General features: G+C 65.0%; 53 protein-coding genes and 1 riboswitch. Of the genes, 24 read left to right on the forward strand and 29 right to left on the reverse strand.

What is annotated here, in order from left to right; genetic code table 11:
• The 4 genes from F615_RS18020 to F615_RS0108295 form a co-directional block, all read right to left on the reverse strand.
• Positions 1-1,367, reverse strand: a 1,367-nt coding sequence (locus F615_RS18020) for an Ig-like domain-containing protein (RefSeq protein WP_033371113.1), incomplete at its 3' end; no start/stop codon positions are given.
• 363 nt (positions 1,368-1,730) lie between these two features.
• Positions 1,731-3,101: an HlyD family type I secretion periplasmic adaptor subunit gene (locus F615_RS0108285; protein WP_019560712.1), complete on the reverse strand. Its 1,371-nt coding sequence runs from the start codon at positions 3,099-3,101 to the stop codon at positions 1,731-1,733.
• Positions 3,098-5,305, reverse strand: coding sequence for a type I secretion system permease/ATPase (locus F615_RS0108290; RefSeq protein ID WP_019560713.1), 2,208 nt, complete (start codon positions 5,303-5,305; stop codon positions 3,098-3,100). The genes F615_RS0108285 and F615_RS0108290 overlap by 4 nt, the downstream gene beginning before the upstream one ends.
• A 23-nt stretch (positions 5,306-5,328) precedes the next feature.
• Positions 5,329-5,874: an NUDIX hydrolase gene (locus tag F615_RS0108295; protein ID WP_019560714.1), complete on the reverse strand. Its 546-nt coding sequence runs from the start codon at positions 5,872-5,874 to the stop codon at positions 5,329-5,331.
• Positions 5,875-5,956: 82 nt separating this feature from the next.
• Here F615_RS0108295 and F615_RS0108300 point away from each other — a divergent pair, with 82 nt between their 5' ends.
• From F615_RS0108300 to phbB, 6 genes are all read left to right on the forward strand, one after another.
• A complete protein-coding gene (locus F615_RS0108300; RefSeq protein WP_051090212.1) occupies positions 5,957-6,655 on the forward strand; it encodes a fumarylacetoacetate hydrolase family protein in 699 nt (232 codons plus the stop codon).
• Positions 6,656-6,675: 20 nt separating this feature from the next.
• Positions 6,676-7,317, forward strand: coding sequence for a maleylacetoacetate isomerase (maiA, locus tag F615_RS0108305; protein WP_019560716.1), 642 nt, complete (start codon positions 6,676-6,678; stop codon positions 7,315-7,317).
• Complete coding sequence (gene pgeF / locus F615_RS0108310) at positions 7,314-8,069, forward strand: peptidoglycan editing factor PgeF (protein WP_019560717.1); 756 nt, start codon at positions 7,314-7,316, stop codon at positions 8,067-8,069. The genes maiA and pgeF overlap by 4 nt, the downstream gene beginning before the upstream one ends.
• Before the next feature lie 397 nt (positions 8,070-8,466).
• Entirely contained in the window at positions 8,467-10,140 is a 1,674-nt protein-coding gene (phaC, locus tag F615_RS0108315) for a class I poly(R)-hydroxyalkanoic acid synthase (protein WP_026330149.1), read from the forward strand.
• A gap of 25 nt (positions 10,141-10,165) precedes the next feature.
• Entirely contained in the window at positions 10,166-11,344 is a 1,179-nt protein-coding gene (locus tag F615_RS0108320) for an acetyl-CoA C-acetyltransferase (RefSeq protein ID WP_019560719.1), read from the forward strand.
• A 109-nt stretch (positions 11,345-11,453) separates the two neighbouring features.
• Positions 11,454-12,191, forward strand: coding sequence for an acetoacetyl-CoA reductase (gene phbB, locus F615_RS0108325; RefSeq protein ID WP_019560720.1), 738 nt, complete (start codon positions 11,454-11,456; stop codon positions 12,189-12,191).
• 37 nt (positions 12,192-12,228) lie between these two features.
• Here the strand turns inward: phbB and mnmH are convergent, their stop codons facing one another.
• Positions 12,229-13,296, reverse strand: coding sequence for a tRNA 2-selenouridine(34) synthase MnmH (mnmH, locus tag F615_RS0108330; RefSeq protein ID WP_019560721.1), 1,068 nt, complete (start codon positions 13,294-13,296; stop codon positions 12,229-12,231).
• Between the two features lie 10 nt (positions 13,297-13,306).
• Positions 13,307-13,966, reverse strand: a complete 660-nt coding sequence (locus F615_RS0108335) for an arylesterase (RefSeq protein ID WP_019560722.1) — start codon at positions 13,964-13,966, stop codon at positions 13,307-13,309.
• Here F615_RS0108335 and F615_RS0108340 point away from each other — a divergent pair.
• From F615_RS0108340 to F615_RS0108355, 4 genes are all read left to right on the forward strand, one after another.
• Positions 13,965-14,651: an ABC transporter ATP-binding protein gene (locus tag F615_RS0108340; RefSeq protein WP_019560723.1), complete on the forward strand. Its 687-nt coding sequence runs from the start codon at positions 13,965-13,967 to the stop codon at positions 14,649-14,651. The two genes, F615_RS0108335 and F615_RS0108340, sit on opposite strands and share 2 nt — an antisense overlap.
• 70 nt (positions 14,652-14,721) lie before the next feature.
• Positions 14,722-15,456 carry a 23S rRNA (guanosine(2251)-2'-O)-methyltransferase RlmB gene (gene rlmB, locus F615_RS0108345; protein WP_026330150.1) on the forward strand — a complete coding sequence of 245 codons (735 nt, stop codon included), beginning with the start codon at positions 14,722-14,724 and terminating at the stop codon, positions 15,454-15,456.
• Between the two features lie 97 nt (positions 15,457-15,553).
• Complete coding sequence (gene upp / locus F615_RS0108350; RefSeq protein ID WP_019560725.1) at positions 15,554-16,186, forward strand: uracil phosphoribosyltransferase; 633 nt, start codon at positions 15,554-15,556, stop codon at positions 16,184-16,186.
• Positions 16,187-16,351: 165 nt separating this feature from the next.
• Positions 16,352-16,828, forward strand: a complete 477-nt coding sequence (locus tag F615_RS0108355; protein ID WP_019560726.1) for a DUF302 domain-containing protein — start codon at positions 16,352-16,354, stop codon at positions 16,826-16,828.
• A 10-nt stretch (positions 16,829-16,838) separates the two neighbouring features.
• Here F615_RS0108355 and F615_RS0108360 read toward each other — a convergent pair whose 3' ends face one another.
• The gene (locus tag F615_RS0108360) at positions 16,839-18,026 is read right to left on the reverse strand and encodes an MFS transporter (protein WP_051090214.1); all 1,188 of its coding nucleotides are present in this window, start codon (positions 18,024-18,026) and stop codon (positions 16,839-16,841) included.
• 11 nt (positions 18,027-18,037) lie between these two features.
• Positions 18,038-19,048, reverse strand: coding sequence for a D-2-hydroxyacid dehydrogenase family protein (locus F615_RS0108365; protein WP_019560728.1), 1,011 nt, complete (start codon positions 19,046-19,048; stop codon positions 18,038-18,040).
• Between the two features lie 165 nt (positions 19,049-19,213).
• Here F615_RS0108365 and F615_RS0108370 point away from each other — a divergent pair, with 165 nt between their 5' ends.
• The 8 genes from F615_RS0108370 (at position 19,214) to F615_RS0108405 (ending at position 29,421) form a co-directional block, all read left to right on the forward strand.
• A complete protein-coding gene (locus F615_RS0108370) occupies positions 19,214-21,646 on the forward strand; it encodes a penicillin acylase family protein (protein ID WP_026330152.1) in 2,433 nt (810 codons plus the stop codon).
• A 106-nt stretch (positions 21,647-21,752) separates the two neighbouring features.
• Positions 21,753-21,855: riboswitch (TPP riboswitch) on the forward strand.
• Between the two features lie 95 nt (positions 21,856-21,950).
• Positions 21,951-23,831, forward strand: coding sequence for a phosphomethylpyrimidine synthase ThiC (gene thiC, locus F615_RS0108375; RefSeq protein WP_019560730.1), 1,881 nt, complete (start codon positions 21,951-21,953; stop codon positions 23,829-23,831).
• Between the two features lie 3 nt (positions 23,832-23,834).
• Positions 23,835-24,881: an FAD-dependent oxidoreductase gene (locus tag F615_RS0108380; RefSeq protein WP_019560731.1), complete on the forward strand. Its 1,047-nt coding sequence runs from the start codon at positions 23,835-23,837 to the stop codon at positions 24,879-24,881.
• Positions 24,878-25,108, forward strand: a complete 231-nt coding sequence (thiS, locus tag F615_RS0108385) for a sulfur carrier protein ThiS (RefSeq protein WP_019560732.1) — start codon at positions 24,878-24,880, stop codon at positions 25,106-25,108. The genes F615_RS0108380 and thiS overlap by 4 nt, the downstream gene beginning before the upstream one ends.
• 2 nt (positions 25,109-25,110) lie before the next feature.
• Positions 25,111-25,896 carry a thiazole synthase gene (locus F615_RS19880; RefSeq protein ID WP_019560733.1) on the forward strand — a complete coding sequence of 262 codons (786 nt, stop codon included), beginning with the start codon at positions 25,111-25,113 and terminating at the stop codon, positions 25,894-25,896.
• Positions 25,893-27,440 (forward strand): bifunctional hydroxymethylpyrimidine kinase/phosphomethylpyrimidine kinase, encoded by a 1,548-nt coding sequence (gene thiD, locus F615_RS20405; protein WP_019560734.1) that lies wholly within the window; start codon positions 25,893-25,895, stop codon positions 27,438-27,440. The genes F615_RS19880 and thiD overlap by 4 nt, the downstream gene beginning before the upstream one ends.
• Before the next feature lie 51 nt (positions 27,441-27,491).
• Positions 27,492-28,493, forward strand: a complete 1,002-nt coding sequence (bioB, locus tag F615_RS0108400; RefSeq protein WP_019560735.1) for a biotin synthase BioB — start codon at positions 27,492-27,494, stop codon at positions 28,491-28,493.
• 49 nt (positions 28,494-28,542) lie between these two features.
• Positions 28,543-29,421, forward strand: a complete 879-nt coding sequence (locus F615_RS0108405) for an acyl-CoA thioesterase (RefSeq protein WP_019560736.1) — start codon at positions 28,543-28,545, stop codon at positions 29,419-29,421.
• 3 nt (positions 29,422-29,424) lie between these two features.
• On the opposite strand, the gene F615_RS0108410 is transcribed toward F615_RS0108405, so the two are convergent.
• Complete coding sequence (locus F615_RS0108410) at positions 29,425-30,075, reverse strand: LysE family translocator (RefSeq protein ID WP_019560737.1); 651 nt, start codon at positions 30,073-30,075, stop codon at positions 29,425-29,427.
• A gap of 96 nt (positions 30,076-30,171) precedes the next feature.
• Between F615_RS0108410 and F615_RS0108415 the strand changes: the two genes are divergently transcribed.
• Positions 30,172-30,732 (forward strand): peroxiredoxin, encoded by a 561-nt coding sequence (locus F615_RS0108415; protein ID WP_019560738.1) that lies wholly within the window; start codon positions 30,172-30,174, stop codon positions 30,730-30,732.
• 87 nt (positions 30,733-30,819) lie between these two features.
• On the opposite strand, the gene F615_RS0108420 is transcribed toward F615_RS0108415, so the two are convergent.
• The 6 genes from F615_RS0108420 to scpA form a co-directional block, all read right to left on the reverse strand.
• Entirely contained in the window at positions 30,820-31,488 is a 669-nt protein-coding gene (locus tag F615_RS0108420; protein ID WP_019560739.1) for a phosphoribosyltransferase, read from the reverse strand.
• A 108-nt stretch (positions 31,489-31,596) separates the two neighbouring features.
• Complete coding sequence (locus tag F615_RS0108425) at positions 31,597-32,073, reverse strand: VOC family protein (protein WP_019560740.1); 477 nt, start codon at positions 32,071-32,073, stop codon at positions 31,597-31,599.
• Positions 32,070-34,103, reverse strand: a complete 2,034-nt coding sequence (gene accC, locus F615_RS0108430) for an acetyl-CoA carboxylase biotin carboxylase subunit (protein ID WP_019560741.1) — start codon at positions 34,101-34,103, stop codon at positions 32,070-32,072. The genes F615_RS0108425 and accC overlap by 4 nt, the downstream gene beginning before the upstream one ends.
• Positions 34,104-34,120: 17 nt before the next feature.
• Positions 34,121-35,653, reverse strand: coding sequence for an acyl-CoA carboxylase subunit beta (locus tag F615_RS0108435; protein ID WP_019560742.1), 1,533 nt, complete (start codon positions 35,651-35,653; stop codon positions 34,121-34,123).
• 25 nt (positions 35,654-35,678) lie between these two features.
• A complete protein-coding gene (meaB, locus tag F615_RS0108440) occupies positions 35,679-36,692 on the reverse strand; it encodes a methylmalonyl Co-A mutase-associated GTPase MeaB (protein WP_033371120.1) in 1,014 nt (337 codons plus the stop codon).
• 62 nt (positions 36,693-36,754) lie between these two features.
• Positions 36,755-38,920, reverse strand: a complete 2,166-nt coding sequence (gene scpA / locus F615_RS0108445; protein WP_019560744.1) for a methylmalonyl-CoA mutase — start codon at positions 38,918-38,920, stop codon at positions 36,755-36,757.
• Positions 38,921-39,103: 183 nt separating this feature from the next.
• Here scpA and F615_RS0108450 point away from each other — a divergent pair, with 183 nt between their 5' ends.
• Complete coding sequence (locus tag F615_RS0108450) at positions 39,104-39,832, forward strand: GntR family transcriptional regulator (RefSeq protein WP_019560745.1); 729 nt, start codon at positions 39,104-39,106, stop codon at positions 39,830-39,832.
• Here the strand turns inward: F615_RS0108450 and F615_RS18030 are convergent.
• The 7 genes from F615_RS18030 to mltG form a co-directional block, all read right to left on the reverse strand.
• Positions 39,787-39,996 carry a hypothetical protein gene (locus F615_RS18030; protein WP_019560746.1) on the reverse strand — a complete coding sequence of 70 codons (210 nt, stop codon included), beginning with the start codon at positions 39,994-39,996 and terminating at the stop codon, positions 39,787-39,789. The two genes, F615_RS0108450 and F615_RS18030, sit on opposite strands and share 46 nt — an antisense overlap.
• 85 nt (positions 39,997-40,081) lie before the next feature.
• Positions 40,082-40,741 carry an ankyrin repeat domain-containing protein gene (locus F615_RS0108460; protein WP_033371115.1) on the reverse strand — a complete coding sequence of 220 codons (660 nt, stop codon included), beginning with the start codon at positions 40,739-40,741 and terminating at the stop codon, positions 40,082-40,084.
• Positions 40,742-40,770: 29 nt separating this feature from the next.
• Positions 40,771-41,556 (reverse strand): TatD family hydrolase, encoded by a 786-nt coding sequence (locus F615_RS0108465; protein ID WP_019560748.1) that lies wholly within the window; start codon positions 41,554-41,556, stop codon positions 40,771-40,773.
• Between the two features lie 110 nt (positions 41,557-41,666).
• On the reverse strand, positions 41,667-42,068 hold the full coding sequence (locus tag F615_RS0108470; protein WP_019560749.1) for a PilZ domain-containing protein: 402 nt from the start codon (positions 42,066-42,068) through the stop codon (positions 41,667-41,669).
• A complete protein-coding gene (gene holB / locus F615_RS0108475; RefSeq protein ID WP_019560750.1) occupies positions 42,065-43,060 on the reverse strand; it encodes a DNA polymerase III subunit delta' in 996 nt (331 codons plus the stop codon). Before holB ends, F615_RS0108470 begins: the two co-directional genes overlap by 4 nt.
• Positions 43,057-43,686 (reverse strand): dTMP kinase, encoded by a 630-nt coding sequence (gene tmk / locus F615_RS0108480; RefSeq protein ID WP_019560751.1) that lies wholly within the window; start codon positions 43,684-43,686, stop codon positions 43,057-43,059. The genes holB and tmk overlap by 4 nt, the downstream gene beginning before the upstream one ends.
• The gene (mltG, locus tag F615_RS0108485) at positions 43,686-44,681 is read right to left on the reverse strand and encodes an endolytic transglycosylase MltG (protein WP_019560752.1); all 996 of its coding nucleotides are present in this window, start codon (positions 44,679-44,681) and stop codon (positions 43,686-43,688) included. The genes tmk and mltG overlap by 1 nt, the downstream gene beginning before the upstream one ends.
• A 68-nt stretch (positions 44,682-44,749) precedes the next feature.
• On the opposite strand from mltG, the gene ygfZ reads away from it, so the two are divergent.
• The 3 genes from ygfZ (at position 44,750) to F615_RS18035 (ending at position 47,049) form a co-directional block, all read left to right on the forward strand.
• Positions 44,750-45,703 (forward strand): CAF17-like 4Fe-4S cluster assembly/insertion protein YgfZ, encoded by a 954-nt coding sequence (gene ygfZ, locus F615_RS0108490; protein ID WP_019560753.1) that lies wholly within the window; start codon positions 44,750-44,752, stop codon positions 45,701-45,703.
• A gap of 102 nt (positions 45,704-45,805) precedes the next feature.
• Positions 45,806-46,147, forward strand: a complete 342-nt coding sequence (locus F615_RS0108495; RefSeq protein WP_169452421.1) for a DUF4936 family protein — start codon at positions 45,806-45,808, stop codon at positions 46,145-46,147.
• Complete coding sequence (locus tag F615_RS18035; protein ID WP_019560755.1) at positions 46,135-47,049, forward strand: NRDE family protein; 915 nt, start codon at positions 46,135-46,137, stop codon at positions 47,047-47,049. Before F615_RS0108495 ends, F615_RS18035 begins: the two co-directional genes overlap by 13 nt.
• A 10-nt stretch (positions 47,050-47,059) precedes the next feature.
• Here F615_RS18035 and F615_RS0108505 read toward each other — a convergent pair whose 3' ends face one another.
• Positions 47,060-47,917, reverse strand: coding sequence for a YbgC/FadM family acyl-CoA thioesterase (locus F615_RS0108505; RefSeq protein ID WP_019560756.1), 858 nt, complete (start codon positions 47,915-47,917; stop codon positions 47,060-47,062).
• Positions 47,914-48,876: an alpha/beta hydrolase gene (locus tag F615_RS0108510; protein ID WP_019560757.1), complete on the reverse strand. Its 963-nt coding sequence runs from the start codon at positions 48,874-48,876 to the stop codon at positions 47,914-47,916. The genes F615_RS0108505 and F615_RS0108510 overlap by 4 nt, the downstream gene beginning before the upstream one ends.
• Positions 48,877-49,019: 143 nt before the next feature.
• Here F615_RS0108510 and gbd point away from each other — a divergent pair, with 143 nt between their 5' ends.
• Complete coding sequence (gbd, locus tag F615_RS0108515; RefSeq protein ID WP_019560758.1) at positions 49,020-50,156, forward strand: 4-hydroxybutyrate dehydrogenase; 1,137 nt, start codon at positions 49,020-49,022, stop codon at positions 50,154-50,156.
• Between the two features lie 18 nt (positions 50,157-50,174).
• On the opposite strand, the gene paeA is transcribed toward gbd, so the two are convergent.
• The 5 genes from paeA to F615_RS0108540 form a co-directional block, all read right to left on the reverse strand.
• The gene (gene paeA / locus F615_RS18040) at positions 50,175-51,470 is read right to left on the reverse strand and encodes a polyamine export protein PaeA (RefSeq protein WP_019560759.1); all 1,296 of its coding nucleotides are present in this window, start codon (positions 51,468-51,470) and stop codon (positions 50,175-50,177) included.
• Between the two features lie 34 nt (positions 51,471-51,504).
• Complete coding sequence (locus F615_RS0108525) at positions 51,505-52,581, reverse strand: patatin-like phospholipase domain-containing protein (protein ID WP_019560760.1); 1,077 nt, start codon at positions 52,579-52,581, stop codon at positions 51,505-51,507.
• A 70-nt stretch (positions 52,582-52,651) separates the two neighbouring features.
• Entirely contained in the window at positions 52,652-53,218 is a 567-nt protein-coding gene (locus F615_RS0108530; protein WP_033371116.1) for a superoxide dismutase family protein, read from the reverse strand.
• 71 nt (positions 53,219-53,289) lie between these two features.
• Positions 53,290-55,614: a Tex family protein gene (locus tag F615_RS0108535; RefSeq protein WP_026330159.1), complete on the reverse strand. Its 2,325-nt coding sequence runs from the start codon at positions 55,612-55,614 to the stop codon at positions 53,290-53,292.
• 89 nt (positions 55,615-55,703) lie between these two features.
• Positions 55,704-56,612, reverse strand: a complete 909-nt coding sequence (locus F615_RS0108540; protein ID WP_019560763.1) for an SDR family oxidoreductase — start codon at positions 56,610-56,612, stop codon at positions 55,704-55,706.
• Positions 56,613-56,614: the final 2 nt, after the last annotated feature.

Raw genomic sequence — 56,614 nt, forward strand, 5'->3', positions numbered from 1 at the left:
TGGCCGTCGCTGACGGTGTAGGTGATGGTGTCGGTGCCGTGGAAATTGGCGTTGGGCGTGTAGGTGAGGCTGCCATCGGCATGGATGAGGACCGCACCATGGGTGGCGCTGGCCGCACTCACGCTCAAGGCATCGCCATCGACATCGCTGTCATTGGCCAGCACGGCGATGGTCACCGGGGTGTCTTCGGCGGTGGTGGCCGCATCGGGCTGGGCCACGGGCGCATCGTTGACGGCCTGGACTTGGATGACGGCTGTGGCAGGCGCCGAGGTGTTGCCATTGCGGTCGGTCACAGTGACCGTGACGGTCCGATCCACCGTGGCGGGCGCATCACTGGCGTTCGAAAAGGTCACGGCGCGGATGGCGGCTTCGTAGTCAGCCAGCGATGCAACGCCGCTGAAGGTGATCGTGTGGCCTGAGACTGACGCGCTGATGCCGGCGGGGAGTGATCCGAAACTCAACACGTCATTGGGTTGCGGATTGCTCAAGGTGACGCTTGCGCCGGTGAGGCTGGGGGAATCCGGGTCGTCGATCCTCAGGTCGATGTCGCCAATGGATACCGGTGAACCGTTTTCTGTGAACGTGGCCGCATACCCGGTGCCGGGTTGTGAGGCATCGAGATCTATCACGGGCGGCTCGATATCGGCCGTCAGGGTGACAGAGGCGCTGCTGCCCGGGTTCCCGGCCAGGTCGGTGTAGCTGCCCGCGGTCACGGCGATGCTGGGCCTGTCCGAGCCGGACTGCGTGAAGGTGGCGGTCCAGGTGTTGAGGCCGATCTGCGTGAGTCCTGAGACGATGCCTCCGGTCACCGTGATGTCCGAGGCATCGAAGCCAGAGACCGGCTCGCTGAAGCTGAAAGTGAGGGTGGTGGAGTCGCCGGGGGCCAGCAAGACGTCCGCTGCGGAGATCGTGAGGGTGGGAGCCGTGGCGTCGAGCGTACCGGGAGCTTGATCTGCGGACGATGCGGTTTGGCCCAATTCGGTGGTGGCGGCGGCGTCGGTGTTCGTGGGGAGCTCGAACGACCGGCTGCCGATGGTTTCGGTGATACGTTCGACGCGCAGCCCCGGTGGCAAGCCACTGTTGCCGCCTGCATCGGCGGTCAAGCCGGCTGCCGGCGCATCTTGTTCGTTGGCGACCCCAGATTCCAACGATTCGATCACGCGGTCGATCTCGGCCGTGGCACGTTCGCCATTGCGAGATGCACCCTCGGCGGGAAGTCCAGCGGGCAGGGCATTTGCGTCGAGGACTTCGACATGGCGCGGTACGAACGTGGCCCCTGCCGGATCTTCAAGCTCGATGCGGGCGCCTTCGGCCAATACCAGGATTTCGTCAGCATGGACGACGTCACCCAGTTGCAAACGACGCATCCGTCCCGATGGATCGCGAGCGTAAACGATGCCAGAGAGGGCGGAGACGGTTCCGATGACAGCGGAGGCGGCTTGAGACATGGCGTTGACCTGGGTCGAAGCTTGTTGCATTTAGTGACGGTTTTATGGCGTCAGGATAAAGATCTGCCGCGGCTTGGGCCCCCTTCTTTTTAGGGGGGGTGGCGTGAATTGCTTCACAACTGAAGGCAGTTTTTTCGTCGATCGCACCCATTCGGGCTGGGGGCCGCCGATGCCAGGCGCTTGCGGGCGCTGCGAAATGCAAATCGATGGAAAAATGCCGCTCTTTCGTGAATGAAATCACGATTGAGCCTTCGATCGGGGCGTTTTGGGAGCGTGGGGCACTCAGCGTTCGGTCAGTGCCACGGATTTGGCTCGCAGTATCGGCTTGAGCAGATAGCTCAGCACAGTCTTGTTGCCGGTCAGGATGTCGACTTCGGCGGTCATGCCGGGAATGATCGGCAAGTGTTCCCCCAAGGAGGGGCGGTCGGTGCGTACTCGCACGACATAGTACGCATTGCCGCGTTCATCGACGACGGTGTCGGGACTGATGTTTTCGACTTTCGCACTCAAGCCGCCGTATATGGCGAAGTCGTAGGCCGTGAACTTGACCATGGCTTCTTGGCCCGGGCGGATGAAGGCGATGTCTCGGGGCATGACGCGGGCCTCCAGCAGCAGTGCATCGTCCAAAGGCACGATTTCGACGACATCGCGGCCGGGTTGGATGACGCCGCCCACCGTATTGGCCAGCAAGCGTTGCACGGTGCCTCGTACTGGAGAGCGCACGGCGGTTTTGTCCACCCGGTCAGCCAGCGCCACACTGCTTTCGTTCAGCGCGGCCAATTTGGCCAAGACTTCGGACAATTCTTTGCGGGCGTCGTTGCGGAAGGAGATTTCCGTCTCCTGGATTTTGCGTTGCGCCTCGACAATGGCCGCTTGCACTCTGGCGATCTGGGCCGTGGTTTGCTCGGTTTCACCGCGCAGGCGGGCGACTTCGCGTTCGAGCCGCAGCACATCCACTTCGGAGACGGCGCCAGAGGCCAGCAAGGGACGGGTTTTGTTCAGCTCTTGCTGAGCCAGTTCCAGGGCTTGTTGTGCCGATTGACGGCGTGCGCGGATTTCAGCCAGCTCTTGCTGGCGCTGCAACAACTGTTGCTGATTGATCGACAACAGATTGGCCAATTCGGCCTGACGAGCTTCAAGCAAGCGCCGCTCTTCCTCGACGATACGGGTTTCTTCGGGGTCGTGATCCGTCACAGCCGGGGGCTTGAAGGCGCCACCTTCGGCAATGGCCCGCAGCCGGGCCTCCCGGGCGCGCAGGGCGAAGGCTTGAATGCGGCTTTCGTTGACGCCGGAAGCGGCTCGGGTTTCGTCGATGCGGAGCAACAACTGCCCGGGCTCGACCACTTCACCCTCACGCACGAGGATTTCGGCCACCACGCCGCCGTCGAGCGATTGCACCACTTGGAGCTGTCGCGACGGAATCACGCGTCCTTCGGCTCGTGTGATTTCATCCACGCGGGCCAAGGCCGCCCACACCAGCAGCGCAGCGGTGACGATGACCGCGATTCGGACGATGCGTTGAGCCCGGTGTGTGGATCGCTGGCTCATCAATTCCTCGGCTTCCAGCTCGAAGCCATGGAATGAGCGCTGGACCTCCTCGGGGGAGGGGTCCTGTGCCAGTTGGCGCCATCGATTCCACCAATCCCGAATCATGCGGCCCTCGCAATCTTGCCGGCCGACAGTGCTTCAAGGATGCGATCGCGCGGGCCGTCGGCCACCACTTTGCCTGCGTCCACCACGATCACCCGGTTGACCAGTGACAGCAAAGACGTGCGATGCGTGACCAGCACCACCGTCTTGCCTTGGGCGAAGCGGCTGATCTTGGTGTTCACATGGGCTTCACTGGAGAAATCCATCGCGCTGGTGGGCTCATCGAGCAAGAGTACCGGGGCGTTGTGCAGCACGGCGCGGGCGATGCCGACGGCCTGGCGCTGCCCACCAGAGAGCGATTCGCCGCGCTCGCCGACCATCATGTCGAAGCCCAGCGGGTGACGATTGACGAATTCCATCAGGCCAGCGACCTCGGCAGCGGCCAGCAAAGCGGAGTCATCCGCATACGGCATCCCCAGGGTGATGTTGTCGCGCAGCGAGCCATAAAACAGCGTCACGTCTTGCGAGACATAGGCCACGTTGCGGCGGATGTCGGCCGGATCGAGCTGTCGCACATCGATGCCGTCGAGCAAGACGGCGCCTTGGTCGGGGCGGTACAGCCCGAGGATGAGCTTTTGGATCGTCGATTTGCCCGAGCCGACGCGGCCGATCAGTGCCACACGGTCGCCTGCGGCGATCTTGAAACTCACGCCGTCCAAGGCCTGGTCTTGCCGGTGAGGGTAGGCAAAGCGCACATCACGAAATTCGATCTCGCCGGTGAACTCTTTGCGTTGCACGTAATGCGCGCCGGCCGGACGCTCCACCGGCTGCGACATGATTTGGTTGAGCGACTCCAGCGCGGTGCGTGCTCCTTGATATTGCATGAGCAGCCCAACGATCTGGCCTGCAGGAGCCAGCGCCCGAGACGCCAGCATCGTGCAGGCAATCAGCCCCCCCATGGTCAGTTCCCGCTCGCCGATCAGATACACGCCCGCCACGATGATCACCACCGTGACGAACTGCTGCACGCTGGCCGTGCCATGCAAGGCGCTGGCCGACAAGCGCCGCATGCGCACATTCAGCCCGGCCAGATATTGATTGGCACGCTCCCAACGGCTTTGGATCACGCTCTCGGCAGCTTGCGTCTTGATCGTCTCGAGCCCGGTGAGGCTTTCCACCAGCGTGGCATTGCGCATGGCGCTGGCGCGATAGGTTTGCTCGGCCAAGGCGTGCAATCGTCCTTGCAACACAAAACCCAACAGCAATACGCCGCCGAAAGCCAGCAGCACCGGCAGGAGCAGCCAAGGTGAGATCCAGGCGATGAGCGCCAAGAACAACAGTGCAAAGGGCAGGTCGATCAGCGCAGTGACGGTGGATGAGGCGATGAAGTCTCGCACTTGCTCGAAGCTGCGCAAGTTGGCCGCCAGCGACCCCACCGACTCGGGACGATGCTCCATGCGCAAGCCCAGCACCTGTTCCATCAGCGCCGCGGAGATCCGCACGTCGATGCGTGCGCTGGCTTCGTCGATGAAGCGCCCCCTGAGGGTGCGCATCAGCAGGTCGGCCCCGATCACCAATGCCACACCGATGGCCAAGGCCCACAATGTTTCGATCGCGTGGTTGGGAACCACACGGTCGTACACATTCATCGCGAACAGCGGAAATACCAGGGCGAAGACGTTGATCAACAACGCAGCCCACAGCACGTCTCGATAAACGAATCGTTGCTCGAAGACGGCGGACCAAAACCAATGTCGCGTTGGCTCTTGGCGCACCGGCGGAGTGCGCTCGTCGAACCGGAAATGTGGACGCACGAACAGTGTCAGGCCGGTGTACCGCTCGGCCAGCTCGGCGCGTGTGAAACTGACGGCGCCTTGGCCCGATTCGGGCAACAGCACCTGGGCCCGTTCTGCGCCTTCGTCCCAGCCCAGCAGCACGCAGGCTTTGTTCCCCCGGAGCAAAAGGATGGCCGGCAGCACGGCGGATTCGATGTCTTCCAACGCGCAGCGCTGCAGCTTGCAGGCCATGCCCGCGCGCGCGGCCGCGCGTTCGGCCAGGGACAAGGTCAGACGACCACCAACCAGGGGTAAGCCTGCCGACAAGCTGGCCCGAGTGGCCGACTGGCCATGCAGCCGACAAACCTCGATCAGGCAATCGAGCAGCGGATCGGCATGCACCAGGTCTTCACGCTGGCGGGGCGTCGGCTCGGCCACGGCGGGCGGGCCTGGCGGCGGGGCTGCAGAGGTGGCATCGGGCAAGGCGGTCATGCGCAGAATCGATGGTGCGAACTTTAGGTGATATCGGCACAGTGCACACGAAACTCACCCCGCTGGCGGTCTTCCAAGTAGCGCAGCAGGGTCTCGCGTACGGTACGAAACGCCAACTCATCCCAGGGAATCTCGTCCGGTGAAAACAGGCGGGCTTCGATCGTCTCCGGCCCGGGGCGAAAGGCCGTGTCCAAGAGTCGGGCGCGGTAGAACAAGTGCACCTGTCCAACCCGCACCACATTGAGCAGTGCAAACAATCCTTCGAGCTCGACGCGAGCACCGGCCTCCTCCTCGGTTTCCCTCAAGGCCCCTTGCTCGGTCGTCTCGCCCAGCTCCATGAAGCCGGCGGGCAAAGTCCACAGCCCGTAGCGCGGCTCGATGTTGCGCCGGCACAGCAACACCTGATCACCCCAAACCGGAATCGTGCCCACCACGTTGAGCGGGTTGACGTAATGAACGGTTCCGCAGGCCGGACAGACGGCCCGCTCACGATTGTCATCGGCCGGGACCAGGTACTGGACCGCGGTGCCGCAGGCTCTGCAGTGCTTGATCTGGCGGGCATGGAGCATGGGGGGCAGTGTAGCGTGAGCCCGTGTCCGCAACGGCGCGCGCCGGTGTAGCATCCGGGCATCCAGTCCTGCGGAGTTTCCCTTGGGTGACGTCTTTGCTCCCCCTGCTGTCGTGCGAGTTCCCGTGGCCGGATCGGCCGACACGTTCCCGGTGCACCGCATCTACTGCGTCGGTCGCAACTATGTCGAGCACGCCATCGAGATGGGCCACACGGGACGCGAAGCGCCGTTTTTCTTCCTCAAGCCTGCCGATGCGGTCCTGCCAGTGCGTGCCGGCGAGGTCGGTCAGATGCATTACCCCGGCCTGACCCGTAACTTGCACCACGAGATGGAACTGGTCGTGGCCATCGGCAAGGGCGGGCGAGACATTCCCGCGGCTCAAGCCTTGTCGCACGTGTGGGGCTATGCCGCCGGCCTGGATATGACGCGGCGCGATCTCCAAAATGAGATGAAAAAGCAGGGGCGCCCCTGGTGCATTGGTAAGGGCTTCGAGGAGTCTGCGCCTATCGGGCCCATCGTGCCGGCGGCCCAAGCGCCCGGGGTGCTGGATGCGGCCATCGAGCTCAGTGTCAATGGCCAGGTGCGCCAGTCCAGTCGTACCAGCAAACTCATCTGGAGCGTCGCTGAAGTCATCGAGCACCTGTCCAGCGCCTGGACCCTGGCCCCCGGCGATCTGATCTACACCGGCACGCCAGAAGGCGTCGGGGCCGTCGTCCCCGGCGACCTGCTCGTCGGGCGCATCGAAGGGCTGCCCGAACTCCAAGTGCGCATCATCGACTGAAGCCAGCGACGCCAACGGTCATGAAGCTGTACAACTACTTTCGGTCCTCGGCCTCGTTTCGTGTGCGAATCGCACTCGAACTCAAAGGCTTGCGCTATGACTATGTGCCGGTTCACCTCGTCAAGAACGAGCAGCTGTCGGCGCCGTTTACCGAGGTGTCGGCCGAACGGCTGGTGCCGGTGCTGCAAGACGGGGGGCTGACCCTGACGCAGTCGATGGCGATCATCGAATATTTGGATGAAACCCACCCCGAGCCGCCCCTGCTGCCTGCCGATGCGGCCGGACGTGCGCGCGTGCGAGCCCTGGCGCAGTCGATCGCATGCGAAATCCATCCGTTGAACAATTTGCGCGTGCTGCGGTATCTGGTGCATGAGCTCGGTATGTCCGAAGAGGCCAAGAACGCTTGGTACCGACATTGGGTCGAGACTGGGCTGGAGGCCGTGGAACGCCTGTTGAGCGGCTCGCCCCCCACCGGGCGGTGCTGCCATGGAGACCAGCCCACGCTGGCCGATTGTGTGCTGGTGCCGCAGATCTTCAATGCGCAGCGTTTCGACTGCCGGCTCGACCATGTGCCCACCGTCATGCGCATCTTTGAGCACTGCATGCAGTTGCCAGCCTTCGTTGCGGCGCAGCCCTCACGCTGTCCGGACGCCCAGGCGTGAACACGCAAAGCTGGTTCACGCCCACATGGGCCTCCCCGCCTGGCGTGCGCGCCGTGATGACTACTCGTGCGGGGGGCTTCAGTCAGCCGCCTTTTGACGGGTTCAATTTGGGCGATCACGTGGGCGATGATGTCCTGACCGTGGCCAGGCATCGGCAGCACCTGGCCCAGACCTTGGGCGTCACCGCCGTGTATCTGCGGCAGGTGCATGGCACCCACGTGGTGCATCTGCACACATCGATGGCCAGTCATCCGCCCCCGCAAGCCGATGCGGCAGTGAGCACCACACCGGGCCTGGCGTGTGCGATTTTGGTGGCCGATTGTCTGCCGGTCTTGCTGGCCCATGACCGGGGCCTCGGCGTGGGCGCCGCCCATGCCGGCTGGCGCGGGCTGGCCGGCGGCGTCATCGAGAACACGGTGGCTGCGTTGTGTCAGACCATCGGATGCGATCCGGGCTCGCTGGTGGCCTGGTTGGGGCCATGCATCGGGCCAAGGCGCTTCGAGGTGGGGGAGGAGGTGCGCGAAGCCTTCTGCCGCGTGCACGCCACGGCGGCCACCCATTTCCGGGCAGGCCCACAGCCTGGCAAGTGGTTGGCCGATCTCGTGGGCTTGGCGCGCGACCGACTGCGGCACAGCGGCGTGACACGGGTCAGCGCCTGCGGCGCATGCACGGTCGAAGACGTTTCACGCTTCTTCTCGTTCCGCCGCGACGGAATCACGGGCCGCATGGCCGCGCTCGTTTGGATCGCCTGAGGCTGCGGCTGCTTGCTCGCGGGCGATTGCCGCCCGTTGCGCCCGCCGCCGTGCTGGCGTGCCCAACAGGTACATCACCAACGAGACCGGCCCCAGCCCATAAAACAGGAAGGTCACGACGGCGCCCAGTACCGAGCCCTGGGTGCTGATCGCTTCGGCCACAGCCATCATCAAAGCGACGTACAGCCAAGCAATGGCCACGAGGTACATGGAGCAGATGCGCCAAAGGCCTTGGGCGTCGCCCTCGGCATGCGTCAAGCAAACGGACAAACACCAATTATGCGCGCTTCGGAATGTTCGATTTCGCAAGGCGGCCGGTGTAAAAACACGACATTGGTGAATCCGTCGCGCAGCGCTGGCCACGGGGCCCCTGCCGGCATCGACCTCCGAGGAACAGATGAAGCGAACCACCTCCAGTGCATATGAACCGGCCCAGGCTCTTGGAGAGCACGTGGGCGAGGCCATGGCGGCACTGGCTCGGCTCAACATTCCGGCCGAACGGCTGGCGGCCTTGCAGACCGAGTACCTGAAAGAAGCCGCGGCCTTGTGGAATGGGTTCATCAGTGCTGGGGGCCACAGTGCGCTCAAGCCCGACGACCGACGTTTTGCTGCCAAGGAATGGGCCGAGAACCCCGTGGCGGCGTACCTCGCCTCGGTGTATTTGCTCAATGCTCGAACCTTGCTCAACCTTGCCGAAAGCGTCCAGGCCGACGAGAAAACCCGAGCGCGTCTGCGGTTTGCCGTGCAGCAATGGATCGACGCGACCGCACCGAGCAACTTTCTGGCCTTCAATCCCGAAGCCCAACGGCGTGCGCTGGAAACCGGAGGCCAGAGCATCGCTCAGGGTTTACGCCAATTGCTGGCCGACATTCGCCAGGGCCACCTGTCTCAAACCGACGAGAGTGTCTTCGAGGTCGGGCGCAACGTGGCCACCACGGCGGGGTCGGTGATCTTCGAAAACGAGATCTTCCAGCTCATCGAGTACAAGCCACTGACGACCAAGGTGTACGAGCGGCCGCTGCTGATCGTGCCGCCTTGTATCAACAAGTACTACATCCTCGATTTGCAGCCGGACAACTCGTTCATTCGCTACGCGGTGGAGCAGGGCCATCGCGTGTTCGTGATGAGCTGGCGCAATGCCGACGAAAGCATCGCGCACCTCACCTGGGACGACTACATCGACCAGGGCGTGATCCGTGCCCTGCGGGTGGTCCAGGAGGTGAGCGGGCAAGAGCAGGTCAACACCTTGGGTTTTTGCATCGGCGGCACCATTTTGGCCACGGCGCTGGCCGTTCTGGCCGCACGAGGCGAGCAAGCGGCTCACAGTGTGACGCTGCTGACTTCGTTCCTCGATTTCAGCGACACCGGTGTGCTGGACATCTTCGTCGATGAAGCGTCGGTGCAGCTGCGTGAGATGACCATCGGCCAGCGTAGCCCCACCGGTCCGGGCTTGCTCAAAGGCCAGGAACTGGCGGCAACGTTTTCCTTCTTGCGGCCCAACGACTTGGTATGGAACTATGTCGTGGGCAACTACCTCAAGGGCGAGACGCCACCGCCGTTCGACTTGCTGTACTGGAATTCGGACAGCACCAACCTGCCTGGCCCGATGTATTGTTGGTATCTGCGCAATACCTATTTGGAAAACAACCTCGCGGTGCCTGGCAAGGTTCGGGTCTGCGGTGAGCCGGTCGATTTCGGGCGCATCCAGGCGCCGGCTTTCATTTACGCGTCACGGGAAGACCATATCGTGCCTTGGCAGAGCGCTTATGCATCGACCCGGTTGCTCAAAGGCAAGAAGCAGTTCGTGTTGGGAGCCTCGGGACACATCGCCGGCGTCATCAACCCGCCGCTCAAGAACAAGCGCAGCTTCTGGACTCAGCCCAAGCTGCCGGCCGACCCGCAGGCCTGGCTGGCCGGCGCGACCGAACATCCCGGAAGCTGGTGGCCGAGCTGGGCTGGCTGGCTGGCCGACCATGGCGGCCGGCAGATTCCGGCGCCACGCCGTCCCGGTCACCGTCGGTACCCCCCCATCGAACCCGCCCCTGGCCGCTATGTGAAGGTCAGGGCTTGATTCGGATTTACTGCAGGAGAACATCATGAGCGACATCGTCATCGTTTCCGCAGCCCGCACCGCGGTGGGCAAGTTCGGCGGCACCCTGGCCCGGACCCCGGCGGCCGAGCTCGGCGCCGTCGTGATCGCCGAAGCACTGCGCCGTGCCGGCATCGCGGGCGAACAGGTCAGTGAGGTCATCATGGGGCAGGTGCTACAAGCCGGTTGCGGCCAAAACCCTGCCCGTCAGGCCGTCATCAAAGCGGGCCTGCCCCACGCGGTGCCGGCCATGACCATCAACAAAGTGTGTGGATCGGGCTTGAAGGCCGTGATGCTGGCCGCACAAGCCATTCGCGATGGCGATGCCGAGGTCGTCGTCGCCGGGGGGCAGGAAAACATGAGCCAGGCCCCGCACGTGCTGCTGGGCTCGCGCGAGGGCCAGCGCATGGGCGACTGGAAAATGATCGATTCGATGATCACCGACGGTCTGTGGGACGTCTACAACCAGTACCACATGGGCATCACCGCCGAGAACGTGGCCAAAAAGTATGGCATCAGCCGTGAGGAGCAGGATGCCTTGGCCTTGGCGTCGCAGCAAAAAGCCGCTGCGGCCCAAGATGCCGGCCGGTTTCGTGACGAGATCGTCGCGGTGAACATTCCGCAGAAGAAGGGCGACCCCATCGTTTTCGATACCGACGAGTTCATCAACCGCAAGACCAGTGCCGAGGCCTTGGCCGGCCTGCGTCCGGCCTTCGACAAAGCCGGCAGCGTGACCGCTGGCAATGCCTCAGGGATCAACGATGGAGCAGCGGCGGTGGTCGTGATGAGCGCGAAGAAGGCCGACCAGCTTGGTCTCAAGCCGCTGGCGCGCATCGCGTCCTATGCCAGCGCCGGTCTGGACCCGGCCTACATGGGCATGGGGCCGGTGCCGGCAGCGCGCAAAGCGCTGGAGCGTGCCGGCTGGAAAGCCGCCGACCTGGATCTGCTCGAGATCAATGAAGCCTTTGCCGCGCAGGCCTGCGCCGTGCACAAAGAAATGGGCTGGGATACGAGCAAGGTCAATGTCAACGGAGGCGCCATCGCCATCGGGCATCCGATTGGGGCCTCGGGTTGCCGCATCCTGGTCACACTGCTGTACGAAATGCAGCGGCGCCGCGCCCGCAAGGGCCTGGCGTCGCTGTGCATCGGCGGTGGCATGGGAGTTGCACTGACCGTCGAGCGCTGAAGGATTTCCAACCCCCAGGCCCGGGTGCACAGGGAGAGTACGGGTTGACCGACGAGGCCTTTCGGTCGACGCTGGATCCGGGCCGCATGAACTTCATCAGGAGCATCACATGAGTCAGAAAGTCGCATACGTCACCGGTGGCATGGGTGGCATCGGCACCGCGATTTGCCAGCGCTTGGCCAGAAGCGGGTTCAAAGTGATCGCCGGCTGCGGGCCCAGCCGCGACTACCAGAAGTGGCTCGACCAGCAAAAGGAACTGGGCTACACCTTTTATGCATCGGTTGGCAACGTGGCCGACTGGGATTCGACCGTTCAGGCTTTCGCGAAAGCCAAGGCCGAACATGGCCCCATCGATGTGCTGGTCAACAATGCCGGCATCACCCGCGACCGCATGTTCCTCAAAATGACACCGGAGGATTGGCATGCGGTGATCGACACCAACCTCAACAGCATGTTCAACGTCACCAAACAGGTGGTGCCCGACATGGTCGAGCGCGGTTGGGGACGGATCATCCAGATTTCCTCGGTCAACGGCGAAAAGGGCCAAGCCGGTCAGACCAACTATTCGGCCGCCAAGGCCGGTATGCATGGCTTCACGATGGCTCTGGCGCAGGAATTGGCGTCCAAGGGGGTGACGGTCAACACCGTCAGCCCCGGCTATATCAGCACCGACATGGTGCGTGCGATCAAGCCCGAGGTGCTCGAAAAGATCATCGCCACCATCCCGGTCAAGCGGCTGGGCACCCCTGAAGAAATCGCTTCGATCGTGGCCTGGATTGCCTCGGAGGATTCGGGCTTTGCCACGGGCGCCGACTTCTCCATCAACGGCGGCTTGCACATGGGGTAAGCCAGGACATGCGGCCGTCCCGGCGGACGGCCGGGTGTCAGTGCCGCTCTTCGTTGGCGATCAACTCGCGAGCCAGGGCGGCATAGGCCTGTGCGGAGGACGATGCCGGGACCAGGCGAGTCGCTTCGGCATGGCGCAGGAAGTTTCGCCGCAAAGAGGCTTCATAGCCCGGGTCGTAATGCTGCACGAGCAGGGCTTCAACCAGGTCGACGAAGCGCCCCTCTCGCGCGGCCTGTTTCCAGCCGTCCACTTTGGCCCGGCCTCTCAGGGGCACCAGGTGGTCGAGCTGCTGGCACAAGGCGTCCACATCGCGCAGGAAAAAGTCGTACTCCTCCATCAGCAGCGCTATGCGCTCGGGCAATGCCAGGTCGATATGCAGACACTGGGCCTGGCGGATGCTCTCAATCAAGGCGAGGGGCACTTGCAACAGTCCTAGCTTGCGGCTCTCGCTTTCCACATAGACCACCCGGTGAGGATCGAAGGTCCGCAGGGCCTGCCAGATGCGGGTTTCGAACTGCTTTTGAGAGGGTTGGGGGCGTCCGGGCAGCAGGCCAAGCACCGAGCCCCGATGCTCGGCCAGGGCCTCCAGGTCCAACACCTGCGCCCCCTGGGCCTGCAGCGCTTGCAGCAAACGGCTTTTGCCCGAGCCGGTGCGACCACACAAGACCCGCCAGGTGTATCGCGAGGGCAGGGTCTCGAGGTCGCGCACCACGTGGCGTCGCCAGGCCTTGTAGCCGCCTTCGAGCAGATGAACCCGAAAGCCGATCTGTCCCAGCACCAAAGCCAGGGCTCCAGAGCGCTGGCCGCCGCGCCAACAATACAGCAGCGGTGCCCAGTCTTTCGGTTTGTCCATCACCTCGCGCTCGATGTGCGCGGCGATGTTGCGGGCGACCATGGCGGCACCGATTTTGCGAGCCTCGAAAGCCGAGACTTGCTTGTAACACGTGCCCACGATACGGCGTTGCTCATCGTCCAGAGACGGCCAGTTGCGTGCACCGGGCAGGCGATCCAGGGCGTACTCGGAGGGCGAGCGAGCATCGATGATGGTGTCGAAGCGGTTCAGGCCGGCGATCGCTTCGGCTGCAGCCACGGGAACGATGGGCATGCCAGGCACCTCAGGACTTCAGCAAGCGGCGCAAGGCGGGCCACACATTGTCCAGCAGCACCGGTTGGGCTGCTTCGTTCGGATGGATGCGGTCGGGCTGGAAAAACTTGGCGGCCTCCGGCACATCGGCCACCCCTCGCAACAGGAAGGGGACCAGCGGCACCTTTTCGGTAGCGGCCACGTGCTCGAAGACGGCCGCAAAGCGTTCGGTGTAAGCGCGGCCGTAATTGGGCGGCACCTGGATGCCCACCAACAGCACGCGAGCACCAGCCTGACGCGACATGCGGACCATCTCCGTCAGATTGCGCTGGGTCGCCTCCAGCGGTAGACCGCGCAGGGCGTCGTTGCCGCCCAGTTCGATCACCACGTGGGTGGGGCGGTGCTGGCGCAACAGTGCTGGCAGGCGCGATCGCCCGCCAGCGCTGGTGTCCCCGCTGATGCTGGCATTGATGACGTTGGCTGCCATACCCTCGCGTTGCAGACGCTGCTGCAGCAGCGCCACCCAACCACTGCCGCGGGCAAGGCCGTATTCGGCCGACAAACTGTCGCCCACCACCAGGATGCGAGCCGGAGCATTGGCCCAGGTCGCCCGCGGCAGCGATAACCCGGCAAACAGGTGGACTGTGAGGGCCGCGATAAAGTGGCGGCGTTGTGACAAGCGCACGATCATGACTGAACCCATCATTGCGGTGGAGCGGCTGACCAAGCGGGTGACGGACTCCACCGGCACGCTGACGATTCTCCACGATATCGATTTCGCACTGGCTCGGCGGGAATCGGTGGCCATCGTCGGGGCCTCCGGCTCGGGCAAATCGACCTTGCTGTCGATCCTTGCAGGTCTGGACACGCCCACTGCGGGCACGGTCCGGCTGGACGGCGTGGATCTTTTCGCCCTGGATGAGGACCGGCGTGCCGCAGTGCGTGCGGCCAAGGTGGGCTTCGTCTTCCAGAGCTTTCAGCTCATGGCCAATCTGACCGCCCTGGAGAACGTGATGTTGCCGCTGGAGCTGCAGGGCCGCCCCGATGCGCGCCAGCGTGCGGCGGCGATGCTCGAGCGCGTGGGGCTGGGTCAACGCCTGGGCCACTATCCTCGGGTGCTGTCCGGCGGCGAACAGCAGCGCGTGGCGCTGGCCCGTGCCTTTGTGGTGGAACCCGAACTGCTGCTGGCCGACGAACCGACGGGCAGTTTGGACTTCGCCACGGGCGAAACCGTGATGGACTTGATGTTCTCGCTGAACCGAGAGCGCGGCACCACCTTGGTGCTCGTCACTCACGACCGTGGCATTGCCGCCCGTTGCGACCGTCAGATCCGACTCGAAGCCGGCCGCTTGATGCTTCCGGCCGAAGCCGTCTGAGCGCGCGTGGCCACGCGATGGCGCTACCATCGCGCGCAAGTATCGTTGGTTGCCCGCGAAAGATTCGACCTTGAGCTCTGCGAAGATCCTGTTCGGCTTCCATGCCGTGACGGTGCGCTTGAAGACCGCGCCGCAATCCATCGTCGACATCCATGTCGACGCCAGCCGGCGCGATCAGCGCATGCGTCAATTCCTGGCCAGGGCTGAGGAAGCCGGTGTGCGGCTGATCGACAGTGATGACGATCGACTCCAACGGCTGTGCGGCACACACCGTCACCAGGGCGTGGTCGCCCGGGTTCAGCCCCTGCCCATGGCGCGATCGCTGGACGATGTGCTCGACGGCCTGGAGGTGGCGCCCTTGCTGCTCGTGCTCGACGGCGTGACCGATCCGCACAATCTGGGGGCTTGCTTGCGCGTGGCCGATGGCGCTGGCGCGCATGCAGTGATCGCCCCCAAGGATCACGCGGTGGGCGTGAACGCCACGGTGGCCAAAGTGGCCAGCGGCGCGGCCGAGACGGTGCCGTACTTCATGGTGACCAATTTGGCGCGCACACTGGGCGAGCTCAAAGAGCGCAACATTTGGGTGATCGGCACGGCCGGGGAGGCGTCGCGAAGCGTTTTCGATGCCGACCTGAAGGTGCCGGTGGCACTGGTGCTGGGCGCCGAGGGCACGGGCTTGCGGCAGCTCACCCGCAAGACCTGCGATGAATTGGTGTCCATCCCGATGCGTGGCGTCGTCGAAAGCCTCAATGTGTCAGTGGCCAGCGGCATCTGCCTGTACGAGGCGCTGCGGCAGCGGCGCTGAGCCGCCGGCATGGGCCACGGCCAGGCCGGGCTCGCTACACTGCGGGCATTGCGGTTCGGCACACGGCCGCACCGAGGTCCGTTTTCCGGTGAATCCCATGCCTGTCATCGAAGTCCAGCACCCCCTCGTCAAGCACAAAATCGGCCTGCTGCGAGAGGCCGACATTTCAACCAAGAAATTCCGTGAGTTGACCTCCGAGGTGGCCCGACTGCTCGCGTACGAGGCCACAGCCGATTTTCCGCTGGAGAAGGTCACTTTGCAGTGCTGGAGTGGCCCCACCGAAGTCGATCGCATCAAAGGCAAGAAGGTCACGGTCGTGCCCATCTTGCGGGCGGGCATCGGCATGCTCGACGGCGTGCTGGACATGGTTCCCAACGCGAAGATCAGCGTCGTGGGCCTGTCGCGCAACCACGACACCTTGCAACCCGAGCACTATTTCGAGAACTTCGTGGGCAACCTGGAAGCGCGCACCGCCCTCATCATCGACCCCATGCTGGCCACGGCCGGCTCGATGAATGCCACGATCGATCTGCTCAAGCGCAAGGGCTGCAAGGACATCCGGGCGTTGGTGCTCGTGGCAGCCCCCGAAGGCGTGCGAGCACTGGACGCCGCCCATCCGGACGTTCGGTGTTGGACGGCTGCCATCGACAGCCATCTCAACGAGAACGGCTACATCATCCCCGGGCTGGGCGATGCCGGCGACAAAATCTTTGGCACCAAGCACGACTGATCCGTGCCGCAAAGAGGCGCGAATCAGATTGTAAAAATTTCGATCTGTCAACAGAAATTCACGCAGGCGCCTCTTTTTCGTTGTAAAACAGCGTCGTTGCCTGGGGTGTGCCCAGGCCTCACCCTGCGTCGCCATCGGCGACCCTCGCACTGGAAGGAGGAGCCCATGCCGCGTTCTTTGCACCGCCGCGCGCCGCTGCGCTTGTGGATGACGGGTTGTGTGGCCGTCGTGATGGCCGCGTTGAGCTCGCCTTTGGCGCGGGGAAAGACGGAAGACGCCGTGGACCGGCCTGGCCGTCATGCCTTGGTCAGCCCCTACGATGTCGATGAAACGGTCTCCAAGATCGAGGCGGCTGCGTCCTCGCACGGTTTGGTCGTCTTTGCCAAGCGGATTCCGCCCGAGTGCCCGGGAGCCACGCTGGTGTTGGGCTTGTCCGGCGGCGTGACGCCGGTGGTGATGGACGATGGCAGTCGTGAAATCGAGCTGCCATGGCAGATCGACGTGGTGCGTGCATCGGACGGGCGCACCGAGGTGCGGTTCCATGACCCCTGGCCATGGTCTGACATGGTGGCCGATGCACCACCGGATGCCTTGCGGGCCATTGGCCCGCTGCCGGCCCTGCTGCAGTCCGCCCTGGGTTGAGGGCCACGGGTTAGCCGGGTGGGGCCTCGCTCAGGGAAGGGGTGCGCGCACACACCCGTTGGGCCCACAAGCTCAGGGCCAAGGCCGCGATCACCCAAACCAACCCGACCCGGTGTAGCCAGTCGTAGCCCCAATGGGCCACCAGCCAGCCTCCGGCGGCGGCTCCTGTGGCTTGCCCAAGGTAGATGGCCGCTGTGTTGAGTGCCATCAGCGCCGGCGCCAGCAGGGGGGCCACATGGCTGAGCCGAGCTTGCTGGGCCGAGTTCGAGGCCATGCAACTCAGGCCCCAGGGCACCAGCACGAGCAGCGTCAGAGCCAGACCACGGGCCAGTGGCCACAGGCTCATGCTGAGCACGATCAGACCCAGCAACCAGGCTACCGCCCGGTGCGCGCCGATGCGATCGACCGTGCGCGACAGCAGCAGATTGCCGATCAGGCCCCACAGACCAAACCAGCCGAAGATGAGCGCGAGCTGACCGGGCGTGGCCTGCACCACGTCTCGAAAGTACGGCGCGAAGTAAGAGAACACAGTGAACTGTCCGGCTCCGGCCAGTGCCGTGACCCCGACCATGGCCATCCACACCGGGTGGGTCATCACGCCGCGCCAGGCGCGCAGGCTCAGCCCGGGGGGCTGGATGCCTGCTGGCATGCAGCGCAGAACGAGCCCAGCCGCCATGAGGGACAGCAGGGCGACGAAGGCCATCGCCGCGCGCCAGCCGTGGGTTTCGCCGATCCAGGCATTCAGGGGCATGCCCAGGACCGAGGCGAGGGCCCAGCCGAGAAACACGGTCGTGATGCTGCGCCCACGCTGCTGTGGCGGGGCCATGTGCCCGATCGCGGCGGCCGCTTGAGGCGTAAACACCGCAGCGGCCAACATCGTCAAGGCCCGCAGCGGCCATAGGCTGTCGTAATCGGGCATCAGGGCGCACAGGCCATGGCCCAAGGCATACCACACGAGAGCGCCGGACAGGAGGCGCCGCCGGTCCCAACCCGAGACCCACACGGCCAGCATGGGGGCCCCAGCGGCCATCACGACGGCTGCTGCCGTGATGAGCTGGCCGGCCACGGCCACCGACACTTGCAACGACCGCGCCAGGTCGTTGAGTGTGCCGCCCACGACCATGACGCCACAGCCGATGACGAAGTTGCCCAACATCAGCACCCGCCGGGTCGCCGCCAGCGTGTGGGGTCCCGGCATGGCGATCGGGCTCATCCGCGGAAGACCTTCAGCGCGTCTGGGTTGACCAGGTTCGTGGGCCGGCCTTCGATGAAATTGATGACGTTTTGAAATGCTGCGCTGAAATAAAGCTCGTAACTGTCTTGTTCGACATAGCCGATGTGCGGGGTGCACACGGCGTTTTCCAAGCGCAGCAGCGGGTGGCCGGGCAAGGGCGGTTCGGTCTCGTAGACATCCACGGCGGCCATCCCGGGGCGGCCCTTGTTCAGACCGCTGACCAAGGCATTGTCCTCCACGAGTTCGGCGCGCGCAGTGTTGACGAACAGCGCCGTAGGCTTCATGCGCAGCAGGTCATCGAGCTTGACGATGCCCCGGGTCTCGGGCACCAGGCGCAGGTGCAGCGAGAGCACGTCACTGGACTCGAAGAGGGCCTCGCGACTGAAGGCGGCCTCGAAGCCATCGGCCTGGGCGCGCTGGCGTGAAGCTTCGCTGCCCCACACCAGCACCTTCATGCCGAAAGCACGGCCGTAGCCGGCCACCAGTTGACCGATCTTGCCGTAGCCCCATAGGCCCAGCGTCTTGCCCTTGAGCACCATGCCCAAGCCGAAATTGGGGGGCATGGAAGCGGCTTTCAGGCCCGACTGCTGCCAAGCTCCATGCTTGAGGTTGCCGATGTATTGCGGCAACCGCCGCATGGCGGCCATGATCAAGGCCCACGTGAGCTCTGCCGGCGCCACCGGCGAACCCACCCCCTCAGCCACGGCGATGCCCAGGCGCGTGCAGGCGTCGATGTCGATGTGCGGGCCCACCCGGCCCGTCTGGGAGATCAGTTTCAGACGAGGCAGCTTCTCCAGCAACTGCCGGGGGAATTGCGTGCGCTCCCGGATCAGCACCAGCACGTCGGCATCGCGCAGCCGCACCGAGAGTTGGCCAATGCCCTTGACCGTGTTGGTGAAGACCTTGGCGTTGTAGGGCTCCAGCATGGCCGCACAACGCAGCTTGCGCACGGCGTCCTGATAATCGTCCAGGATGATGATGTTCATGCCTCGTGATTCTGCATCCATCGGCAGCCGATGGGCATGCGGGCTCGCAACAGGACGCAACGCGGTGCGCTGGGCCCCGTGTGCACGGGTGTGCCAAACTTGCATCGCGCGGTCCCCGCAGGATCGCGGCCTTGGTGCATACGATCGACCGATGGAGACGAAACCGTGAAGTGGCTCAGAGGGATGCTGGCGGCCGTGCTATTGCTCGTGGTGGCACTGGTCGCTGCCATAGGGACCTACCGCGCATTGGTGCTGCCCAAGACCGAGGGCGAATTGAAGGTATCGGGGCTGAGCGCCCCGGTCAGCATCGTGCGCGACGAACACGGCATCCCCACCATTCGGGCGCAGAACCTGGAAGACCTGATGTTTGCCTTGGGCTTCGTGCATGCCCAAGATCGACTGTGGCAGCTGGAGATGCACCGCCGCATTGGTCGTGGCCAGTTGGCCGAGGTGTTCGGCGAGTCGGCCTTGGACACCGACCGCTTCCTGCGAGCCTTGGGGGTGAGGCGCACCGCACAGGCCCAGTGGCAAGCCGTGCAGGGCGAGACGCGCCGCGCCATCGAAGCCTATGCAGCGGGCATCAATGCCTTCGTCGAACAGCACATGGATGTGCGTCCGCCGGAGTTCCTCATCCTCGGCTTGCAGCCTGGGCGTTGGGAACCCGCCGACACCTTGGCCTGGACCACGATGATGGCTTGGGACCTGGGCGCCAACTGGAATGCGGAGTTGATCCGCATGCGTTTGGCCTTGAGTCTGCCGGTGCAGCGCATCAACGAACTCATGCCCCCGTATCCTGGGGAGGCGCCCCTGCCGCTGGCCGATTACGCCGCGTTGTATCGTTCGCTCAAGCTCGATGGCAAGCTCGGACAGCATGCATTGAACGCTGCGCCGCCGTCGGGCATCGAGGGCTTGGGTTCGAACAACTGGGTCGTCTCGGGGGCGCGTTCTCAGACGGGGCATCCTTTGCTGGCCAACGACCCCCATTTGAAGCTCAGTGCGCCGGCCTTGTGGTACTTCGCACGCCTGGAGGCACCCGGCTTCAAAGTGGCCGGGGCCACGATGCCGGGGTTGCCGGTCGTGGTGCTCGGGCAAAACGAGCACATCGCCTGGGGTTTCACCAATACCGGGCCGGACGTGCAAGATCTCTATCTCGAAGAAATTCATCCGGAAGACCCATCCTTGTACCGCACGCCCGAGGGCTGGGCGCGCTTCGAGACCTTCGAGGAGACCGTGCGTGTGCGGGGCGGGGCCGAAGTGAAGTTCACCGTGCGGGCCACGCGTCACGGCCCGGTGATTTCGGATGCACCGGCTGCCGGAGCGGACGGTCTGACCGGCCCCAAGGAGGCGCCCCGGTATGCACTGGCCATGCGCTGGACGGCGCTGGACGTGCCCAACACCTCGATGGAAGGGGCGCTGGCGATCAACCGGGCTTCCAGCGTGCCGGCATTCATTGAAGCTGCAGCCTCGCTGAACATTGCCCCCATGCAAAACATGGTGGTGGCCGACCGCGACGGACGTATCGGCTGGGTGGCCGCCGGCCGGGTGCCGCTGCGGGCACCGGACAATGATTTGAAAGGCCAGGTGCCGGCACCGGGCTGGGAGGCCCGCTACGACTGGGTGGGTTATCTCGATACCAGCCTCACGCCGCGTGAGATCGATCCGGCGCGGGGGTGGATCGCCACGGCCAATCAACGCATCCACGGGCCGGACTATCCGCATTATCTGGGCAGCGAATGGGCGCTGCCTTACCGCCAAGAGCGCATCGAAGCCCTGCTGCAAGCGCAGCAGCGGCACGACTTGGACAGTTTCGCCCGGATGCAGGCCGACGAGCTTTCGCTGGCCACCGTCAAGCTCCTGCCGTATTTGCGCCGTGCGCAGTCTTCACACCGGCTGGCCGCACCGGTGCATGCCATGCTCGCGCAGTTCGATGGCACGATGGCCGCACAGCGGCCCGAGCCGCTGGTATTCTGGGCTTGGATCCGGCATCTGACCGAAGGGCTGCTGGCCGACGAGGTCGGCCCCGAATTTCTTGGCCGTGCGCTGTCGGGGTCACGCAATTTCCGCGACGCCGTCGAAGGCATATTGATGCGCGACGACGCCTGGTGGTGCGATGACAAGCGCACGCCTGAGGTCACCGAAAGCTGCCAAATGCAGATCGACGCGGCCTTCCACAAAGCCTTGGAGGAGTTGGAATCCTTGCAGGGTTCCGACCCCGCCCGCTGGCAGTGGGGTCAGGTCCATCAATCCCGCGCCGAGCACCGCCCCTTCAGCCGCATCAAGGCGCTGGCTCCGCTGTTCGAGCTGCGCGTTCCCGTGGGCGGAGACACCTACACGGTGAACGTGGCGCGGGTCAACATGCGAGCCGATGCCAGCACGGGCGAGCATTACTTGAACGAGCATGGGCCGAGCTTGCGCGCCCTGTATGACGTGCACGATCCGTCACGCTCTCGCGTGATGCACTCCAGCGGTCAATCCGGCATCGTGTTGTCGCGCCACTACCATGACTTCGTCGAACGCTGGGCCAAGGTCGAATATGTGCCGCTGTGGGCACCGGCCGACGCGCAAGGAGCCACATTGCGGCTGGAGCCGGCGCGTTGAGCGATCGCGTGCGCCTGCGCGGGGTGCCTGAACCCAAGCGCGATGACGCGACACGTGAGGGCAGCGCCCACTGTCTTGACGCGGCTGCTGGCCGGGTTCTACACTCAGCGTCGCTCCGGGGTGCACCGTGTGCTGAGATGGCGTTTGACGCCAAACCCGATGAACTTGATCCGGTTAATACCGGCGGAAGAAGAGCTGAATTTGTCCCTTGCGCCCCTGGCCCGAGCGGGTTGGGGCCCCCTTGAAAGGGGGTAGCACCCAAAGGGCACTTTCCGGAGCAGCCACGAACCGGAAAGGAGCCCCCATGAACGCCCCCGACAAGTTTGCTCAATGGCTCGCGCAGGCGCGCGAGCCCTTTCCCGCGTCTCGCAAGGTCTGGGTCTCGGGCCAGTTGCACCCGACGGTGCGCGTGCCGATGCGGGAGGTGCAGCTCACCAATGGCGAGACGGTCACGCTGTACGACACCTCGGGCCCTTACACCGATCCGCAAGCGCTCATCGATGTGCGACGCGGTCTGCCGGCGCTGCGTCAGCCCTGGATCGAGGCCCGTGGCGACACCCAGACCTATGAGGGCCGTGTGGCACAGGCCGTGGATGATGGCCTGCGCGACGCAGCCCATGAGCGCTTGCAAACCTTGCGCGCCCAGGCCGCGGGCCTGCAGCGCCGACCTCGCCGTGCGCGCGCTGGTCGCAACGTCACCCAAATGCACTACGCCCGACGTGGCATCGTCACGCCCGAGATGGAGTTCGTGGCCATCCGCGAGAACGGTCGCCGGGAATGGATGCGTGAACACCTGGCCGACGCGCAACGCGAGGCGCGCCTGCGAGGCCAACCGCTCGGAGCCTGCCTGCCCGAGCTGATCACGCCAGAATTCGTGCGGGACGAGGTGGCCCGTGGCCGGGCGATCATTCCGGCCAACATCAACCATCCCGAGCTCGAGCCGATGGCCATCGGGCGCAACTTCTTGGTCAAAGTCAATGCCAACATCGGCAACTCGGCCGTGACCTCCAGCATCGAGGAAGAGGTAGAAAAGCTGGTGTGGGCCATCCGTTGGGGGGCCGATACCGTGATGGACCTGTCCACGGGTCGCAACATTCACACCACCCGTGATTGGATCCTGCGCAACTCACCGGTGCCCATCGGCACCGTGCCGATCTACCAAGCCTTGGAGAAGGTCGGCGGCGTTGCCGAGGATTTGACCTGGGAGATTTTCCGCGACACCCTGATCGAGCAGGCCGAGCAGGGGGTGGATTACTTCACCATCCATGCGGGCGTGCGTCTGGCCTACATCCCGCTGACGGCGCGGCGGCGCACGGGCATCGTCTCACGCGGTGGCTCCATTCTGGCCAAGTGGTGCATGGCGCATCATCGCGAGAACTTCCTCTACACGCATTTCGAAGAGATTTGCGAAATCATGAAGGCCTACGACGTGAGCTTCTCGCTCGGCGATGGCCTGCGCCCGGGCTCGCTGGCCGATGCCAACGACGAAGCCCAGTTCGCCGAATTGCGCACCCTGGGGGAGCTCACACAGATCGCCTGGAAGCACGATGTGCAAACCATGATCGAAGGCCCCGGCCATGTGCCCATGCATCTGATCCAGGCCAACATGGAAGAGCAGCTGCGGCACTGCCACGAAGCGCCGTTCTACACACTTGGGCCGCTGACGATCGACATTGCGCCAGGCTATGACCACATTGCCAGTGCGATCGGCGCGGCCATGATCGGCTGGTTCGGGACGGCCATGCTGTGCTATGTCACGCCCAAAGAGCACCTGGGTCTTCCCGATCGCGACGATGTCAAGCAAGGCTTGATCGCCTACAAGATCGCCGCCCACGCGGCCGACATCGCCAAGGGCCACCCGGGCGCGCGCGCGCGCGACGATGCGCTGTCCAAGGCCCGTTTCGAATTCCGGTGGACCGACCAGTTCAACCTCGGGCTCGACCCTGACACCGCGCGGGCATTCCACGACGAGACCTTGCCCAAGGACAGTGCCAAGGTTGCGCACTTCTGCTCGATGTGCGGGCCCAAGTTCTGCTCGATGAAGATCACCCAGGAGGTGCGCGAATACGCCGCCCAGCAGGGAATCTCGGAAGATCAGGCCCTGGCCGAAGGCTTGGCGGCGAAGTCCGAGGAGTTTCGCCAAGCTGGTGGCGAGCTTTACATCCCGCTGCATCCTCAGGGCTGAGCCATGGCGGCGATGTCCATCGGCATTGCCGGAGCGGGCCTGTTGGGGCGTCTGCTGGCCTGGCAGTTGTCGCAGGCCGGGCACCGCGTCACCGTGTACGACCCCAGCGAGGGGCCGCTGGCGCGGGGGGCGGCGGCCTGGACGGCTGCCGGCATGCTCAGCCCTGTGGCCGAGCTCGAATGCGCCACCACCGAGCTGGCGCAGTTGGGCCTGCGCTCTTTGACGCTGTGGCCGCGCATCGTCGCCAAACTGCCCATGCCCGTGGACCTGCGCGTGGACGGCAGCATGTTGCTGGCTCACGGCAGCGATCTCGGGGCGGCCCGGCGCTTGCTCGATCTGCTGCGGGCCAAGGCGCCCAAGGGCCACCAACCCGAGCCGCTGAGCCCCGAGCGCTTGCGCGAACTCGAACCGGCGATCCATGGGCCAAGCCATGCCTGGTGGCTGCGGGAGGAGGGGTGCATCCATCCCGTACAAGCCCTGCAAGCCTTGACCGAAGCCGCCAGTGGGCAAGGCGTTCGATGGCACTGGGGTGCTGCGGTGCGCGAACTGCAGCCCGGCCGAATCGAGGGGCAGGCTTACGACTGGGTCTTCGATGTGCGTGGCCTGGGGGCGCGGCCTGCGCTGCCCGTGCGTGGCGTTCGCGGTGAGATCTTTTGGCTGCACGCGCCGGGCGTGGTGCTGCACCGGCCGGTGCGTTTGCTGCATCCTCGCTGGCGGGTCTATCTGGTGCCACGCCCTGATGATGTGATCGTCGTTGGGGCCAGCGAGATCGAATCCGAAGATCGCTCGCCGGTGTCCGTGCGCAGCACCTTGGCCTTGCTGTCGGCGGCTCACAGCGTGGTGCCTGAGCTGGCCGAAGCGCGCCTCGTCCACACCGAGGTCAATCTGCGCCCGGCCTTGCCCGACAACTTGCCTTGCGTGGAGATGCTGCCGGGGCTGACTCGCATCAACGGCCTGTTTCGCCACGGCTGGTTGCTGACGCCCGCGCTCGTCGAGCAAGCGGTCGCGGCGATGATGCCAGCCCTCCAACCCGAGGTCGATCCCGCATGACGCACACCGACGTTTCCTCTGCGACCTGCCAGGTCCGGGTCAATGATGAGGTCCATCGGATCCAAGTGGGCACCACGCTGGCCCAACTGCTGGCGCTGCGCGGTCTGGAGCCACAAAGCGTTGCCACGGCGCTCAATGGCGAGTTCGTGCCGCGAAGCGAACGGAGCCATTGCGTGTTGCGTGATGGCGATTGCGTGACGTGTTTTCAACCCATCGTAGGAGGCTAGCCATGCCCACGGACGATTTCATGCTGGCCGACGTCAGCCTGCGCAGCCGCTTTTTGCTCGGCACGGCTGGCTATCCCTCCCCGCAAGTGCTGAGCCAGGCGATCGAGGCTTCGGGCACCGAGGTGGTGACCCTGGGCCTGAAACGCCAGCTGGCCGCAGGCGGCGCCGACAACGGCTTCATCGACATCGTGCGCCAAAGTGGTGTCCGGCTGCTGCCCAATACCGCCGGCTGCCGCAGCGCCCGCGAGGCCGTCACCCTGGCGCATATGGCGCGCGAGCTGTTGCACACCCATTGGATCAAGCTCGAAGTGGTGGGCGATGAGCACACCTTGCAGCCGGATCCCTTCGAACTGGTGCAAGCCGCCAGCCAGCTCGTCAAAGACGGATTCGAAGTGTTCCCATATTGCACCGATGACCTCGTGACTTGCCAGCGCCTGCTGGATGTGGGGTGTCGCATCCTGATGCCGTGGGCCGCCCCGATCGGCTCAGGGCAGGGGCTGCTCAACCCCTGGGCGCTGCGCACGCTGCGCGCCCGCCTGCCCGAGGCCACGCTCATCGTCGATGCCGGCATCGGGGCGCCCTCGCATGCCGCGCAGGCCATGGAGCTGGGCTTCGACGCCGTGCTGTTGAACTCGGCCGTGGCCCATGCCCGCGATCCGGTGGGCATGGCCACGGCCTTCCGTCATGCGATCGAGGCCGGACGACGAGGCTATTGCAGCGGCCTGATCGAACCGCAATCCATGGCGGTGGCCTCGACGCCCGTGGCCGGACGGCCCTTCGACCTGTGAAGCCGCCCATCGTCTGGAGCATCGCCGGCTCCGATTGCGGAGGCGGGGCCGGCCTGCAAGCCGATCTCAAAGCTTTCGAGGCTTTCGACGTGCACGGCTGCACCGCGGTGGCTGCCCTTACGGCGCAACACTCACGGGCCGTGTTGCGCGTCGATGCCGTGGATGCGGACGTGCTCGAGGCCCAACTGGCGGCGCTGGCGCAGGATCTGCCGCCACGGGCGATCAAGCTCGGCTTGTTGGGTAGCGTCGACAATGTGCTGTGCGTGGCCCGCTGGGTCGACCGCCTGCGCGAACAGGCTGCGGTGGCCTTGGTGCTCGACCCGGTGCGGGCTGCCAGCACCGGGGCCGTGTTTGCCCATGCCGCGTTGCGCCAAGCCTTTCTCGACGAGCTGCTGCCCCGGGCAACGCTGATCACCCCCAATCGCCACGAGGCCGCCTGGCTGCTCGACCGAGAGCTCCGGGACGAGCATTCGCTGCCGAGCGCAGCCCGCGCCTTGCAAGCCCTGGGCCCTGGGGCCGTGGCCATCACCGGCGGCGATGCCGGCGGGCCTTGGGCCCGTGACTGGATCCTCACGCCCCAGGCCGAGGGCTGGCTGGATCTGCCACGCATCGACACGCAGCATCATCACGGCAGCGGTTGCGTGTTCGCAGCCTCGGCCGCCGCTGCCCTGGCTTGGGGGCATTGCGAGGCCGATGCGCTGGTGCTGGCCAAGATGGCCACGGCCGAGGCTCTGCGGCGCGGCCATCCGGCGGGGCAGGGCGCCGGCCCGGTGCGGCCGGGTGGGCGATTTGCCAGCCGACTGGCCAACCTGCCTCGGTTGCGACAGCCCGACTGGCCCGTGGACGAGACGGAGGGGTTTGCGCCCCTGCAGCGACCGGTGCTGGGCTTGTATGCCATCACCGACAGTGCCGAAGGCATCGAACGCCTACTGGCCGCAGGGGTGCGAAGCCTGCAGCTGCGCATCAAACGGGCCCCGGATCCCGCGCTGCGCGAGGCGGTGCGGCGCAGCGTCCGTGCGGCGCAGGCCGTAGGCGCGCAGCTGTTCATCAACGACCACTGGGCCTTGGCCTTGGAGGAAGGGGCGTATGGTGTGCACTTGGGGCAGGAAGACCTGCTCGCGCTGGACGCTCAGGCCTTGGTTGCGCTGCGCCGCGCCGGCGTGCGGCTGGGCTTGAGTACGCACAGCCACTGGGAGGTCTGCCGGGCCTTGACACTGCGTCCGAGCTACATTGCCTGCGGACCGATTCATCCCACCACGACCAAGCAGATGCCTTGGATGGCGCAAGGCGAGGACAACCTGGCCTACTGGTGCCAGTTGCTCGATTGTCCGGTGGTGGCCATCGCGGGCATGGACGAGGCCCGGGCCCGCGAAGCAGCGCGCTGTGGTGCCGCGGGCGTGGCCGTGCTGCGCGGCTTGGGGCAAGCCGATGATCTGCCTGCGACAGTACGACGTCTGCATGAAGCGATCATGGAGGGCGCTTGGGGCCCGCGTCGTCCGGCGCCCCCGCGTGCGAGGCCCAGTCTGCCCGGCCCGGTCTCGTGAACGGCCGGGGCGATACACTGCGGGTTTCATTGCTGCACACGCTCTCGAACGATGACCGAAGCCACCGTCTCGTCTCAGCCCGTTCACCTGATCCGGCCTGGCAAACCTGCCGAGCCGGATGCGCCGCGCTGGCCTCGGCCAGCCGTGTTGGCCTTGTTCGAGCTGCCATTCAATGATTTGCTATACCGGGCGCAACAAGTGCACCGTCAGCACTTCGATGCCAACGAGGTGCAGCGCTCGACGCTGCTGTCGATCAAGACCGGTGGCTGCCCCGAAGACTGCAGCTATTGCCCCCAGTCGGTGCACTATGACACCGGCGTGCAAGCCGGCAAGCTGCTGGATGTGGACGAGGTGCGCCGCGCGGCGGCGGCGGCCAAAGAGCAGGGCGCCAGCCGCTTCTGCATGGGCGCGGCTTGGCGAGCGCCCAAAGACCGCGACATCGAAAAGGTGGTCGAACTCGTGCGCGCGGTCAAAGACCTGGGTTTGGAGACCTGCTGCACCCTGGGCATGCTGACCGACCGTCAGGCGCGCGCGCTCAAGGAGGCGGGGCTGGATTACTACAACCACAATCTCGACACGGCCCCCGAGGCCTACGGCCGCATCATCAGCACGCGCGACTACCAAGATCGCTTGGACACCTTGGAACATGTGCGCGCTGCGGGCATGCACGTTTGTTGTGGCGGCATCGTGGGAATGGGTGAATCGCGGGAAGAGCGTGCCGGGCTCATCGCTCAGCTGGCCAACATGGACCCGTATCCGGAGTCGGTACCGATCAACCATCTGGTGCAAGTGGAGGGCACGCCCCTGCATGGCCTGGACCCGCTGGACCCGCTCGAATTCGTGCGCACCATCGCCGTGGCGCGCATCACCATGCCTACCGCTCGGGTGCGTTTGTCGGCCGGGCGCCAGCAAATGAGCGAGGCCGTGCAGGCGCTGTGCTTTCTGGCCGGGGCCAATTCGATTTTCTACGGCGACAAGCTGCTGACCACCGGCAATCCAGACTGGGAGCGCGATCAAAGCTTGTTTGCCAAGCTGGGCCTGCGCAGTTGCTGATGCAAAGCACACAGCGCATGGCGCATGTGGCGCCAGCCATCCTCCGGACATGAAACCCGTCGTCCAAGAACTCGTCGAGCTGCTTCAGGTCGAGCAGCTCGAACTCAATCTCTTTCGCGGTGTCAGTGGAGACATCGGCAGCCCGCGCGTGTTTGGTGGCCAAGTGCTGGGCCAAGCCCTGATGGCTGCGGCTCGCACGGTCGATCCTTTGCGCCGCATCCACTCCCTGCACGCGTACTTTCTACGCCCCGGGGACAAGCATGCTCCCATCGTGTATGACGTAGAACGCATCCGCGACGGTGGCAGCTTCACCACACGGCGCGTGGTCGCCATCCAGCACGGACAACCCATCTTCAACTTCGCGGCCTCGTTCCATGTGACGGAGGAGGGCGCCAGTCATGCCAGCACCATGCCGCAAGTGCCCGGCCCTGACGGTTTGGTCAGCGAATGGGAGCTGCGTCAAGCCTGGCTGCACAAAGTTCCCGAGTCGCTGCGCGGTGTGCTTCATGCCGAGACGGCCATCGAGATCCGGCCACTGACGCCGCTGGACGCCTTCGATCCACCGCCTGCACCGCCCCGACACGATGCCTGGCTGCGCGCGGCCGATCGGCTGCCCGATGATCCGGTGCTGCACCAGGCCATGCTGGCGTACGCGTCGGATTTCGGATTGCTGCGGCCGGCGCTCATGCCCCATGGCTTGAGCTTTTACAAAGGCAATGTCCAGGTGGTCAGCCTCGACCACGCCATGTGGTTCCATGGCGACTTTCGCATGGACGAATGGCTGCTCTACACCACCGAATCGCCATGGGCGGGTGGCGCGCGCGGCTTCAGCCGCGGGCAAATTTACACCCATAATGGGCGTTTGGTCGCCTCCGTGGCGCAGGAAGGGCTGATGCGCCCAACGGCGGCAAGGCGCCGCGATGCCTGAATGCTAGGTGCCGGGCTTGGACAGCGCCAGGCGCAGCCCGAACAGCATCAGCGCCATGCCGGTCATGGCATTGAGCGTGTGCACGATGCTGGGCCGTCGTAACCAGCCCGCCAGCGGCCGCGTGGCCAGGATCAGGGCCCCAAACCAGACCAGCCCCATGGCGGCATGGATGCCCGCCATCACGACACTGAGGGACAGCACGTCGGCCTGCGCAGGCATGAATTGGGGCAGCAGGCTCACATAGAACACGCCGACCTTGGGATTGAGCAGGTTGGTCAGCAGCCCTCGAAGAAACCAGCCCGCACCGCCGTTGCCGTCCGAACTCGGGCTGGCCGCGCCGAACTGGAAGGCCACCGGGGCCGTCGTGAAGACGGTCCACAGCAGGCGTGCGCCGAGGTAGAGGAGATAGGCTGCGCCAGCCATCTGCAACAGACCATAAGCCACCTCCGACACGGCCAGCAAGGCCCCCAGGCCCAAGGCCACGAGCAGCCCCCAGGCCAGCACTCCGCAGACGATGCCCACGCCTGCACGCCAGGCCGGCCGCGGGCCTTCGACCGCCGCGGTGCGCAAGACGAGGGCCGTGTCCAGGCCGGGCGTGATGGTCAAAACAGCGACGGCAGCGCTGAAGGCCAGGATAGCGGTTGCGGTACTCATCGAGTCTCCCATTGGGTGCCAGGGGCAAGGCCTCGCATGGACGATGCTGAGCGGCACACCGCTAGCATACGGGCATTCTCTCCGAAGGAGTGCCCTATGCGTGTGGCCGTCTTCTTTCGCCAAGCGGTTGCAGTGGTGATGTTGGCTTGGGCGCATACCGCAGCCCAAGCCGTCCTGAAGCCTGGGCAGCTCGCGCCACCGTTCACCATCCAGGCCGCTCGCGCAGGCGAAGTCTTTCAGTTCGACCTGTCACAAGCCTTGTCTCGCGGCCCTGTGGTCTTGTACTTCTATCCCAAGGCTTTTACGTCCGGCTGCACTTACGAGGCCAACCTGTTCGCGCAGGCCAGTGATCGCTTTGCCGCGCTGGGCGCCACGGTCATTGAGTTCTCCAATGACGACATCCAGACGCTTCAGCGTTTTTCGATCGAGGCGTGTCGCAACAAGTTTGCCGTCGGTGCCGATGAAAGCGCCCGCGTCATCCGTGCCTACCAAGCCCAAATCGCCGCGCGATCCCAAATGGCCGACCGCATCTCCTATGTCATCAGTCCGGAGGGTCGAATCGTCCATGTTCATCATGACCCCAATCCGGAAGGACATGTGGCCACGAGCTTGCAGGCCGTCGAACGTTTGCGCTCATCATGGCCCCAGCGGCGCTGAACGCGCATATGTCCGACGGACCGATCGTCGGCCGGGGGCGGGCTGTCGCGCGTGGTGATCGGTGCCAATAATTTGACATAATATACATTATCGATCATTAGACCAGTCCGTGCGCTTCAGCACTGCCAGAAAATGCTGCACTTCGGCGTCGGGCACCTGATGGAAGTCGAGGTAGTGTGCTCCGACACCGCGAAACCATGAGGGTTGGCTCAAGCAGACGATGCGATCGACCTGCCGGGCCAACATGGTCAGGCTGTCGGCTGCAGCCACCGGCAAGGCCAGGATCACCGCAGCGGGCTGTGCTGGGCGCAGGCCGCGCAAGGCCGCTTTCATGGTCGTGCCAGTGGCCAAGCCATCGTCGACCACGATCACGGTGCGGCCGCCAAGTGGGGGCAGCAGCCGGCCATGGCGATACAACGCACGCCTGCGCTCGATTTCCTTGAGGGCGTCGCGCTCCTGATCGGCCAGGTAGCGCGCATCGGCCCCGGTGTCGCGGCACAAGGCTTCGTCGACCACCATGTGTGGCGGCTGGCCTTCGACGACCGCAGCGACGGCCAGTTCGGGCTGGCCAGGCGCGCCGATCTTGCGCACCAGCAAGACATCGAGTGGCGCTTGCAAGCGCTGGGCGATCGGTGCGGCCACCAACACACCGCCGCGTGGCAAGGCCAACACCACGGGGTGACGGTCGCGCAAGTCACCGAGCTGATCGGCAAGTCGCTCGCCCGCTTGCCGTCGGTCCGTGAAGGTGGATTCCATGGGCCAAGCCCCCCGCGACAAGCATAGATCGAATTCCATGGGATGCGCGACTGCCCCCCGCAGCCAGCCGCCAGGGCCACGGGCTCTGAGGCGCCACGCGCAGGTGCTTCAGGACAGCGCGTCGATGACCTCGGGTGGGGCCTGAACGAGCTCGATCAACACACCCTCCCCGCCCAATGGAAATTCATCGTTACCCTTGGGGTGGATGAAGCAGATGTCGTGACCAGCGGCGCCTTTGCGAATGCCGCCCGGTGCGAAGCGCACGCCGCGCGCGCTGAGCCATTCCACGGCTTTGGGCAGGTCGTCCACCCACAGGCCGACGTGATTGAGCGGCGTGGTGTGCACAGCCGGCTTGCCGTGGGGATCGAGCGGCTGCATCAAGTCCACTTCCACCGCGGTGGGTCCGTGGCCGAGCTCGCAGATGTCTTCATCCACATTCTCGCGTTCGGAAACGAAGCGGCTCTTGACCTTCAGCCCGAGCAAATCCACCCACAGCGCGTGCAGACGCTGTTTGTCGGCTGCACCGATGGCGATTTGCTGAATGCCCAAAATTCTGAAGGGCCGATCGTCGATGTCGGCGCTCATTCGAACCTCAATATGGGTTGATCGACCGATAAGCTTTCGCCGGGCGTGGCCAGGATTTCGGCGACCACGCCATCGCGGGCGGCCGTGAGCACGTTTTCCATTTTCATGGCTTCGATCACGGCCAAGCGTTCGCCGGCTTGTACGGCCTGCCCCGGCTGCACTAGCAATTGAGTGAGCAATCCGGGCATCGGCGAGAGCAAAAATTTACTGGTGTCCGGTGGCGCCTTGTAGGGCATCAGCTTGAACAGCTCGGCTGCGCGGGGGGACAAGACCAGCGCTTCGATGTGTGCGCCGTTGTGCATCACTTGCAGCCACACGCCATGGCGCTCGATTTGTGCGGTGAATGGGCGGCCATTGCAGCGGCCGCTGGCGCGCACGCCGCCAAAGCGCCAGTCTTTGTCGATGTCGTAGAGCTGCTCACCGATGCGCACCGTGACGGCGCCGCCGGCAGGGCCAAGCACCTGTACGGCATGGTGAGTATGTTGGCCCTGTTCGCCCTTGACGACCACGACATGGTCGATGACCGCACGGGGCTGGTGGCCGGCCATCTGCCCACCGATGCCCAAGGCGCGCTCCCGATACTTGCGATGGGTCGCTGCTGCCAGCGCCACGAGAAACAGCGGATCCTCATGCGTGACGCTGCGGGGGGATAAGCCTTGTGGGTAGTGCTGGGCAATGAATCCCGTGTTGAAGCGTCCGGCCTGGACATCGGGGTGCGCCAACAGCGCGGCCTGGAAGGGAATGTTGCTGGCCACGCCGCGAATCACGAAGCCGTTGAGGGCCTCGCGCATTTTGGCTATGGCGTCGGCTCGATCGCGCCCATGGACGATGAGCTTGGCGATCATCGAGTCGTAGTACATCGGGATCTCGCCGCCTTCATAGACGCCGGTGTCCACCCTCACCCCGCCCTGCTCGGGCACGGGCTGGGATGCCTCCATGGTCGCCGGCGGGGGCAGGTAGCGCACCAGACGTCCGGTGGAAGGCAGGAAGTTGCGCAACGGGTCCTCGGCATTGATGCGGCATTCGATGGCCCAGCCGCGGCGGGCGATGTCATCTTGGCCGAAGGGCAGTTTTTCGCCCGCAGCGATGCGGATCATCCACTCCACCAGATCCAGTCCGGTGATGCATTCGGTCACCGGGTGTTCGACCTGCAAGCGGGTGTTCATCTCCAGGAAGTAGAAGCTCTGGTCTTTGCCGACCACGAATTCCACGGTGCCTGCGCTTTGGTATTTCACGGCTTTGGCCAGCGCCACGGCCTGCTGGCCCATGGCGCGGCGGGTGGCTTCGCTGATGAAGGGGCTGGGCGCCTCTTCGATGACTTTTTGGTGCCGGCGCTGGATGGAACATTCACGCTCCCACAGGTAGACCATGTTGCCGTGGGCGTCGCCCAGCACCTGGATTTCGATGTGCCGCGGTTCTTCGACGAATTTTTCGATGAAGACCCGTTCGTCGCCGAAACTGTTGCGGGCCTCGTTGCGACAGGAATTGAAACCTTCGAAGGCTTCTTTGTCGTTGTAGGCCACGCGCAGGCCCTTGCCGCCGCCGCCGGCGCTGGCCTTGATCATCACGGGATAGCCGATCTCGCGGGCGATTTGCACGGCCTGCTCGGGCGTGTCGATCGCATCGTTCCAGCCGGGGATGGTGTTGACACCGGCTTCCTGGGCCAGCTTCTTGGAGGCGATCTTGTCGCCCATGGCAGCGATGGCTTCGTGCTTCGGGCCAATGAACACCAGCCCCTCTTCTTCCACGCGGCGGGCAAAGGTCTCGTTTTCGGACAGAAAGCCATAGCCGGGGTGGATCGCCTGAGCGCCGGTGCGCTTGGCTGCGGCGATGATCTTGTCGGCCACCAAGTAAGACTCACGGCTGGGCGCGGGGCCCAGCAGCACGGCCTCATCGGCCAGCTCCACGTGCAAGGCATCCTTGTCGGCCTCGGAGTAGACGGCCACCGTCTGGATGCCGAGTTTTTTGGCGGTTTTGATCACGCGGCAAGCGATCTCACCGCGGTTGGCAATCAGGATCTTGTCGAACATCTTCGGACTCCCGGCGGTCAGAGGGGGATGTTCCCGTGCTTGCGCCAGGGGTTGTCAAGCTTTTTGTCCTTGAGCATGGCCAGGCTGCGGCAGATGCGCTTGCGCGTCTCGTGCGGTTGGATCACGTCATCGATGAAGCCGCGCGCACCGGCCACGAAGGGGTTGGCGAAGCGGGCCTTGTACTCGGCTTCTCGTGCGGCAAGCTTGGCAGGGTCGGACTTGTCTTCGCGGAAGATGATCTCGACCGCCCCTTTGGCCCCCATCACTGCGATCTCGGCATTGGGCCACGCCAGGTTCACGTCGCCGCGCAAGTGCTTGGAGGCCATCACGTCATAGGCCCCCCCATAGGCTTTGCGGGTGATGATGGTGATCTTGGGCACCGTGGCTTCGGCATAGGCGTACAGCAACTTGGCGCCGTGCTTGATGATGCCGCCGTACTCCTGACTGGTGCCCGGCATGAAGCCGGGCACGTCGACGAAGGTCACCACCGGGATGTTGAAAGCATCGCAAAAGCGCACGAAGCGCGCCGCCTTGATCGAGCTCTTGATGTCCAGACAGCCGGCCAGCACCAACGGCTGGTTGGCCACGAAGCCCACGGTGTGGCCGTCCATGCGGCCAAAGCCGATCACGATGTTTTGCGCGTAGTCGGGCTGCAGCTCGAAGAAGTCCCCATCGTCCACCACCTTCAGGATGGCTTCTTTGATGTCGTAGGGCTTGTTGGGGTTTTCCGGCACCAGGGTGTCCAGCGACGGAATCAGCCGATCGGGCGCATCGCCGCTGGGTCGCACCGGGGGCTTGTCTCGATTGTTCAGCGGCAAGTAGTTGAAGAAGCGTCGCAACATCAGCAGCGCTTCCACGTCGTTGTCGAAGGCCAGGTCGGCCACGCCACTTTTGGTGGTGTGGGTGGTGGCCCCGCCGAGTTGCTCGGCCGTGACGTCTTCGTGTGTGACCGTCTTGACCACCTCGGGACCGGTGACGAACATGTACGAAGAGTCTTTGACCATGAAGATGAAGTCGGTCATGGCCGGGCTGTAGACCGCCCCACCAGCGCAAGGCCCCATGATGAGGCTGATTTGCGGGATCACGCCGCTGGCCAAGACGTTGCGCTGGAACACCTCGGCATAGCCCCCCAGGGAAGCCACGCCTTCCTGAATGCGCGCACCGCCCGAATCGTTCAGGCCGATCACCGGTGCGCCGACCTTCATCGCCTGGTCCATGATCTTGCAGATCTTTTCGGCATGGGCCTCGGACAACGCGCCGCCAAAGACGGTGAAATCCTGACTGAAGACGAACACCAGACGTCCGTTGATGGTGCCGTAGCCGGTGACCACGCCATCGCCAGGGATCTTGGTGTGGGCCATGCCAAAGTCGGTGCAACGGTGCTCCACGAACATGTCCCATTCCTCGAAGCTGTCTTCATCGAGCAGCAACTCCAGGCGCTCGCGCGCCGTGAGCTTGCCCTTGGCATGTTGGGCATCGATGCGCTTTTGGCCTCCGCCCAGCCGGGCTGCAGCGCGTTTTCTTTCGAGTTCTTCGAGGATGTGTTGCATGGGCACTCCGTGAAAGGGGACCGGGTCAATGGGCCGGGGGAAGGTCGGACATGAACGACGCCAGCAGCCGGCGCGCCGCGGTGGAAGCCGGCAGGCTGCCCTCCTCGACTTGGCGGCTGATCTCGCCGAGTTGGGTGGCAACAGCCGGATGTTGAAGGAATCGCTGTCGCAAGCCGGCATGCACGCCATCCCACATCCAGGCCAGGGCTTGGCGGCGGCGGCGCGCATCGAGCCGGCCGTTGGCCGTTTGCAGTTCGCGGTAGCGCGACACGGCTTGCCAGAAGCGGTCCAGACCGTCGCCTTTGAGCGCGCTCAACTGCATCACTTGGGGGTGCCAGACCGACGGGTCATGCGGCGCATGGTCTGGCTGGCCACGCTGGCCAAGCAGCCGCAGTGACGAGGTGATCTGCGCCTGGGCCCGCGTGGCTGCAACGGGGTCGAGATCGGCCTTGTTGATGACCACCAGATCGGCCAATTCCATCACGCCTTTCTTGATGGCTTGCAGGTCGTCGCCGGCGTTGGGCAACTGCAGCAGCACGTACATGTCGGTCATCCCGGCCACCGCAGTTTCGCTCTGGCCCACGCCCACGGTTTCGACGATCACGATGTCATAGCCTGCGGCTTCGCACACCAGCATGGCTTCGCGGGTTCGTTCGGCCACCCCGCCCAGGGTTCCACCCGAGGGGCTGGGGCGAATGTAGGCCTGCGGATGCATCGACAGCCGCTCCATGCGAGTCTTGTCGCCCAGGATGGAGCCACCCGAGACGCTGGAGGACGGATCGATGGCCAGCACTGCCACACGGTGCCCCTGCTCGATCAGATACAGACCCAAGGCTTCGATGAAGGTACTCTTGCCCACGCCAGGCACGCCCGAGATGCCCAGCCGAAAGCTGCGTCCACTGTGGGGAAGCAATTGCGTGAGCAGGGCGTCGGCGCGCTGTCGGTGATCCGCACGTGTGGATTCGAGCAGGGTGATCGTTTTGGCCAGGGCCCGACGTTGCGCAGCGCCGGATGCACCCAGCAGTTGCGACAGCAGCATCGCATCCGCAGGGGGCAAGTCGGCCGCGAGCGATTCGGACGGGCTGCGCTCGTTCACGGCACTCAGGCTCGCTGGAGTTGCATGCGGATGTGCTCGAGCACGTCCTTGGCCGAGGCGGGAATGGGGGTGCCTGGCCCGTAGATGCCCTTGACCCCGGCCTCGTAGAGGAAGTCATAGTCCTGGCGAGGGATCACGCCGCCGACGAAGACGATGATGTCGTCGGCGCCTTGCTCACGCAGGGCTTTGATCAGAGCCGGCACCAGGGTCTTGTGACCCGCCGCCAGCGTGGAGATGCCCACGGCATGCACGTCGTTTTCGATGGCTTGGCGGGCGCATTCCTCGGGGGTTTGGAACAGTGGCCCGATGTCCACGTCGAAGCCCAGATCCGCATAAGCCGTGGCCACGACCTTGGCACCGCGGTCATGACCGTCCTGCCCGAGCTTGGCAATCATCACGCGCGGACGGCGACCAGCTTCCTCGGCAAAGGCGGCAATCTCGGTCTTCAGCCGTTCCCACCCTTCGGCCGAGTCATAAGCGGCGGCATACACCCCAGTCACCTTTTGCGTATCGGCGCGATGGCGCCCCCAAACCTTCTCCAATGCGTCGCTGACTTCCCCAACGGTGGCCCGCACGCGCATGGCCTGAATGGACAGTTCCAGCAAATTGCCCTGGCCCGATTCCGCGCAGCGCGTCAAGGCGTCCAACGCGGCTTGGACCGCCTGGGCATCACGCGTGGCGCGGATGCGCTGCAGCCGTTCGATTTGCTGCTGACGCACCTTGAGGTTGTCCACTTCGAGGATGTCGATCGGGTCTTCTTTGTCCAGCCGGTACTTGTTGACGCCGACGATCACGTCTTTGCCCGAGTCGATGCGGGCTTGTTTTTCTGCGGCACTGGCTTCGATCTTGAGCTTGGCCCATCCGGATTCGACGGCGCGGGTCATGCCACCCATGGCCTCGACTTCTTCGAGGATCGACCAGGCTTTGTCGGCCATGTCCTGGGTGAGCCGCTCCATCATGTACGAACCCGCCCAGGGGTCGATCACATTGCAGATGTGGGTTTCTTCTTGAATGATCAACTGGGTATTGCGCGCGATGCGGGCCGAAAATTCGGTGGGCAGTGCGATGGCTTCATCGAAGCTGTTGGTGTGCAGACTTTGCGTGCCACCGAACACCGCGGCCAAGGCTTCGATGGTGGTGCGCACGATGTTGTTGTAAGGGTCTTGCTCGGTGAGCGACCAGCCCGAGGTCTGGCAGTGGGTGCGCAGCATCAGGCTCTTGGGGTTCTTGGCGCCAAAGTCGCTCATGATGCGGTACCACAGCAGCCGCGCCGCGCGCATCTTGGCGATCTCGAGATAAAAGTTCATCCCGATGGCCCAGAAGAAGCTCAAGCGGCCCGCGAACTCGTCCACATCCAGCCCCTTGGCCAAGGCGGTTTTGACATACTCCTTGCCATTGGCCAGCGTAAAAGCCAGCTCCAACGCTTGGTTGGCACCGGCTTCTTGCATGTGGTAGCCCGAGATGCTGATCGAGTTGAACTTCGGCATCTTCTTGGCCGTGTACTCGATGATGTCGCCGATGATGCGCATGCTCGGCTCGGGCGGGTAGATGTAGGTGTTGCGGACCATGAACTCCTTGAGGATGTCGTTCTGGATGGTCCCACTGAGTTGGTCCTGCGCCACGCCCTGCTCTTCCGCGGCGACCACATACCCGGCCAGCACTGGCAACACCGCGCCGTTCATGGTCATGGAGACGCTGACCTTGTCCAGCGGGATGCCATCGAACAGGATCTTCATGTCTTCCACCGAATCGATGGCCACGCCGGCCTTGCCCACGTCCCCGGTGACGCGGGGATGGTCGCTGTCGTAGCCGCGATGGGTGGCCAGATCGAAAGCCACCGAAATCCCTTGAGCGCCAGCGGCCAGGGATTTCTTGTAGAACGCATTGGATTCCTCGGCGGTAGAGAACCCTGCGTATTGACGGATCGTCCAGGGCCGTGAGGCGTACATCGTGGCCTGAGGCCCACGCACGAAGGGGGGAAAGCCCGGCAAGGTGTTGGTGTACGGCAGGCCTTGCAGGTCTTCGGCCGTGTACAGCGGCTTGACCACCAGTCCTTCGGGGGTGACCCAGTTCAATGCTTCGAGCCGGCCGCCAGGAGCGGCTTTGGCTGCGGCCTTTCTCCAAGCGTCGAGATCGGCAGGCGGGTGAGACGCGGGCGTGTGTTCGGCCATGGTGGACTTCCGTGTCGAGGCCCGGCCACCGGCCGGGACGTCTGCAGCATACGCCGAGGCTCGCAATTTCCGGCCAAGGCCTGCGGTCGCCATAGCGCTCTGACGCGCTCTAACGGCGAGCTGATCGTAATTCAAAATTGAATTATAGACACACCCGCCCTCTTTCGGCGACACTATCGGGTTATGAACGTGCATGCGCCGCCCTCCTCCTTGCAGGACCGCCCCCTGTACGAGCAGGTGGCCGAGCGCTTGCGCGAGCGCATCCTGACGCACCGCTTGCCGCCAGGCAGTTGGATCGACGAGCAGGCCCTGGTACGGGATTACGGGATCAGTCGCACGCCGCTGCGTGAGGCACTGAAGGTGCTGGCGTCGGAGGGGCTGGTGACGATCCGGCCCCGGCGCGGCGCGTATGTGACCGAAGTGTCAGAGCGCGACATGCGCGAGGTCTATCACTTGCTGATGCTGCTGGAAAGCGATGCGGCCGCGGAGGTGGCGCAAAGGGCATCGCCGGCGCAATTGGCCGAGTTGGAGGCCTTGCATGCGCGGCTGGAAGCCGCCGTGCACGATCGCGAGGCCTTTTTCGCGCTCAATGAGGCGTTTCACATGCGCTTGCTCGAGATCGCAGACAACCGCTGGCGGGTGCAGATCGTGACCGACTTGCGCAAGGTGATGAAGCTCAACCGTCACAACTCGCTGCTGAGCGAGGGGCGGCTGGCGCAGTCGCTGCAGGAACATCGGGACATTCTTGCCGCCTTGGGCCGGCGCGATGCCGAAGCGGCCCGCGCCTTGACCCAAGCGCATTTTCGCCAGGGTTTGCAGGCGGCTCGCTCGATGGCCCCCCGTGGGCTGGCAGCGACGCTGGGGGGTCAATCTTCGTCCGAGCAGGGTTCGGCGTCGATCATGTCGTCGTAGGCGGACAGCTCTGGGCGCACCGGGCCGAGCAAAGGTTTGTCCAGCGGGCGGCACACTCGGCTTTGCAGGCGCTTGAGGCGCTCGGACCGCTCCATGGCATCGAACACGGATTGCGGATCCATCATCAGGGTGAAGGGATTGATGCTGCTGTGCAAACGGTTCATGGCCACGCTCCTTGGACATTGCGCATGGCCCCACTCTAGGCTCGCCATGCCCAGCTCGACAGTGGATGCAAGGCCAAAACGCGTGTCAGCGTGATTCCGACACGTTGTCGGATTCGCCAGCGCGGCGTTCGAGCTCGCGGGCCAGCTTCACACGCTCGACCGAGCGAGCAAAGTCAGCCGCCGTCAGGCCATCGTCGTTGCGCAGCCGGGGGTCGGCGCCGGCGTGCAGCAGCATCCAGGCGCCGGCTTCGCTGCCATAGCGTGCAGCCATCATCAAGGGCGTGTTGCCGTTGGGAGCGCGTGCATCGAGTGCCGCGCCATGGCCGATCAAAAGCTGCACCACGCGCGGCTCGGGACCCGCGGCCGCATAATGCAGCGGGGTCCAGCCGGGCCGATCCAACCGTGCCCCCCGTACCAGCAATGCCCGCGCCAGCTCCCACTGCCCACGCAACGCGGCCAGCATCAGCGGGGTTTCGCCGGCGGCATTGGGCTCGTCGAAGCGGAAGTCGGGCTGGCGCACCAGCGCCCGTGCCGCCTCGTAGGCCTCGTAGTGAAAGGCCAGACTCAGCGGACTGCGCCCTTGCGGATCGACGGTGTTGGGATCGAAGCCGCGGGCGAACAGGGCCTCCAGCGTGCGCGCATCGTCAGACCGCAGCGCGCGGAAAAAATCGTCATAAGACCCGGCGATTGCCGAAGAAAAACAAAGTACGACGATGAGATAGACGATCTTTTTCAAGTTCGACATGAAGATTGATCCGCCGCTGGGCGTGGGCATCACTGTGCTGCAGGGATGCCGAACAAGCGCTCGAAATTGTGGCGGGTGGCCTCTGCGACCGTCTCGACACTGAGGCCTTTGAGCCGAGCCAGTTCGGCCGCCACATAGGGCACGTACGAGGGATTGTTCAATTTGCCGCGGTGTGGCACCGGCGCCAAGTAGGGACTGTCGGTCTCGATCAGGCAACGCTCCAGCGGCACCTCGGCGGCCACCTGGCGCAGCTCGGCGGCATTTTTGAACGTCAGGATGCCCGAGAACGACAGGTAGAAGCCGCGTTCCAGCGCGGCTTGCGCCACCTCGCGGGTTTCGGTGAAGCAGTGAAAGACGCCACCGACCTCGCTGGCCCCCTCCTCGTCGATCAAGCGCAGCGTATCCTGCGCAGCCGAGCGGGTGTGGATCACCAAAGGCTTGCCAGCGGCTCGGGCAGCGCGGATGTGCACGCGAAAACGTTCGCGCTGCCATTCCATGTCGGCCGGCGTGCGCGAGCCCAGGCGGTAATAGTCCAACCCCGTTTCGCCCAAGGCCACGACTTTCGGCCGAGTGGCCAAGGCCGCAAGTTCGTCTACCGTGGGTTCACGCACCCCTTCGTTGTCGGGATGCACCCCGACGGTGGCCCAAAAGCCTTCATGCTCGAGCGCCAGCGCATGGACCTGCTCGAACTCTTCCAGCGTGGTGCAGATGCACAAGGCGCGGTGGACGCCGGCTGCGCTCATGGCCGCACGGATGGCTGGCAGTTGATCACGCAGTTCCGGAAAACTCAGATGGCAATGGGAATCGACGTACATGGGAATGGAAGCCTTGGCTGCGGTCCGCACGCACCGCAGTGTGCCGCAGGACGCCACGGCTCGGTCGCCCAGATTTCGCTGCCCGCAAGCCGCGCAGGGACTCCGGGGCGTCAGATCGTCTGGGTGGGCTTGGACGACTGGATCGCCGTGCCCAGCAGCTCCTCGATCTTGACCTTGAGCAGGCGCGATTTCTCGTCGTTTGGAAAGCGCACGCCCACCCCCTGGGTACGACCGCCCGAAGCATTGGCCGGCGTGATCCAGGCGACCTTGCCGGCCACTGGATAGCGTTGCGGGTCGTCGGGTAGCGACAGCAACAGGTAGATGTCTTCCCCGAGCCGGTATTCTCGCGTGGTGGGAACGAACAATCCACCCTCGGTGAACACCGAGATGTAGGCGGCATACAGGGCGCCTTTTTCGCGAAATACCAATTGGATCACACTGGGGCGCGCGTGCGAGCCCCCGACAGGCGACGGCGTGAGGATGTGGGGCGGACGACTGTTCGCTTCGCTCATGCGGTGCAGTGTAAGGCGCGGCTGGCGCTGCTCACAAGGGCGTCGCACATCAAAGCCGCATGCCATGGATGCTCATCGTGACGCGCCACACGTTTGAGCTCGGCCTGCCAAACCAACAGCGGGGGCAGTCGCGGCTGCAGCCCGCGCCATGCTTCGGCGGGGAAGTAGCGTGGTGAGCCGCCCACGGCCAAGCGCATGGCGTCTTCACAGCAACGGCTCATGGCATCGATCAGCACCGGCACGGGCCAGCCAGACACTGCCTGTACGTCGCCGGCGGCCAGGGCACGAGGCAGGCGCACCCAGGTCTCGGGGCGCAGGCCCCGATGGTGCCATTCGAGCGCCACCAAAGGCAGCCCTCCAGCCGCATCCAACAACACCTCCGGCGATGGCACGCCCTGCTCGCTCAACCAGGTCAGGGCGAGATCGCGCGGCACGCTGGGCATGGGCACGAGCTGGCAGCGGCTGCGCAGCGTGGGCAGCAGACGGTCGGGCGCTGCGGTGCACAGGATGAAACGGGCCCGGCCTGGCGGCTCTTCCAGGACTTTGAGCAAGGCATTGGCCGAGACCGCGTTCATGCGCTCGGCCGGGTGGATCAGCACCACTTGGGCGCGGCCTCGCGACGAGGTTTGTTGGGCAAACTCGATCGCCGCGCGCAAGGCTTCGACGCGAATGTCTTTGCTGGGCTTGGACTTGCCGGAGTCAGAGTCTGGCTCGGCTGGCGGCTCCCAGCCCAGGGTCGCTGCCATGGCCTCGGGCACCAGCACCCGCAAATCGGGATGGGTATGGGCACGACACAGGGTGCAGGCTTCACACCGGCCGCAGGCCGTTGCATCGGCCTGCGCAGCCTCGCACAGCCAGGCCTGGGCCATGGCCAGCGCAAGCTCGAACTGACCGGCTGCGGCCGGTCCATGCAACAACAGGGCATGCCCTCGTTGGCTGCGCAGCATCAGCGGCAGCCAGGTCGCCAGCCAAGGCAGTTCGTTGGCGGTCATAGGCCGCGGGCCGCCAAGGCGGCTTCCACCTGGGCGCGCACGGCTGGGACCGCGGCATTGGCATCGATCACGACGAAACGTTGTGGATGGGCCCGCGCGCGTTCTCGATACCCGTCGGCCACGCGTTCGAAGAAGCGCTGCGGCTCCTGCTCGAAGCGATCGGGCAGGCGGGCATGAGTCAGGCGTTGCGCAGCGACCTCCGCCGGCAGGTCGAACCACAGCGTGAGGTCCGGCTGCCGGCCCTCTTGTACCCAGGCTTCGAGCTGACCCAGCACCGCTTTGTCGAAACCGCGTCCGGCCCCCTGGTAGGCGAAAGTGGCGTCGGTGAATCGGTCGCAGACCACCACGGCGCCGCGCGCCAAGGCGGGCTCGATCACTTCGCGCAAATGGTCGCGTCGCGCGGCAAAGATCAACAAGGTCTCGGTCAGTGCGTCCATGGGACGGTGCAAGATGAGCTCGCGCAAAGCTTCGGCCAGCGCGGTGCCCCCCGGCTCGCGGGTCTGCACCACCTCGAAGCCTTGGGCACGCAGGCGCTCGACGATGGCCGTCACATGGGTCGACTTGCCGGCGCCGTCGATGCCTTCGACGGTGATGAAGCGGCATGCGGGCACGCAAGCGGGTGGCATCAGGGGCCTCGACGTTGATAGCGGTTGACGGCGCGGTTGTGCTCGCTCAGGGTTTCGCTGAAGACGCTGCTGCCGTCGCCACGGGCCACGAAATACAGCGCTCGCGTGGGCTCCGGATTGACGGCTGCCAGCAGCGAACGCTTGCCGGGCATGGCAATCGGCGTGGGTGGCAGCCCACCGCGGGTGTAGGTGTTGTAGGGCGTGTCGGTTTCCAGATCGCGCCGACGCAAGTTGCCGTCGAAGGACGCCCCCAGACCGTAAATGACGCTCGGGTCGGTCTGCAGCCGCATGCCGATGCGCAAGCGGTTGACGAACACCCCGGCCACCAGGCCACGATCGGCGTCCAAGCCGGTTTCCTTCTCGACGATGGAGGCCAGGATCAGGGCTTCATCGGGCGTGCGCAGTGGCAAGTCGGCGGCGCGTTGTGCCCATGCGGCAGCCAATTGGCGATCCATCGCATGCAGGGCCCGCCGTAGCACGGCCAGATCGCTGCTGCCGCGGCTGTAGGCGTAGGTGTCGGGGAAGAAGCGGCCTTCGGGGTGCAGGCCGGGGCGTCCCAGGGCTTCCATGATCTGGGCATCGCTCATGGCGGCCGTGTCGGCACGCAAGCCCTCGGCACGGGCCAGTTCATCGCGGAATTGACGAAAGGTCCAGCCCTCGATCAGACGCGTCGTCACCAGGGTTTCGTCGCCGAGCACCATCTTGTCCAGCAGGGCCATCGGGGTGGTGCCCGCAGTCACTTCATAGCTGCCGGCACGGATGCGGCGCGCCTGGCCGGACCAGCGGAACCATTCATACAGCAGCCAGGGTGAGGTTTGCACCCCGGCGGCCACCCAGGCTTGCGCGATGGCGCGCGGGCTCATGCCCGGCTCCACCGACAGCTCCACGGTGGGGCTTGCCAGGTCCAGCGGGCGGTGCAGCCACCAAGCCGCCGCGCCGGCCAAAGCCAGCGCAGCGAGCACACACAGCAGCAGCAGGCGTCGCAGCAGTTTCATCGGGGTCCGGGGCCGGCGGGCCCGCCCCGTGGCGGGCAGACTCTCGGGGCCGTGATCATAATAGACGCATGACTGCAGCTTTGGATGAGACCCTGATCATGACGGCCGCGCGCTTGGAGGGTGCCACGGCCTTGCCCCATCTCGGCGTGATCCATGCCAGCGGCGAGGATGCCGCCAGTTTCCTGCATGGCCAGCTCACCCAGGACATCGTGCACCTGCCCCGAGGGGAGGCCCGTTTGGCTGGGTATTGTTCGCCCAAAGGGCGGCTGTTGGCGACATTCGTCGTGTGGCGAGAGGCCGATGACCGTATCGCACTGGTGTGCAGCGCCGATCTGTTGGCCAGCACACTCAAACGCCTGTCGATGTTCGTCTTGCGAGCCAAGGTCCAGCTCAGCGATGTTTCCTCGCACTGGCGCGTGTGGGCTTGGGTTGGCGAGGCGGTGCGTCAGACCGCGCCGGCACAGCCGTGGGCGCTGACCGATTTCGAGGGCGGGCGGTTGATCCGCCTGCCGGATGTGGCCGGTCAAGCGCGCGCGTTGTGGGTCGGTCCGTCTGCGACGCTGGCACCGGCCTTGCAAGCCCGCGGTCCGTTGGACGAGGCCGGCTGGCTCTGGCTGGAGGTGCAAAGCGGGATTCCTCGCATCACCGCAGCCACCGTCGATCAGTTCGTGCCTCAGATGGTCAACCTGGAAAGCGTCGGCGGCGTCCATTTCAAGAAGGGCTGTTATCCCGGGCAGGAGGTGGTGGCCCGCAGTCAATTCCGCGGCACGATCAAGCGTCGGGGCTTTCTCGTGCACGGCCCGGTGGCCCTGGCGCCGGGCCAAGACATCTTTCACAGCGCCGACCCGGCTCAGCCCAGTGGGTTGGTGGTATTGGCCGCGCCGGATCCTCGGGGGGGCTCGGCGGGTTTGGTCGAGTTGAAGCTGTCAGCCACCGAAGGCGGCACGCTGCATGCGGCAGCAATGGACACCCCGGCATTGCGGCTGTCGCCGGTGCCCTACCCTTTGCTGGCCGATGTTTGAACCCGGTCGCTCAGCTCGGTATGCTGGCCGGTGTGCCGGCCAGCTGCCCGCCGGTTGCGGGGCGCTCCCCCGCGCGGGCCGGGGCCAGCCGCGGGGAAGAACGTGACATCCTTCACACCCAGGCCCCTGGACGCAGGAGGCGGCGCTGCCGAGAACCGTTGGCTTTTCATCTACTATCGGGTGGCTTCGAAAGACGCAGCGGCCGCCGCCGAGGCCGTGCAGCGCCTGCAGTGCCGCCTGCGTCAGGCATGGCCCGATCTGCAGGCTCAGTGGTTGAAGCGCCCGGACGAGAAAGACGGCATGCAGACCTGGATGGAGATTTATTGCAGTCCTGGCGGCATCACGGCCGCCGTCCAGGCCCATATCGAGCGCGAGGCCCAAGCGCTGGCGCCCTGGTGCCATGGCCCCCGGCATGTGGAGGTCTTCGTGCCATGTGTCTCGTAGGCTTGGCCATCGATGTGAGCCGGCGCTTTCCGTTCGTGGTGGCGGCCAATCGTGACGAGTACTTCGACCGGCCCACGGCCCGGCTGAGTTGGTGGCAGCCCACCCCTGGCGGGCCGGAGATTCTGGCCGGGCGAGACCTGCAAGCCGGCGGCACCTGGATGGGATTGACGGCTGCAGGCCGCTTCGCCCTGGTCACCAATGTGCGCAACCCGAAGGACCTGGACCCTCAGGCCCCCTCGCGCGGCCAGATCGTGCCGCTGTGGTTGCGCGGCGATCTGTCGATGGACCGCTTCTGGATGCAAGTGGGTCTGTCGGGCTATAACGGGTTCAATGTCATCGCTGCGGATTTTTCTGCGGGCGAGTGTTTCTGGGGGTCGAATCGAGCCCGCTATCCGAAGCGGCTGGAACGGGGCATCTACGGTCTGTCCAATGCGTTTCTCGACACCCCTTGGCCGAAGGTCGAACGCCTGAAGCAACGTTTGCGCAGTGCGCTGCGGCAGGCCGATACGGCCGATGGCCTGGCCGACGCACTGTTTGCGGCACTGGGCGATCGCACGCTGATCGCGGACGAATTCTTGCCTCACACCGGCGTGCCGCTACAGTGGGAGCGCTGGCTGTCGCCAGCGTTCATTCGCACCCCCGATGGACGTTACGGCACCCGTGCGTCCACCGTGATCATTACCGAGCGTGTGGGACGCAAGCTCCACACCCATGTGATCGAGCGCAGCTTCAGCAGCACGCGCGGCCCGGGGGTGGCCTTGTTGCGGCGTTCACTGCTCAAAGGCTGGCCGCCACGCACGGCCCGCCAACTTGGTTCGGTGGACCTTGCTCCGATCGCGGGACATGCCTCAGGAACGGGACTGTCGAGGACGTCGCCCCAAGCCGGTGCCGGCCGAGCGTGAGGCCTTGGCTTTACAAGGTCTTGACCATTTCGATGTGAGGAATGCCCACCTCTTCGAACTGCGGACCACGGGGCGCGAAGCCCGAGCGCGCATAGAAGGCAGCGGCCGAGGTTTGCGCATGCAGCACCGCCTCGCGATAGCCGCGCTCACGAGCAGCGCGCATCAAGGCTTCCAACACGGCCCGTCCGACGCCGCCGCCGCGCATGGTGCGCAAGGCCGCCATGCGACCGATCTTGGCCACCCCGGGAACGTGTTCGAGCAGTCGGCCCGTGGCCAGCGGCATGCCAAAGCGGTTGTAGGCCACGGCATGCACGCTGGTGGCGTCGGCCTCGTCCCACTCCATCTCGGGAGGGATGCCCTGTTCCTCGATGAACACGGCGCGACGAATGGCTTGGGCGTCCTGGCCCAAGGTCTGCCAGGTGCCGAGCCGGACTTCGATCATCGATTGCCCGGCCTCGAAAGCCTGCAGGGCCTCGCGCAGGGCCGTTGGCACGGGTTTGGCAGTTTGCGTGCGGGGGTCGGCGAACACGTAAATCAGCTCCCCGCTGATGAGATGCGCATCCTGACGGAAGATGCCCAGCTGGAAGTGCATCGAGGAGTTGCCGATCCGTGCACAACGCACGCCCACTTCGAGCAGGTCATCGTAACGCGCCGATGCGTGGTACTCGATGCTGGCCTTCTTGACGTACAGGTCGCCGTCCAAAGGTTTCATCGCCTCGGGGTACGGCAGCGCCAAAGCGCGCCAGTAATCGGCCATGGCGGTGTCGAAGTACGTGAGATAGTGCCCGTTGAAGACGATGTTCTGAGCGTCGATTTCAGCCCATCGCACTCGCAGCCGATGGAGCAAGCGGAAGTCGTTGCGTTTCATGAGGGGATTCCAAAAGCATCGCGCAAGCGTGCAGCGATGGAGGCCTGGGCTTGACGGGCTTCCGGCAGCGCCCGGCCCATCTTGATGAAATCGTGCGTCACCCCGCGGTACAGCTCCAGCTCCACCGCCACGCCGGCCATGCGCAGTCGGTCGGCGTAGGCCAGGCCCTCGTCCACCAGCGGGTCGGCCTCGGCCAAGCCGACCCAGGCGGCGGCCACGCCCTCGAGGTCGTCGGCCAATAACGGCGCAAAGCGCCAGTCGGTGCGGCGATCAGGGTCGATGTAATGATTGAAGAACCAATCGATGGCCGGCCGCTCCAGGATGTAGCCCTCGGCGAAACGCCGGTGCGATTCGGTGTCTTGATGGGCCGAGGTGCCAGGGGTGATGAGCACTTGCAAGGCGAGATCGAAGCCGGCGTCGCGGGCCAACAAAGCGCACACGGCGGCCAAAGTCCCACCGGCACTGTCGCCGCCGACGGCCAGCCGCGTGCCGTCCAGTCCCCAGCTTGCCGCTTGGCGTCGAAGGTCTTGCAAGGCCGCCCAAGCGTCGTAGACGGCCGTCGGGAAACGGTGTTCGGGGGCCAGTCGGTACTCCACCGACACCACTGCGGCGCCGCTGAGTTTGGCCAGCTGGCGGCACAGGCTGTCGTGGGTCTCGATGCCGCCGATGGTGAAGCCTCCGCCGTGCAGGTAAAGCATGGCAGGCAAAGGCTCGTGTGAATCGGCATACAAGCGGGCAGGCAGCATGGCGCCTTCATGTCCGGCAAGCCGGTGGTCTTCCACACGCGCCAGCGCAGCCCGCGGCAGATCCAGGATTTCGGCAGCGGCCAGGTAGGCCCGGCGGGCCTCGGCCACCGGCAGCCGATGCAAAGGCGTGAAATTGGCGCGGCGGATGCGTTCGATCACGTCGCGCATGCGGGGGGTCAGCAAAAATGGCTCGGCAGGTGAATTCACGGCCAAAACAGTCGCAGGCGGCGTCGAACCGCCCCGGTGGGCCAGCAGGTGACGCCTAGGTGTCATGGTGCATCCGGATGGTTCCGGGACAATGCCGCAAGGATACTGATTCTTGGCACTGTCCGCCGTCTAGCTTGAGAGCGCAGATCATGGCCCTCATCCACTACATCACCCAGATCCAGTTCGATTTCGGCGCCGTGCGCCAACTGCCCGACGAATGCGAGCGCATCGGCATGCACCGGCCGCTGGTGGTGAGCGATCCCGGAGTCAAGGCCGCCGGCGTGCTTCAGCGGGCCTTGGACGCGCTAAAAGACCTCCCGCTGGCCGTCTTCGACCAAACTCCATCGAACCCGACCGAGGCGGCCGTGCGCGCCGCGCAGGCCATCTATCGGGCCCAGGGCTGCGACGGGTTGATCGCCGTGGGTGGCGGCTCCAGCATCGATTTGGCCAAAGGGGTGGCCATTGCCGCCACGCATGAGGGGCCGTTGAAGACCTACGCGACCATCGAGGGCGGCAGCCCGCGCATCACCTCCCGCGTGGCGCCGGTGATCGCCGTGCCCACCACCGCCGGCACGGGCAGCGAGGTAGCCCGCGGGGCCATCGTGATCGTCGATGACGGCCGCAAGCTCGGCTTTCATTCCTGGCACCTCGTGCCCAAGGTGGCCATTTGCGATCCCGAGCTCACCCTGGGCTTGCCCCCCTTGCTGACGGCGGCCACCGGCATGGACGCGATCGCGCATTGCATGGAGACCTTCATGGCGCCGGCCTTCAATCCGCCTGCCGACGGCATTGCGCTCGATGGGCTGGCGCGAGGCTGGGCGCATATCGAGCGCGCGACACGCCACGGCGCCGACCGCGAAGCCCGTCGGCAGATGATGAGCGCCTCGATGCAAGGCGCCTTGGCCTTCCAGAAAGGGCTGGGCTGCGTGCATTCGCTGAGCCACAGCCTCGGTGGCGTCGATCCGCGTCTGCACCATGGCACGCTCAATGCGATGTTCCTGCCCGCGGTGGTGCGCTTCAACGCCGCCGCAGAGTCGGTGCGCGCCGAGGCGCGGCTGGAACGCATGGCCCAGGCCATGGGACTGACCTCGGCCGCAGACATCCCCGATGCCATCCGCGACATGAACGCTCGGCTGGGGCTGCCGCGGGGACTGGCTGCAATGGGGGTCCGGCCGGATGTGTTCGACCGCGTGATCGAAGGGGCCTTGGCCGACCATTGTCACAAGACCAACCCACGGCAAGCCAGCGCCGAGGACTATCGCGCAATGCTCGAGGCGTCGATGTGAGTCTGGCGACCCGACCCCTCAGACGACCCGGGTGATCATCACCTGGTCGATGCGGTAGCTGTCCACATCCATCACCTCGAAGCGCCAGCCGCCCCAGGTGAGCGAGTCGGTGCGCCTGGGAATGCGGCGCAGCATCACCATCAGGAAGCCGGCCAGGGTGTCGTATTGGCCCTGGTGCGGCAGTTCGTCGATGTCCAGCGCCCGCATCAAATCGGGGATCGGGGTCATGCCATCGGCCAGCCAGGAGCCATCTTCGCGGCGGACGATTTGCTCCTCGTCATCGCCGCCGACCAGGCTGCCCATGACCGTGCTCATCACGTCGTTGAGCGTGATCACCCCCACGACCAGGCTGTACTCGTTGACGATGACGGCAAAGTCCTCATGGGCTTGGCGGAACTGTCCAAGCATCTCCGACAGCGTGAGGCGGTCTGGCACGACCAGCACCTTTTTGATCAAGGATTGGCCGATCTCACCTTGCAGCGAGATCGGCTCATTGCGCAGCACGCGCTGGAACAGATCGGTGGCATCGACATAGCCGACCACCTTGTCGATGTGGCCATCACAGACGAGATAGGTGGAATGCGGCTGTTCGGCCACGCGGGTGCGGATCAGCGCATCGTCGTCGTCCAGCAGGAAGTAGACGATGCGCTCGCGCGTGGTCATGGCGCTTTCGACCGTGCGGGTGTCGAGTTCGAAGACGTTTTCGATGACTTGCTGCTCTTGCTCGGCCAGCAATCCGGCCTGGGTCCCTGCCTCGGCCATGGCCAGGATGTCGTCCGGCGTGATGCGTTCGTCGCGTGACACCGGCAACCCGAACAACCTGAACAGCCCGGTGGCCAGCGTATCGAAGATCCATACCAGCGGTTTGAGCAGGTGCATGCACCAGCGCATCGGACCGATGAGCCGCACCGCGATGCGTTCGGGTTCGATCATCCCGGCCCGCTTGGGGAACAGGTCGGCAAAGACGACGAACAAGCCGGTCACCAACAGGAACGACAGCGCAAAACCCACGCGCTCGGCGGCCACGGGGTCCAAGACCCATTGCAATCCGGCGGCGAAATACGGTGTCAAAGCGCCTTCCCCGACGATCCCGCCCAAGATGGCCACGGCGTTCAGGCCGATTTGCACCACGGTGAAGTAACTGCCGGGCTGGTCTTGTACGGCCAATACTTGTGCGGCGCGCGCATCGCCCTCGTCGGCCATTTGACTGAGGCGCAGGCGTCGGGAAGCCGCTAGCGAGATTTCGGCCATGGAAAAAAATGCGCTGACACCGATCAGCAAGACGATGACGATCAGGCTGGCGGTCAGGCCCATGGGATGTCCTCGGTTTCAGTCGTGCAGTTCGATCTCACAAGGGGTTCAAAACATTCGCGGGGGTCCCGCCTTCGAGCCATTGTGCCCATTCCTCGGCCAAACGCTCACTCTCATCCACGCAACGCTGCCATGCACGAGATCGGGCCTCGTTGTCGCTGCCATAGCGTTTGAAGTCGGTGCGGTCAGGCAGCTTGCGGTCAGGCAAGCTCGCCACCCACGAGGCAGCCGGCGCAAGCACCAGCACGTTGGCCAGCGCCGCCGTGGCCCGGTGGCGATGGCGCAGCGGCTTGTCCAGCCAGCCAGGCACGACGGCCTGCTGGAAATGCGGGTAGAGCACAATGCCCTCCCCCATGCTCGCATAGTTCCAGTGCAGATGGTAGTCGGTGATGCCGCCATCCCAATAAGCTCCCGGGGGCGCTCCGGCAATGTCGTGCACGGCCTTGAGCACGAAGGGAATGGAGCACGAAGCCAGCAGGGCCGCCTCGAAATTGTCGGCATCGAGCGTGACGCGCCGGTGGCGCAAGTCCGACAGGTCCACGGGCAACGGCTCACCGGGGGTGGAAAACAGCACGCGTTCCAACCACAGGCTCAAACCGGGCCGAGCCACGGCATTGGTCAAGGCCGCGCCGAGGTAGCCCAAAGGCGTGCGCAGCCGCCCTTCCCGGCTCAGGACATGGCGGCCGCGTGAGACCACGATGTGCAGCCGATACCGAGGATGACCGACCAGGGACTCGATGTGGCCATCGAAAAAGTCGTGCAGTTCTTCAGCGAAGACGCGACTGACTTCCTCGGCCGTGGGATAGGTTCTGCCTGGCGGTAGCTCGTAGCGCTGATGGATGTAGTCGTGGGCCAAGCGGGCAAAGGAGGTCTCGGCCTGCTCGAGCATGCCGGTGGCCATGCGCCAAGCGCCGATCGAAGCCCCTACGAGATGGACCGTCTGGTCTGAGCGTGTCAGCCAGCGGCCAAAGATGTGACGGTCCAGATGGTTCAGGATCAGGCCCTTGGGTCCACCAGCGGCTCCGGCCACGACCTTGACGGCTTGAGGGGACAGGCCGTGGCGCTCGATGTGCCGGCGCGCAGCCGGCCCGGCGTACAGACGCAAAGACTTCATGGGCAAAAATGACGCAAAAAACAAGGCGCGGCAAACCGCGCCTTGCGAGGCTGCGAAAACAGCCGTGAGATTATCGTGTGTGTTGGACGATCACGCCGCAGGCGATGCGCGCACCGGAGTTGCCAGTGGGCTGGGTGCGGTAGTCGTCGGGCTCGGCATGCACGATCAGTCCGCGACCGACGATGTCGGCGGCCCCGCGTCCGATGCTCACCCCACTGAGGGTAAAGCGCATATCGGCCTCGCCGTTGGCATTGCTGCGCAGGTTGGGCATGTCGCCCGCATGGCGAGGCCCTGCCTGGCCGCCGTGGGGATGGCCGCCGGGGTTGAAGTGCCCACCGGCGCTCATGCCGTCGCCGCTGGAGCAGTCCCCTTTGTCATGGATGTGGAAGCCATGCTCGGCATTGGGCTTGAGACCTTTGACCATGGCGTGCACCATGACCTGATCCTCACCCATCTGGTGGAACATGACGCGACCGCCGGCCCCCTGGCCCCGCGTGGGCTCCAGAACCGCCATGGCCATGGGCCCGCCCATCATCCGGCTGTGGTCCATACCTGCATGCGGGCCAGCACAGCCGCCCAGCGCCAAGGCAGCCACAGCGGCCGTCAGGCCACCTGGCAAGACAGCGTTACGGGGCATGATCCAACTCCTTCGTCGGCCATCGACGCCATGTACGATAGTCCGTCTGGCGCAGGAATGCCAGCCCTGTTTCAACGCTTGGACTGCAGTTTCGCGAACGCCGCGGCCATGGCCGAGGGCATGGCAGATTGGGGCACGCCCCGGCCGCGGCCTGGCCGGTCCTGAGGCGACGGGGAGCGCTGGTCGTTGCCCATGCGCCCCCCCGTGGGGGCATCGAGCCGCATCGTCAGCGAAATGCGCTTTCGAGCAAGGTCGACCTCCAGCACCTTGACCTTGACGATGTCACCGGTCTTGACGATGTCGCGCGCGTCGTGGACGAACTTGTTGGACAGTTGGCTCACATGCACCAGGCCGTCCTGGTGGACACCCAGGTCCACGAAAGCCCCAAACTGCGCCACATTGCTGACCGTGCCTTCCAACACCATGCCGGGCTGCAGGTCCTTGATGTCTTCCACCCCCTCGTTGAAACGGGCCACCTTGAAGTCCGGGCGCGGATCGCGACCGGGTTTCTCCAGTTCGGCCAGGATGTCGCGGACCGTGATGGCACCGAATTTCTCATCGGCGAAGGCTTCGGGTTTGAGCTTGCGGATCACGTCGGCGCGCCCCATCACCTCGTGAATGGGCTTGCCCACATGCTGCAGCATGCGCTCGACCACGGGATAGGTTTCGGGGTGCACGCCGGACATGTCCAAGGGATTGTCACCGTCGCGGATGCGTAGGAAGCCTGCGGCCTGTTCGAACGTCTTGGCGCCCAGACCGGCGACTTCCAACAATTGCTGGCGATTGCGGAACGCGCCATGTGCGTCGCGCCAGCGCACGATGGCTGCGGCCACACTGGCGCTGAGGCCCGACACGCGCGCCAACAGCGGAGCCGAAGCGGTGTTGAGGTCCACACCCACCGAGTTCACGCAGTCTTCCACCACCGCATTCAGGCTGCGGGCCAGTTCGGCCTGGTTCACATCGTGTTGGTATTGGCCCACGCCGATGCTCTTGGGTTCGATCTTGACCAGCTCGGCCAGCGGATCTTGCACACGCCGCGCAATGGACACCGCGCCACGCAGGCTGACGTCCAGATCGGGCAACTCTTTGCTGGCGTATTCCGAGGCGGAATAGACCGAGGCCCCCGCTTCGCTGACGACCACCTTGTCGATCTTGGTGCCCGGCGCCATGTGCTGAAGACGCTTGATCAGATCGGCCGCCAGCCTGTCGGTTTCACGGCTGGCCGTCCCGTTGCCAATGGCAATCAAATTCACGCCATGGGTGGCACACAACCGACCCAAGGTGTGCAGGGCTCCGTCCCAATCGTTGCGCGGTTCGTGCGGGTAGACGGTGGCCGTGTCCACGACCTTGCCGGTTTCGTTGACCACAGCCACTTTCACGCCGGTGCGGATCCCCGGATCCAGCCCCATCACCACACGCTTGCCCGCCGGGGCGGCCAGCAACAGGTCGCGCAGGTTTTCGGCAAAGACCTTGATGGCCACCTTCTCGGCCTCTTCACGCAGGCGGGCGAACAGATCGCGCTCCAGGCTGAGACTGAGCTTGACCTTCCAGGTCCAGGCGATGGTCTTGCGGATCAGTTCGTCGCCGGGCCGTTGGGCATGGCTCCAGCCCAGATGACGCGCGATGCGTCCTTCGGCCAGGGTCGGCCGGCCGGGGACGACCTCCTCGTCCAGCACCAGCTTGGCGTCCAGGATGTCCTGCGCCCGTCCGCGGAAAACCGCCAGCGCTCGGTGCGAAGGTACGCTGCGGATGGGCTCGGCGTAATCGAAATAGTCCCGAAACTTGGCCACTTCGGGGAGGTTTTCGTCCTTGCCAGCCATCAAGCGCGACTGGAAGATGCCCTCCTCCCACAGCCATTCGCGCAACTGGCCCACCAGCGCGGCGTCCTCAGCCCAGCGCTCGGACAGCAGGTCGCGCACACCATCGAGCACCGCGTGGGCATCGGCGAAGCCCGCTTCGGGGTTGACGAAGGCGGCGGCCTCGGCCAGCGGCTCCAGCGATGGATCGCCAAACAATCGGTCGGCCAAAGGCTCCAAGCCGGCCTCGCGGGCGATCATGCCCTTGGTGCGCCGCTTGGGCTTGTAGGGCAGATACAAATCCTCGAGTTCTTGCTTGGTGGGGGCGGCCTCGATCGCGGCTTGCAACTCGGGGGTGAGCTTGCCCTGCTCGGCAATGCTCTTGAGCACCGCGGCACGGCGGTCCTCGAGCTCGCGCAGGTAGGCCAGTCGCACCTCGAGTTCGCGCAACTGCGCGTCATTCAAGCCGCCCGTGGCTTCTTTGCGGTAGCGCGCGATGAAGGGCACGGTCGCCCCCCCATCGAGCAATTCCACGGCCGCATGCACTTGTTGCGGCCGAACGTTCAACTCAGCGGCAATCTGATGAAGGATTTTGTCCAAGGCGGTAGAGGCTCACATGAAGCAAACTCGGCAGTTTGCCATAGGCACCTGTTCCCGCAGCTGGTCCTGGGCCGCTTCTCGGGGGTGCCTCACCCCATGGCGGCCCGCAACGCGCTGCGCAGCTGCTGGCCAATGTCCGGCCGGCTCTCGAACGGGTCGCTCGGGTTGCGCCCAAGCACGATGTCTTCCAGTCGCTTTTGCACGATGCCCAACGCCTGCGGATGGCTGTAGATGTAGAACTGCCGCGCACGCACGGCATCGAGCACCTTCGCGGCGACTTCGGCCGCAGTGACCTTGCCGGAGGTGACGGCTTTTTCGCTCATCGCACGGGCGATCATCTGGCTGGGCGTGGGCGGCGTGCTTTGCGCCTGCGGGGGACGGTTGCGCTCGGATCGGTGGATGCCGGTGGGCACGAAGTAGGGACACAGCACCGAGGCGGTGACTTGGTCGGTGACCAAGCGAAGATCCTGGTACAGCGTTTCAGACAGACTGACCACGGCGTGCTTGCTGACGTTGTAGACCCCCATGTTGGGCGCGTTGAGCAGGCCTGCCATGGAGGCGGTGTTCACGATGTGGCCTTCGTAGGCGGCATCGGCGCGTGCCGCTTGGAGCATCATCGGCGTGAAGACACGCACCCCATGGGCCACCCCCATCAGATTGACGCCGAGCACCCATTCCCAATCCTGCACAGAATGCTCCCAGATCAATCCACCGGCGCCGACACCCGCATTGTTGAACACGAGGTGAGGAACGCCGAAGCGTTCGACGGTGGCCGCCGCCAGGGCTTCGACTTGCTCGCCGCGCGAGACATCCACGCGCTGAGCCAGCACCGGCGCGCCCAAAGCTTGAACCTCGGCGGCGGCCAGCTCCAGCGCGTCGGGCTGCACATCGGCCATCACGACATTCATGCCCTCGCGTGCCGCCAGGCGGGCCAGTTCCAGTCCGAAGCCCGATGCCGCACCGGTCAGCACCGCCGTCTTGCCTTTGAGTTCTTTCATAC

Origin of the sequence: Caldimonas manganoxidans ATCC BAA-369, assembly GCF_000381125.1 — a bacterium.
Classification (GTDB): domain Bacteria; phylum Pseudomonadota; class Gammaproteobacteria; order Burkholderiales; family Burkholderiaceae_C; genus Caldimonas; species Caldimonas manganoxidans.

What these genes read in the sequence shown, in the direction of transcription:
- F615_RS0108285 (WP_019560712.1), bottom strand. Translation starts at nt 3,101, where the DNA reads ATGATTCGGGATTGGTGGAATCGATGGCGCCAACTGGCACAGGACCCC.
- F615_RS0108290 (WP_019560713.1), bottom strand. Translation starts at nt 5,305, where the DNA reads ATGACCGCCTTGCCCGATGCCACCTCTGCAGCCCCGCCGCCAGGCCCG.
- F615_RS0108295 (WP_019560714.1), bottom strand. Translation starts at nt 5,874, where the DNA reads ATGCTCCATGCCCGCCAGATCAAGCACTGCAGAGCCTGCGGCACCGCG.
- maiA (WP_019560716.1), top strand. Translation starts at nt 6,676, where the DNA reads ATGAAGCTGTACAACTACTTTCGGTCCTCGGCCTCGTTTCGTGTGCGA.
- phaC (WP_026330149.1), top strand. Translation starts at nt 8,467, where the DNA reads ATGAAGCGAACCACCTCCAGTGCATATGAACCGGCCCAGGCTCTTGGA.
- F615_RS0108320 (WP_019560719.1), top strand. Translation starts at nt 10,166, where the DNA reads ATGAGCGACATCGTCATCGTTTCCGCAGCCCGCACCGCGGTGGGCAAG.
- phbB (WP_019560720.1), top strand. Translation starts at nt 11,454, where the DNA reads ATGAGTCAGAAAGTCGCATACGTCACCGGTGGCATGGGTGGCATCGGC.
- mnmH (WP_019560721.1), bottom strand. Translation starts at nt 13,296, where the DNA reads ATGCCCATCGTTCCCGTGGCTGCAGCCGAAGCGATCGCCGGCCTGAAC.
- F615_RS0108340 (WP_019560723.1), top strand. Translation starts at nt 13,965, where the DNA reads ATGACTGAACCCATCATTGCGGTGGAGCGGCTGACCAAGCGGGTGACG.
- F615_RS0108335 (WP_019560722.1), bottom strand. Translation starts at nt 13,966, where the DNA reads ATGATCGTGCGCTTGTCACAACGCCGCCACTTTATCGCGGCCCTCACA.
- upp (WP_019560725.1), top strand. Translation starts at nt 15,554, where the DNA reads ATGCCTGTCATCGAAGTCCAGCACCCCCTCGTCAAGCACAAAATCGGC.
- F615_RS0108355 (WP_019560726.1), top strand. Translation starts at nt 16,352, where the DNA reads ATGCCGCGTTCTTTGCACCGCCGCGCGCCGCTGCGCTTGTGGATGACG.
- F615_RS0108360 (WP_051090214.1), bottom strand. Translation starts at nt 18,026, where the DNA reads ATGCCGGGACCCCACACGCTGGCGGCGACCCGGCGGGTGCTGATGTTG.
- F615_RS0108365 (WP_019560728.1), bottom strand. Translation starts at nt 19,048, where the DNA reads ATGAACATCATCATCCTGGACGATTATCAGGACGCCGTGCGCAAGCTG.
- thiC (WP_019560730.1), top strand. Translation starts at nt 21,951, where the DNA reads ATGAACGCCCCCGACAAGTTTGCTCAATGGCTCGCGCAGGCGCGCGAG.
- F615_RS0108380 (WP_019560731.1), top strand. Translation starts at nt 23,835, where the DNA reads ATGGCGGCGATGTCCATCGGCATTGCCGGAGCGGGCCTGTTGGGGCGT.
- thiS (WP_019560732.1), top strand. Translation starts at nt 24,878, where the DNA reads ATGACGCACACCGACGTTTCCTCTGCGACCTGCCAGGTCCGGGTCAAT.
- F615_RS19880 (WP_019560733.1), top strand. Translation starts at nt 25,111, where the DNA reads ATGCCCACGGACGATTTCATGCTGGCCGACGTCAGCCTGCGCAGCCGC.
- bioB (WP_019560735.1), top strand. Translation starts at nt 27,492, where the DNA reads ATGACCGAAGCCACCGTCTCGTCTCAGCCCGTTCACCTGATCCGGCCT.
- F615_RS0108405 (WP_019560736.1), top strand. Translation starts at nt 28,543, where the DNA reads ATGAAACCCGTCGTCCAAGAACTCGTCGAGCTGCTTCAGGTCGAGCAG.
- F615_RS0108410 (WP_019560737.1), bottom strand. Translation starts at nt 30,075, where the DNA reads ATGAGTACCGCAACCGCTATCCTGGCCTTCAGCGCTGCCGTCGCTGTT.
- F615_RS0108415 (WP_019560738.1), top strand. Translation starts at nt 30,172, where the DNA reads ATGCGTGTGGCCGTCTTCTTTCGCCAAGCGGTTGCAGTGGTGATGTTG.
- F615_RS0108420 (WP_019560739.1), bottom strand. Translation starts at nt 31,488, where the DNA reads ATGGAATCCACCTTCACGGACCGACGGCAAGCGGGCGAGCGACTTGCC.
- F615_RS0108425 (WP_019560740.1), bottom strand. Translation starts at nt 32,073, where the DNA reads ATGAGCGCCGACATCGACGATCGGCCCTTCAGAATTTTGGGCATTCAG.
- accC (WP_019560741.1), bottom strand. Translation starts at nt 34,103, where the DNA reads ATGTTCGACAAGATCCTGATTGCCAACCGCGGTGAGATCGCTTGCCGC.
- F615_RS0108435 (WP_019560742.1), bottom strand. Translation starts at nt 35,653, where the DNA reads ATGCAACACATCCTCGAAGAACTCGAAAGAAAACGCGCTGCAGCCCGG.
- meaB (WP_033371120.1), bottom strand. Translation starts at nt 36,692, where the DNA reads ATGCTGCTGTCGCAACTGCTGGGTGCATCCGGCGCTGCGCAACGTCGG.
- scpA (WP_019560744.1), bottom strand. Translation starts at nt 38,920, where the DNA reads ATGGCCGAACACACGCCCGCGTCTCACCCGCCTGCCGATCTCGACGCT.
- F615_RS0108450 (WP_019560745.1), top strand. Translation starts at nt 39,104, where the DNA reads ATGAACGTGCATGCGCCGCCCTCCTCCTTGCAGGACCGCCCCCTGTAC.
- F615_RS18030 (WP_019560746.1), bottom strand. Translation starts at nt 39,996, where the DNA reads ATGAACCGTTTGCACAGCAGCATCAATCCCTTCACCCTGATGATGGAT.
- F615_RS0108460 (WP_033371115.1), bottom strand. Translation starts at nt 40,741, where the DNA reads ATGTCGAACTTGAAAAAGATCGTCTATCTCATCGTCGTACTTTGTTTT.
- F615_RS0108465 (WP_019560748.1), bottom strand. Translation starts at nt 41,556, where the DNA reads ATGTACGTCGATTCCCATTGCCATCTGAGTTTTCCGGAACTGCGTGAT.
- F615_RS0108470 (WP_019560749.1), bottom strand. Translation starts at nt 42,068, where the DNA reads ATGAGCGAAGCGAACAGTCGTCCGCCCCACATCCTCACGCCGTCGCCT.
- holB (WP_019560750.1), bottom strand. Translation starts at nt 43,060, where the DNA reads ATGACCGCCAACGAACTGCCTTGGCTGGCGACCTGGCTGCCGCTGATG.
- tmk (WP_019560751.1), bottom strand. Translation starts at nt 43,686, where the DNA reads ATGCCACCCGCTTGCGTGCCCGCATGCCGCTTCATCACCGTCGAAGGC.
- mltG (WP_019560752.1), bottom strand. Translation starts at nt 44,681, where the DNA reads ATGAAACTGCTGCGACGCCTGCTGCTGCTGTGTGTGCTCGCTGCGCTG.
- ygfZ (WP_019560753.1), top strand. Translation starts at nt 44,750, where the DNA reads ATGACTGCAGCTTTGGATGAGACCCTGATCATGACGGCCGCGCGCTTG.
- F615_RS18035 (WP_019560755.1), top strand. Translation starts at nt 46,135, where the DNA reads ATGTGTCTCGTAGGCTTGGCCATCGATGTGAGCCGGCGCTTTCCGTTC.
- F615_RS0108505 (WP_019560756.1), bottom strand. Translation starts at nt 47,917, where the DNA reads ATGAAACGCAACGACTTCCGCTTGCTCCATCGGCTGCGAGTGCGATGG.
- gbd (WP_019560758.1), top strand. Translation starts at nt 49,020, where the DNA reads ATGGCCCTCATCCACTACATCACCCAGATCCAGTTCGATTTCGGCGCC.
- paeA (WP_019560759.1), bottom strand. Translation starts at nt 51,470, where the DNA reads ATGGGCCTGACCGCCAGCCTGATCGTCATCGTCTTGCTGATCGGTGTC.
- F615_RS0108525 (WP_019560760.1), bottom strand. Translation starts at nt 52,581, where the DNA reads ATGAAGTCTTTGCGTCTGTACGCCGGGCCGGCTGCGCGCCGGCACATC.
- F615_RS0108530 (WP_033371116.1), bottom strand. Translation starts at nt 53,218, where the DNA reads ATGCCCCGTAACGCTGTCTTGCCAGGTGGCCTGACGGCCGCTGTGGCT.
- F615_RS0108540 (WP_019560763.1), bottom strand. Translation starts at nt 56,612, where the DNA reads ATGAAAGAACTCAAAGGCAAGACGGCGGTGCTGACCGGTGCGGCATCG.